At 70.5% G+C, this 46406-nt stretch carries 29 protein-coding genes; 15 read left to right on the top strand and 14 right to left on the bottom strand.

What is annotated here, in order from left to right; genetic code table 11:
• The first annotated feature begins 206 nt into the window (after positions 1-206).
• Together tyrS and ACE3OG_RS14770 are read left to right on the top strand one after the other, a co-directional pair.
• Complete coding sequence (gene tyrS, locus ACE3OG_RS14765; protein ID WP_374309980.1) at positions 207-1466, top strand: tyrosine--tRNA ligase; 1260 nt, start codon at positions 207-209, stop codon at positions 1464-1466.
• Positions 1467-1612: 146 nt separating this feature from the next.
• Positions 1613-2719 carry a hypothetical protein gene (locus ACE3OG_RS14770; RefSeq protein ID WP_374309982.1) on the top strand — a complete coding sequence of 369 codons (1107 nt, stop codon included), beginning with the start codon at positions 1613-1615 and terminating at the stop codon, positions 2717-2719.
• A gap of 118 nt (positions 2720-2837) precedes the next feature.
• Here the strand turns inward: ACE3OG_RS14770 and ACE3OG_RS14775 are convergent, their stop codons facing one another.
• Positions 2838-6392, bottom strand: coding sequence for an AsmA-like C-terminal region-containing protein (locus ACE3OG_RS14775; protein ID WP_374309984.1), 3555 nt, complete (start codon positions 6390-6392; stop codon positions 2838-2840).
• Positions 6393-6632: 240 nt separating this feature from the next.
• On the opposite strand from ACE3OG_RS14775, the gene ACE3OG_RS14780 reads away from it, so the two are divergent.
• Positions 6633-7124, top strand: a complete 492-nt coding sequence (locus tag ACE3OG_RS14780; RefSeq protein WP_374309986.1) for a peroxiredoxin — start codon at positions 6633-6635, stop codon at positions 7122-7124.
• A 4-nt stretch (positions 7125-7128) separates the two neighbouring features.
• Here the strand turns inward: ACE3OG_RS14780 and ACE3OG_RS14785 are convergent, their stop codons facing one another.
• From ACE3OG_RS14785 to carA, 4 genes are all read right to left on the bottom strand, one after another.
• Entirely contained in the window at positions 7129-7653 is a 525-nt protein-coding gene (locus ACE3OG_RS14785; RefSeq protein WP_374310034.1) for a DUF1134 domain-containing protein, read from the bottom strand.
• A gap of 206 nt (positions 7654-7859) precedes the next feature.
• Positions 7860-8762 carry a methyltransferase, TIGR04325 family gene (locus ACE3OG_RS14790; RefSeq protein WP_374310036.1) on the bottom strand — a complete coding sequence of 301 codons (903 nt, stop codon included), beginning with the start codon at positions 8760-8762 and terminating at the stop codon, positions 7860-7862.
• A 180-nt stretch (positions 8763-8942) separates the two neighbouring features.
• Complete coding sequence (cysQ, locus tag ACE3OG_RS14795; RefSeq protein WP_374309988.1) at positions 8943-9800, bottom strand: 3'(2'),5'-bisphosphate nucleotidase CysQ; 858 nt, start codon at positions 9798-9800, stop codon at positions 8943-8945.
• A 184-nt stretch (positions 9801-9984) separates the two neighbouring features.
• Positions 9985-11187: a glutamine-hydrolyzing carbamoyl-phosphate synthase small subunit gene (gene carA / locus ACE3OG_RS14800; protein ID WP_374309990.1), complete on the bottom strand. Its 1203-nt coding sequence runs from the start codon at positions 11185-11187 to the stop codon at positions 9985-9987.
• A gap of 142 nt (positions 11188-11329) precedes the next feature.
• Here carA and ACE3OG_RS14805 point away from each other — a divergent pair, with 142 nt between their 5' ends.
• Positions 11330-11776: a GatB/YqeY domain-containing protein gene (locus ACE3OG_RS14805; protein ID WP_374309992.1), complete on the top strand. Its 447-nt coding sequence runs from the start codon at positions 11330-11332 to the stop codon at positions 11774-11776.
• On the opposite strand, the gene panB is transcribed toward ACE3OG_RS14805, so the two are convergent.
• Complete coding sequence (gene panB, locus ACE3OG_RS14810; protein ID WP_374309994.1) at positions 11757-12590, bottom strand: 3-methyl-2-oxobutanoate hydroxymethyltransferase; 834 nt, start codon at positions 12588-12590, stop codon at positions 11757-11759. The genes ACE3OG_RS14805 and panB overlap by 20 nt on opposite strands.
• Before the next feature lie 214 nt (positions 12591-12804).
• On the opposite strand from panB, the gene dnaG reads away from it, so the two are divergent.
• Both dnaG and rpoD read left to right on the top strand, forming a co-directional pair.
• Positions 12805-14697: a DNA primase gene (dnaG, locus tag ACE3OG_RS14815; protein WP_374309996.1), complete on the top strand. Its 1893-nt coding sequence runs from the start codon at positions 12805-12807 to the stop codon at positions 14695-14697.
• A gap of 493 nt (positions 14698-15190) precedes the next feature.
• The gene (gene rpoD, locus ACE3OG_RS14820) at positions 15191-17230 is read left to right on the top strand and encodes an RNA polymerase sigma factor RpoD (RefSeq protein ID WP_374309998.1); all 2040 of its coding nucleotides are present in this window, start codon (positions 15191-15193) and stop codon (positions 17228-17230) included.
• Positions 17231-17246: 16 nt separating this feature from the next.
• Here rpoD and ACE3OG_RS14825 read toward each other — a convergent pair whose 3' ends face one another.
• The 3 genes from ACE3OG_RS14825 to ychF form a co-directional block, all read right to left on the bottom strand.
• Complete coding sequence (locus ACE3OG_RS14825) at positions 17247-17483, bottom strand: hypothetical protein (RefSeq protein ID WP_374310000.1); 237 nt, start codon at positions 17481-17483, stop codon at positions 17247-17249.
• A gap of 96 nt (positions 17484-17579) precedes the next feature.
• Positions 17580-18233 (bottom strand): 5,6-dimethylbenzimidazole synthase, encoded by a 654-nt coding sequence (gene bluB, locus ACE3OG_RS14830; RefSeq protein WP_374310002.1) that lies wholly within the window; start codon positions 18231-18233, stop codon positions 17580-17582.
• 12 nt (positions 18234-18245) lie between these two features.
• The gene (gene ychF / locus ACE3OG_RS14835; protein WP_374310004.1) at positions 18246-19343 is read right to left on the bottom strand and encodes a redox-regulated ATPase YchF; all 1098 of its coding nucleotides are present in this window, start codon (positions 19341-19343) and stop codon (positions 18246-18248) included.
• Between the two features lie 242 nt (positions 19344-19585).
• On the opposite strand from ychF, the gene ACE3OG_RS14840 reads away from it, so the two are divergent.
• Positions 19586-21727, top strand: coding sequence for a TonB-dependent receptor (locus tag ACE3OG_RS14840; RefSeq protein WP_374310006.1), 2142 nt, complete (start codon positions 19586-19588; stop codon positions 21725-21727).
• 105 nt (positions 21728-21832) lie between these two features.
• On the opposite strand, the gene ACE3OG_RS14845 is transcribed toward ACE3OG_RS14840, so the two are convergent.
• Genes ACE3OG_RS14845 through ACE3OG_RS14860 form a run of 4 tightly spaced genes read right to left on the bottom strand, consistent with a single transcriptional unit; the run spans position 21833 to position 35917 of the window.
• Positions 21833-23077, bottom strand: a complete 1245-nt coding sequence (locus ACE3OG_RS14845) for an alpha/beta hydrolase family protein (RefSeq protein ID WP_374310008.1) — start codon at positions 23075-23077, stop codon at positions 21833-21835.
• A gap of 12 nt (positions 23078-23089) precedes the next feature.
• Positions 23090-25936: a condensation domain-containing protein gene (locus ACE3OG_RS14850; RefSeq protein ID WP_374310010.1), complete on the bottom strand. Its 2847-nt coding sequence runs from the start codon at positions 25934-25936 to the stop codon at positions 23090-23092.
• Positions 25933-33966 (bottom strand): amino acid adenylation domain-containing protein, encoded by an 8034-nt coding sequence (locus ACE3OG_RS14855; RefSeq protein ID WP_374310012.1) that lies wholly within the window; start codon positions 33964-33966, stop codon positions 25933-25935. Before ACE3OG_RS14855 ends, ACE3OG_RS14850 begins: the two co-directional genes overlap by 4 nt.
• Before the next feature lie 10 nt (positions 33967-33976).
• Entirely contained in the window at positions 33977-35917 is a 1941-nt protein-coding gene (locus ACE3OG_RS14860; protein ID WP_374310014.1) for an amino acid adenylation domain-containing protein, read from the bottom strand.
• Between the two features lie 743 nt (positions 35918-36660).
• Between ACE3OG_RS14860 and ACE3OG_RS14865 the strand changes: the two genes are divergently transcribed.
• The 6 genes from ACE3OG_RS14865 (at position 36661) to ACE3OG_RS14890 (ending at position 44044) form a co-directional block, all read left to right on the top strand.
• The gene (locus ACE3OG_RS14865) at positions 36661-36954 is read left to right on the top strand and encodes a DUF983 domain-containing protein (RefSeq protein ID WP_374310016.1); all 294 of its coding nucleotides are present in this window, start codon (positions 36661-36663) and stop codon (positions 36952-36954) included.
• Positions 36951-37685 carry an SURF1 family protein gene (locus ACE3OG_RS14870; protein ID WP_374310018.1) on the top strand — a complete coding sequence of 245 codons (735 nt, stop codon included), beginning with the start codon at positions 36951-36953 and terminating at the stop codon, positions 37683-37685. Before ACE3OG_RS14865 ends, ACE3OG_RS14870 begins: the two co-directional genes overlap by 4 nt.
• Positions 37686-37844: 159 nt before the next feature.
• Positions 37845-39278 (top strand): threonine synthase, encoded by a 1434-nt coding sequence (gene thrC / locus ACE3OG_RS14875; protein WP_374310020.1) that lies wholly within the window; start codon positions 37845-37847, stop codon positions 39276-39278.
• Entirely contained in the window at positions 39275-40540 is a 1266-nt protein-coding gene (locus ACE3OG_RS14880; RefSeq protein WP_374310022.1) for a M16 family metallopeptidase, read from the top strand. Before thrC ends, ACE3OG_RS14880 begins: the two co-directional genes overlap by 4 nt.
• A gap of 16 nt (positions 40541-40556) precedes the next feature.
• Positions 40557-41162: a GNAT family N-acetyltransferase gene (locus ACE3OG_RS14885; protein WP_374310024.1), complete on the top strand. Its 606-nt coding sequence runs from the start codon at positions 40557-40559 to the stop codon at positions 41160-41162.
• Positions 41159-44044 (top strand): EAL domain-containing protein, encoded by a 2886-nt coding sequence (locus ACE3OG_RS14890; protein ID WP_374310026.1) that lies wholly within the window; start codon positions 41159-41161, stop codon positions 44042-44044. Before ACE3OG_RS14885 ends, ACE3OG_RS14890 begins: the two co-directional genes overlap by 4 nt.
• Positions 44045-44082: 38 nt before the next feature.
• Here ACE3OG_RS14890 and ACE3OG_RS14895 read toward each other — a convergent pair whose 3' ends face one another.
• Positions 44083-44691: a YqgE/AlgH family protein gene (locus ACE3OG_RS14895; RefSeq protein WP_374310028.1), complete on the bottom strand. Its 609-nt coding sequence runs from the start codon at positions 44689-44691 to the stop codon at positions 44083-44085.
• Positions 44692-44896: 205 nt separating this feature from the next.
• On the opposite strand from ACE3OG_RS14895, the gene ACE3OG_RS14900 reads away from it, so the two are divergent.
• Complete coding sequence (locus ACE3OG_RS14900) at positions 44897-45802, top strand: protein-disulfide reductase DsbD domain-containing protein (RefSeq protein ID WP_374310030.1); 906 nt, start codon at positions 44897-44899, stop codon at positions 45800-45802.
• Positions 45799-46284 (top strand): peroxiredoxin, encoded by a 486-nt coding sequence (locus ACE3OG_RS14905; RefSeq protein WP_374310032.1) that lies wholly within the window; start codon positions 45799-45801, stop codon positions 46282-46284. Before ACE3OG_RS14900 ends, ACE3OG_RS14905 begins: the two co-directional genes overlap by 4 nt.
• The last annotated feature ends 122 nt before the right edge of the window (positions 46285-46406 follow it).

A 46406-nucleotide genomic window follows, 5' to 3' on the forward strand; every position in this document is an offset into this window, starting at 1 on the left:
ACTGAGCCTCGTTCAGCTCATAGCGTCGCACGCCCATCGATGCGCTCCGAATCAAAAAAATCCGCAGCCCATTGATTCCGCGCCAAACGCAAAAATGAACCCTGAATGTCGATTGGTCCTAGACGGCCGGCGTTGCGCTCGCGCGTTCTTTGCCGGTAAGAGGTCGCCTTCGCGAAAGACGCCTCCCCCCGCCGGCAGGATCGACCATGTCCGACAGCTTCCGCCCCGCCTCAGACTTCCTTCAGACGCTGCTCGCGCGCGGCTTCGTGCACCAGTGCTCGGACCTCGCCGGGATCGACGACAGGGCGAAGGCTGGACGGCTCGTCGCCTATATCGGCTTCGACTGCACGGCGCCCTCGCTGCACGTTGGCTCGCTCGTGCAGATCATGATGCTGCGCTGGCTGCAGAAGACCGGCGGCAAGCCGGTCGCCCTGATGGGCGGCGGCACCACCCGCATCGGCGATCCGACCGGGCGCGACGAGAGCCGCAAGATCCTCACCCCCGAGACGATCGAGGAGAACAAGGCGGGCATCCAGCAGGTGTTCTCGAAGTTCCTCGACTTCGGCGAGGGGCCGGGCGACGCGCTGATGGTCGACAACGCCGACTGGCTGCTCAGGCTCAACTACGTGGATTTCCTGCGCGAGGTGGGGCGGCACTTCTCCGTCAACCGCATGATGGCGATGGACTCCGTCAAGCTGCGCCTCGAGCGCGACCAGGAGATGTCCTTCCTCGAGTTCAACTACATGTGCCTGCAGGGTTATGATTTCGTCGAGCTCAACCGGCGCCTCGGCTGCGTGCTGCAGATGGGCGGCTCCGACCAGTGGGGCAACATCATCACCGGCCTCGACCTCGGCCGGCGCATGGGCGGCGAGCAGCTCTACGCGCTGACCTCGCCGCTGCTGACCACCGCCTCCGGCGCGAAGATGGGCAAGACGGCGCAGGGCGCGGTCTGGCTCAACGCGGCGATGCTGCCGGCCTTCGAATACTGGCAGTTCTGGCGCAATTGCGACGACGCCGACGTCGGCCGCTTCCTCAAGCTGTTCACCGAGCTGCCGATCGAGGAGATCGCCCGGCTCGAGGCGCTCGGCGGCGCCGAGGTCAACGAGGCGAAGAAAATTCTGGCGACGCGGGCGACCGCCATGGCCCATGGCGAGGCGGCGGCGCAGGCCGCTCTCGAGGCCGCGCGGAAAACCTTCGAGGAAGGCGCGCTCTCGGACAATCTGCCGAGCGTCGAGATCGACGCCGGCGAGATCGCGGCCGGGCTCGGCGTGCTGTCGGCCTTCGTCAAGGCCGGGCTCGTCGCCTCGACCGGCGAGGCGAGGCGCCAGATCAAGGGCGGCGGGCTCAAGGTGAACGACGCGGCGGTCGCCGACGAGCGCGCGATGATCGGGCCCGCGGACGCGCAGGGCGGCGTCGTCAAGCTCTCGCTCGGCAGGAAGCGCCACGTGCTGCTGAAGCCGGTCTGACCGCCGCGCCCGCAAGTTTCGTTTAAAGATCGGAAGATCATGGAAGAATCTCCGTGATCGCCGCGCCTATCCTCCTTCCCCTCGCCGCGCCGGCGTGACGGCGCGGCCGCAAAAAAGAGCGCCCGGACGGGCGCCGGGGAGGACGCATGAACCAGCACGCACGTCGATTCGGCGCCTTGGCCGCCGCAGCCCTCGCATTCGCGCCGCTCGGCGCGGGCGCGGACGACCTCAAGGGTCCGCTGACGCTGAAGGACCAGGGCAGCTTCTTCGTCGGCGGCGAGGTCGAGCGCACCGACGCGATGACCGGCGACCCGGCCGGCCAGCTCGGCTACTCGAACACCGACGAGATCAAGGTCAACCAGATGTACGTCGAGTTCCAGGCGCCGCGCGGCAACGCCCGGAACGTTCCGATCGTCCTGACCCACGGCTGCTGCCTCAGCTCCAAGACCTGGGAGGACACGCCCGACGGACGCATGGGCTGGGCGGAGTATTTCGTGCGCAAGGGGCACACGGTCTATCTCACCGACCAGTCCTCGCGCGCGCGCTCCGGCTTCGACGCGACGACGATCAACGAGGTGCGGCTCGGCCTCAAGCCGGCGAGCGCGCTGCCGCCCATCTTCACCTTCGGACGGGCGTCCGCCTGGGACCTGTTCCGCTTCGGCCCGTCCTATCCGACGCCCTTCGCCGACGAGCAGTTTCCCGTCGAATCGCTGAGCGATTTCGGCAACCAGGTCATTCCCGACCTCAACGCCACCCTGCCGACGCCCAATCCGACCTATGGGAACCTCGCCGATCTCGCGATCCTCGCCGGCGGCGCCGTCCTCGTCGGCCATTCGGAATCGGGCTTCTTCCCGGAGCAGGCGGCGCTCGTCAACAGCGCGGGCGTCAAGGGGATCGTCTCGATCGAGGGGCAGTGCCCGGCGATGAACGCCGCGCAGATCAAGACGCTCTCGAAGATCCCGACGCTCGTCGTGTTCGGCGACCATCTCGACGGATCGGCGATCTCGGGCAAATTCTGGCCGCCGATTCTCGAAGCCTGCCGGACCTTCGTGAACCAGCTGCGCGCCGCCGGCGGCGTCGCATTCCTGGCCGAGCTGCCGAAGCTCGGCTTCAAGGGCAACAGCCACATGCTGATGCAGGACCGCAACAACATCGACGTCGCGCAGTGGATGCGCCGCTGGCTCGTCCAGAACGTGCGGCAGGGCCACGCCAAGGCGCTCGTCGGCAAGAACCGCGACGCGTCGGACGACTGAAGTCCCGCGGAGTCCGCTAGAGCGTTTTCAGCAAAAGTTGCAGACTTTTGCGTCGATAAAATGCGTTTAAACAAATAGTTAGAGCGCGTTCAGCGAATTGGATTTTGCTGATCGCGCTCTATTGCGCTGCGGGCGGCGCCGTGTGGTCGCCGACGCCGAAGATCTGCCGGAAGATGCCGGGCGCGATGGCCGACAGCGGGTTGATGCTGAGCGAGGGCTGGCTGATCCTGCCCTCGAGGCGGTAGTTGACGCCGATCAGCCCCTCGTTGGCCGAGCCGCCGAGGATCGCGCCGACGACGGGAATCTTCGAGAACAGGTTGTTGACGGCGTAGGCCGGCACGAAGGTGCCCTTCACGTCGACGCCGTCGCGCGCGACGTCGAGCCAGCCCTCGACGGTGAGGCCGATCGCGTCGCCGTTGAGGACGCCGTCGCTGAACACGAGCCGCGTCCCCTCGCGCGAGAAGCGCATCTGGAGGTGGTTGAAGGCCATCGCCCCGGCGTCGAGGTTGCGCAGCTTCCCCGCGGCGTCGGCCGAGGAGGCGCTTTCGGCGACGATGCGGCGCAGCGCCGGCTCGTCGCGCAGCACGAAGTTCTGCACCGACATCGAGCCCGCGGGCTGGTCGCCGAGCACGACGTCGGCGCGCATCCGGCCGCCCTCCATGTGGCGGTAGAGGTCGACGAACTGGAACAGCGAGCCGGCGTCGTCGGTGAGGATGGTGAGCTGGCCGGGACCTTGCCCCGGATCGGCGACGTTGCCGGAGAGGGTTTCGCGGCCGAAGCGGCCGGCGAAGGCGAGCTGCTTCACCTCCGCGCCGCGCTTCAGCATGCGCATCTCGAAGCCGGTCAGCGCCTGCTTGTTGTGGCCGGTGAGGACGCCCGCGCGGGCGTCGACGTCGATGTCGCGGATCGGGCCGATGGCGGAGGCGTTCGGCTGCCCCGGCGCCGCGTCGGCGCCGCCGGTCGAGGCGAGCAGGGTCCTGAGGAACGGGCGCGCGTCGAGCGTCTGGGCGCGCAGCATCACCTTCATCGTGTCGCCGACGCGCATCGCGTCGAGGCGCGCCTCGTCGCCCGTCGAGAAGCGGACCTGCGGAAATCTGGCGAATTGCACGGTCTGGTCGGCGCCGAGCTCGATCTGCCCGCGCGCCTGGAGCGGCCCGGCGTCGAAGACGATCTGGTCGAGCACGTTCGACGTCTCGCCGGCCAGGAACGCGAACTTCGCCTTGCCCGGACGCCCGGCCGGCTTCAGGGCGCCCGGCCAGTCGATCGCCGCGCGCGTCAGGTCGAGCTCGACGTCGGCCTTGAGCCCCGGCCCGGACCCGAGCTGCGCCGCGATCGAGGCGCCGATCGGGCCGGTGACGCCGGGGATCGACACGGACCCCGGGCGGGCGCGCGCCGCGTCGTCGATCGTCGTCCTGATCGTCCCCATCGCCGGCCTGCCGGCGAGCTGCGTCAGCTCGAGCGTCGCCGGCGCGCCGAACATGCGTCCCTGCCCGCTCGCCTTGAGCCCGGACGGATCGACGGAGAGCTGCAGCGTCGCCGCCTCGAGCGGTTCGTGGCCGAGGAGGTTGGCGGCGCTGAAATTGGCGAGCGCGGCGTTGACCTTGAGCGTCGTGTCGCGCGGGCCCATGTCCGGCCCGAGGCGCAGGCCGATTTCGACGCGCCCCGAAACGTCGCCGCGCAGGCTCGAGGGATCGAGCGGCAGGCGGGCGTAGGGCTTCAGCGCCTCGCGCGCGAGGAAGTCGTTGACCGCCTCGACGCTTCCGGCGACGTCCGCCTGGATCGTCGCCGGGATCGGCCGCAGCTCGGAATTGGCGATGGCGAAGAAGCCGCCCGGCGCCGCCGTGAGGACGCGCCCGTCGCCCGCCTCGACCGTGGCCGGAGCGCTCGTCGTGAACCTCGACGTGCGGCCAGTCACCCGTCCGGCGCCTGAAACGTTGGTCAGCGGCGGCGCCCCGTCGAGATATTCGACCGTTCCGTCCGAGACGACGAAGTCGATCTGCAGCTTCTCGTCGGGCGGGGCGTGCTCGTTGCGCATGGCGTCGAGGTCGGAGGCCAGGAAGTCGAGCCGCAGCGCGCCCGACTGCACGATCCCCTGCGGCACGTGGTCGAGAAGATAGTTGCGCGCCGGCGGGCAGATGAAGGAAGGCCACAGCCGGGTGACGGTCGAGATCGGCGTCGGCTCGAGCGAGGCGGAAAGGCGCAGGCGCGGCTCCCCCGTCCAGCCGACGTCTCCGGCGAGGTCGAAGCCGGCCTGCGGCCCGGCGAGGCGCAGGCGGTCGATCGCGAATTTCTTCTCGCCGAGCAGCAGCCGCGCCGACAGGGCGACCTCGTCGAGCGTGACGGGCTTCTGGCCGGGACGCTCGGGCGCGGCGACGAGCGGCTCGGCCGCGTCGAGCCGCACCGCCCACGGATCGCCCTCATGTTCGGGAGGCGCGATCTCGCCGGCGAGCGCGCCGTGCGAGCCTCCGGCGACGAGCCGGACCGGCTCGATCACGAGGCGCCGGCGCGCGCCGTCCCAATGTGCGCCGCCGGCGAGCGAATCGACGGCGAGCGGCTCGTCGCCGGGGTCGTCGAAGCGCAGATAGCCGTCGCCGAAGCGGAAGGTCGCCGCCGCCTCCGACAGGACGCCGTCCGGACGCAGCCCGATCCTCGCCTCGCCCGACATCTTCATGTCGAAGTCGACGCCGAGCGAACGCACGCCCGCCGCGACGAGCAGCTCGTCGATCGACAGGTTCTCGAGCGAGGCCGTCAGCCGCCGCGCCGCCCCCGGCGCGCCGCTCGCCGTCCCCTGCGCGGTCCAGCGGCCGTTCGGCCCCTCGACCGACAGCGAGAAGGTCCGGCCGCCCCGCGTCTTGTCGAAGGCGAGGTCGACCCCGTCGAAGACGATGGTCTGGCCGGTCGTGCGGTCGTCGATGGCGATGCGCCCGCGCTTGATGGCGACATGGTCGAGCGCGGCGATCTGGCTGTCGGGGCTCGTCAGCGCGTCGACGACGAGGCGCAGGGCGCGCGACATCTGCTTGACGAGCAGGGAGCGCGGCTTGTCGGACGCGGCGGCCGGCGCCAGCGGCGCCTCGCCGGGCGCCCGTTCGGCGTTCAGCGACTGCGCGAGCGGCGGCGTCAGCGCGACGGCCTCGCGCGCCTCGCCTCCCGCCTCCTCGCGCCGCGCGTCGGCGAGCTGGGCGATCGAGCCGTCCGGCAGCAGGGCGAGACGCAGCTCGACGTCGTAGACGTCGAGCCGGCTGGGCGCCACCTTGCCGAGGACGAGCGGCAGCAGGGCGATGGACACCTCGGCGCGCGGCGCGCTGAGCAGGGTGCGCCCGGCCGCGTCCGCGATCGACAGCCCGTCGGCGCCGAGGGTCGGGGAGGAGCCGCGCCGCAGCATCGACGTCTGGCCGATGGCGAAGCGGTAGCCATGGCCGAAGCGCTGCTCCAGCGCCGCCGCGATCGAGGGGCCGAGCGCCTCGATGGTCATCGGCCCGCGTTCGAGCCGGGCGATCAGAAGGGCGGCGCCGACGAGGATAAAGACCGCGACGGCGGCGAGCGCATAGCCGCAGGCGCGCGCGACCCGGCGCCGCCGGCGCCCGCCGCGCGAGAGCCGCAACGTCGCCGCGTCCAGATCGCCGGCCGCATGTCCGGACTCTTGCGCCGGACTTTCCTCGCGCTCGAGGCTCAACCGCCCGCGGCCCTTTCCCGAAGCTGAACCTTGGAGTCTCGAAGTCAGCCGATTATAGAAGCGATGTCGAGCCCGCCCAGCGGGCGGCCGCGCGTCGCCGAAGGCGTCCGCCGTCACCTGAGCCGCCGCGCGCGCGGGCGGGGCGGCGGAGCGGCTTGGCTTTCGGCAAGGCCTTCATGCGGCAAGGACGCGCTCGCGGATCGATTTCGTCTGGACAGGAGGGGCATCGTTGGCGGCCCAATGCGACGAAAGGAAGGCGGCGTGAGCGCGCTCGCGCCCGGCGACGCCGCGCCCGGCTTCGTCCTGCCGGACGACGCCGGCGGCCTCGCCGCGCTCGAAGACTACCGCGGAAGCAAGCTCGTGCTCTATTTCTATCCGAAGGACGACACGTCGGGCTGCACGCTCGAGGCGCAGGACTTCGACCGGCTGGCGCCCGACTTCGCGAAGGCCGGCGCGCGCGTGCTCGGCGTCTCCGCGGACGGGCCGGCCTCTCACGCAAAATTCAAGGGCAAGCACGGCCTCTCGCTGCGCCTCGCGAGCGACGAGGGCAAGGAGACGCTCTCCGCCTACGGCGTCTGGGTCGAGAAGAACATGTACGGGCGCGCCTATATGGGCGTCGAGCGCTCGACCTTCCTGATCGGCGCCGACGGCCGGATCGCCGCGATCTGGCGCAAGGTGAAGACGAAGGGCCACGCCGAGGCGGCGCTCGCCGCCGCCCGCGACCTGCCTTGAGCGCTCAGAACGGGTTCCACGTCGAGGTCGGCGTGAACTTCAGATAGGACACGTTGACCCCGAGCCGCGCCCCGACGCCCGAGCGGATCGGCACGACGACGATGTCGTCCAGGGCGAGGGCGGTGAGGCCGAAGCCGCCGACGAGATAGGCCGAGCCGGCGACGCCGCCGAAGCGGTTGAAGATGGCGCTGGTCGAGGGCAGGTTGTAGACGAGCATCATGGTCCGCGCCCCGTCGGCGCCGGCGTCGAAGCCGAGCGAGGGGCCCTGCCAGAACACCTTGAGCTGGCCGGCGTTGCGCGTGTAGAGCACGCCCTCGCCATAGCGCAGCCCGCCGATGAAGGCCCCGCTCGCCTCCTGCCCCAGGATGTAGCCGTTCGGCCTGCCCCATTTGCGCGTCGCCGATTCGATCGCCTCGGCGAGCCCGCGCGAGATCGCGCCGAAGAATTTGTGGCCGCTCGTGACGATCTCGTCGGGATTGAATTCGGCGGGGCGCTCCTGCGCGCGGGCCGCGCCGGCGGCGGCCGTCATGACGCAGGCGAGCGCCGCGGCGAGCAACGCCCGGCGAGGCGAAAGACGCGCGCGGGCGTGAGCGGATGTCGCGCCGGCGGGCGGCGTGGCGATGGCGTGCATGGGCGGGCTCCCTCGCTGCGGCGGCCTGCGTCGGCGCGGCGCGGGCCTGCGCAGCATTGTCCCGTCTTGGTTAATGATTCATTGCGCCTGACGCGGAACGGCGTTCACGCCGCGGCGAGCGGCTCCGTCGCGCCGCCGGCCTGCGCCTGCGCGGCGAGCTCGAACATCAATCCCCTGTAGCTTTTCATGCTGTACTCGGGATGAAGCGGCACGCCGAGCCAGAGCTCCGGAGTCCTCCATTGATCGACGAGCCGATAGCCGATCCGTTCGAATTGCGCGATCGTCTCGTCGACGTTGTACAGCATGCAGGCCACGCGGATCGGTCCGGCGTCCTGGACCGTCGCGGCCGTCGGCGCGTCGACGAAGGGCGTGCGGTTGATCAGCACGTAGCGCGGCTTGGCCGCAAGCCCGCCGATCATCGTCGGCAGCGGCGTCGGAAAATAATGCAACGACCCGGAGGCGAGCAGCACGTCGGCGCCCGAGGCGCATTCGAAGCTGTCGCAGAACTCCAGCTGCGTCGCGCCACGCGTTTGCGCGAGCGTCCTGCCTTTGGCGACCGTCGTCGGCAGGTCGAAGACGATCCATTTCACGTCAGATCCGAAATGCAGATAGCGCGCATAGCAATAGTAAAGATTGCCAAGACTGCCGCCGAGGTCAAAAATCGTCAGATGGTCTAGCGGAAACTGCGCCAGATGGAAAAGGATTGCGAAATCACTCGGCCTGGCGGCGTTGGACAATTCCAGATGCAGCGCTTCAAGCGCCTCATGCCCGCCGTCCTCGTAAGGTTTCGCAGCCGCTTCCGCCGACTCAAGATTTGAGAATATGCGCCTATATCCGAAAATCATCCGGCTTAACAGGTCGGTTGTCTTTCTGTGCGAGAGATGCTCAACGAAATGCTCGACATGACTTCGATTTTGAACCGAAACAAGAAGAATAGAGACGCCGCGAATTTGCAGCTCCCGCATCAGATGCAGACGCGAGTAAAAGTAACGAAATAATTTATTCATCAACGTCGTCCACGAGCACTTGAAGGCTCGCAGACGTAATCTTTGTTGCGGAGCCGCGACAACGTCAAGGCGTCGTCCCGCCGCGTGACGCGCGCGCGTCCATCAGCTTGAATTAACGACAAGTTGGAGACGAATCAAAATTGCGCGATCGACGGACCGACGGGCGGTCCGCGACGCGGCTCAGGCGCGAACGGCGTTCGGATCGCCCCACGCGACGAAGGGGCCGTTCCTGAACTGCAGCCCGGCCTTGCCGTATCGCAGCGGGCGGTCGTCCTCGCCGATCACCACGCCGCCGGCGGCGCGCAGAACGGCGTCGCCCGCCGCGGTGTCCCATTCCATGGTCTGGCTGAAGCGCGGATAGACGTCGGCGTCGCCTTCCGCGAGCCTGCAGAACTTCAGCGAGGAGCCGACGTTGCGCCGTTCGCGCAGGGGCAGTGCGGCGAGAAAGGCCTCCGTCCGCGGATCGCTGTGGGAGCGGCTCGCGAGCGCCGTCAGGCCCTGCCCCGGAGCGCGGCGGACGTGGATGCTGCGGCGCTCCTGCGGCGGCGGCGGCGGCGCGCCGGGCTCGACGAGGCAGGAGGCGGCGGCGCGCCCGGCGACCCACATGCGTCCGAGCGCCGGCGCGTAGACGACGCCGGCGACAGGCGCGCCGTCGACGACGAGCGCGATATTGATGGTGAACTCGCCGTTGCGCTCGAGAAATTCGCGCGTGCCGTCGACCGGATCGACGAGGATGAAGGCGTCGCCGTCGACGGTCCGCTTGCCCGCCGCCGCGGCTTCCTCGGCGAGGACGGGAAACTGCGGCAGCAGCTCGCCGAGGCGCTTGAGGATGATCGCCTCGGCGTATTCGTCGGCGTCGCAGACGAGGCTCTGGTCCGGCTTGACCCGCACGGCGCAGCCGGAGGCGTAGACGGACATCACGGCGACGCCCGCTTCGCAGGCGATCTGCGCGAAGATTTCGGCGATCGCGTCCCGATCGACGGCGGCCGACGGCGAGGAAGCCGGAACGGAATACGACATGTCGCTGGCGAGGGACATTAAGACTCTCGGACGCCGCCCGCTCGCTTTCGCCGGGGCGGCCATCGGCGCGGGATGACCTGACGCGTAAGGATAAGCTAGGGCGGCTGGCGTCGGAAATAAAGTAACGCATCAATGAATTAATAAATGGCGACGCCGCGTGAGGCGTGCGCGGCGGCGCAAGGACGCGCGCCGCGCGCGCGGTTCAGCGCTCAGCTCGCGCCATCATGTCGGCGAAGCGGCGGAACAGGTAATGGCTGTCGCGCGGGCCGGGCGAGGCCTCGGGATGGTGCTGCACCGAGAAGGCCGGGCGGTCCGTGAGCTCGATGCCGCAGTTCGAGCCGTCGAACAGCGAACGGTGGGTCTCGCGCGCGTTGTCGGGCAAGGTCGCCGGATCGACGGCGAAGCCGTGGTTCATCGAGACGATCTCGACCTTGCCGGTGGCGAAGTCCTTGACCGGATGATTGGCGCCGTGATGGCCCTGGCGCATCTTCACCGTCTTCGCGCCGAGCGCCAGCGCCAGCATCTGGTGGCCGAGGCAGATGCCGAAGGTCGGCGTCTTCCTGTCGAGCAGGGCCCGGATCACCGGCACGGCGTATTTGCCGGTCTCGGCCGGATCGCCCGGACCGTTCGAGAGGAACACCCCGTCAGGCTTTTGCGCCAGAATCTCGTCGGCGCTCGACGTCGCCGGCGCGACGACGACGTCGCAGCCGGCTTCAGTGAGCAGGCGCAGGATGTTGCTCTTCACCCCATAGTCGATGGCCACAACCTTGAAGCGCCCGCCTTTCGTCTCGCCGTAGCCCTCGCCCGGACGCCAGGGCGCGCCGCGCCATTCGTAGGCGCGCGTCGAGGCGACGCTCGGCACGAGGTCCATGCCGTCGATGCCCGGCCAGCGCGCCGCCTCGCCCTTCAGCCTCTCGACGTCGAAGGAGCCGTCCGGCGAATGGGCGATCACGGCGTTGGGCATGCCGCTCTCGCGGATCAGCGCGGTCAGGGCGCGCGTGTCGAGGCCGCAAAGGCCGATGATTCCCCGCGCCTTCAGCCAGCCGTCGAAATGCCGCGTCGAGCGGAAGTTCGACGGGTCGGTGATCGGCGCGTGGACGATCGCCCCGCGCACGCCGGCGCCTGCGGCCGGATTGCTCGTCTCGACGTCCTCCTCGTTCGCGCCGACGTTGCCGACGTGCGGAAAGGTGAAGGTGACGATCTGCCCGGCGTAGGACGGGTCGGTCAGGATCTCCTGATAGCCGGTGATCGCGGTGTTGAAGCAGACCTCGCCGACCGCTTCGCCCTGCGCGCCGAGGCCTTGCCCCTCGAGCACGGTCCCGTCCGCGAGGACGAGCAGGGCGGTCGGCCGCGCGAGCGGCCAGGACGGCTGCGCGTCCGAGGGTTTGTCTTGATCCACGCTCATGCCGGCGTTACATCCATGCGCTCGCCGCGGGGCCGCAGGCCGGCTCGCGGTCTTGAAACATCCGTCTTCGATGTGGGGCTTTCAGCGGCGCGAAGCTAGAGGCGCGGCCGCCCCGCGTCAATTCCATCCAGGCAGGACCGCCATGCGCGAAAAATTCACGAGCGAGCTCAAGGCCGCGATGAAGGCCGGCGACCGCGCCCGCGTCGACGCCATCCGCATGATCACGGCGGCGCTCAAGGACAAGGACATCGAGGCCCGCGGCGCCGGCAGGCAGGTCGGCGAGGACGACATCCTCGCCCTGCTTCAGAAGATGGTGAAGAGCCGGCGCGAGTCGCTCGAGATCTACGAGAAGGCCGGGCGCGCCGACCTCGCCGACAAGGAGGCGGGCGAGATCGTGGTGATCGAGAGCTTCCTGCCGAGCCCGCTCGGCGAGGCCGAGGTCGAGGCGGCGATCGAGGCGGCCATCGCCTCGACCGGCGCCGCCTCGATCAGGGACATGGGCAAGGTCGTCGCCGCGCTGAAGGGCGCCTACGCCGGCCGCATGGATTTCGGCAAGGCGAGCGCCAAGGTCAAGGCGCGGCTCGGCTGAGCCCGCGCGCCTGCGCGAGGAAGGCCTCGAGCTCCTCGGGCGCCATATGCGCGGCGTTCTCCTCGCAGGGAAAATCGCGCCGGCCGACGTCATGCACATAGGCGCGGAAGGCGTCGAGGGCGAGCGGGCCGAAGCGCTGGTAGCGCCGGTTGTGGCGGAACTCGCGCTCGCCGACGCCGAGCAGGTCGGTCACGACCAGCACCTGCCCGTCCGTGCCGCCGCCCGCGCCGATGCCGATGGTCGGCGCGCGGATCGCCCGCGTCACCTCGCGCGCGACCTCCTGCGGGATCATCTCGAGCACCAGCAGCGAGACGCCGGCGGCGTCGAGCGCGCGCGCGTCCTCGAGCAGCTTCAGCGCGTCGGGCGCGGCGCGGCCCTTGACCCGCGGCGCCAGATGGGTCTGCGGCTCGAGGCCGAGATGGCCGCACGTCTCGATTCCTTCGCCGCGCAGCGTCCCGGCGACGTCCGGCCGCGCGCCCTCGAACTTCACGATATCGGCCCCCGCGGCGACGAGCGCGCGGGCGCTCGCGAGCGCCTCGGCCGGCGTCTCGTAGGTGCGGAACGGCAAATCCCCGATGACGACGGACCGCGGCGCGCCGCGCCGCACGGCGCCGACGTGATGGACCATGTCGGCGAGGCTCACCTCGCGCTCGCTGGCGTAGCCGAGGACGTTGACGCCGACGCTGTCGCCGACGAGCAGGATGTCGACGCCGGCCTCCGCCTCGAGCCGCGCCGTCGGCGCGTCATAGGCGGTGAGCACGGCGATCGGCGCGCCGGCCCGCTTCATGTCGAAAAATCTCGCGCTCACGCTCATCGATAGGCCTTCGGGTCGTTCATGCGCCGTGCGGCGCCCCAGGAGCTTGTCGGCCCCAAGAGCTTGTCGCAAGTCCGGCGGCTTGCGGTCAATCGGCGCGGGACGCTCCGCTGGTTCGCGGAATGGGATCCCTCGCCATTTTCCTTCCGGCCGCGCTTCGCCGGCGCGCCGGCCCCGGATATAATGGCGGAGGCGTCCTCAACCCCGTCCGCCCATGCGCTTTCCGCCCCAGTTCCTCGACGACGTCAAGGCGCGGCTTCCGGTTTCGGAGGTCGTGCGCCGGCGCGTGCGGCTCGTGAAGGCGGGACGCGAATGGAAGGGCCTCTCGCCGTTCTCGGCCGAAAAGACCCCGTCCTTCTTCGTCAACGACCAGAAGATGGCCTGGTTCGACTTCTCCTCCGGCCAGAACGGCGACATCTTCAACTTCCTCGAGCTCACCGAGGGGCTCTCCTTCCCCGAGGCGGTCGAGCGCCTCGCCGCGGAGGCCGGGCTGCAGCCGCCGCGCGCGAGCCCCGAGGCGCTGGAGCAGGAGAAGCGGCGGGTCGGCCTGCGCGAGGTCCTCGCCGGCGCCGCCGCCTTCTTCCGGGCGCAGCTTTCGGCGCGCGGCGGGGCGAAGGCGCGCGACTATCTGGCGCGGCGGGGCCTCGGCGAGGAGGCGCAGGCGCGCTTCGGCCTCGGCTACGCGCCGGCCGACAAATTCGCCCTGCGCGACCATCTCGCCGCGAAGGGCGCGACGCGCGAGGCGATGATCGAGGCGGGGCTGCTCGTCCATGGCGAGGACGTCGCCGTCCCCTACGACCGTTTCCGCAACCGGCTGATCTTCCCGATCTGCGACCGCTCGGGCCGGCCGATCGCCTTCGGCGGCCGGGCGCTCGAGGACGCCGTCCAGCCGAAATATCTGAACTCGCCGGAAACGCCGCTCTTCCACAAGGGAAGCGTCCTTTTCAACCATCACCTCGCCCGGCTCGCCGCCCATCAGGCGGGCCGCCTCGTCGTGGTCGAGGGCTATGTCGACGTCGTGGCGCTCGCGCAGGCGGGCGTCGGCGAGGCGGCGGCGCCGCTCGGCACGGCGCTGACGGCGGAGCAGGCCGAACTCGCCTGGCGCATGAGCGAGGAGCCGATCCTGTGCTTCGACGGCGACCGCGCCGGACGCAAGGCGGCCTGGCGCGCGATCGACATGGCTCTTCCTTTGATCGGGCCGGAGCGCAGCTTCAGATTCGCCTTCCTGCCCGACGGCCAGGACCCCGACGACCTCTTGCGCGCGTCGGGGCGCGAGGCGCTGGAGGAGACGCTTTCGCGCGCCCTGCCGCTCGTCGACGCGGTCTGGACGCGCGAGAGCGAGGCGAGCGACCTTTCGACGCCCGAGCGGCGCGCCGCCTTCGAGGGCCGGCTCGAGGCGATCACCGCGCAGATCCGCGACGAGCGGCTGCGCCGGCACTATCGCGACGCCTTCAGAGCCCGCCGCAACGCCCTTTTCGCGCCGTCCCGGAGCGAGCCGCGCCCCGGCGCGCGCGCGGGCGGCCGGGGCGCCGGCGGGCGGGAGCGGCCGGCGGGACCGATCGTCGCGGGGCCGAGCCTTTCCGCCTCCGCGCTGATGCAGCCGCAGGGCTCGGGCCCCGGCGCCGGCGACGCGCTGATCCTCCTGATCCTCGTCAACCACCCGGCGCTGGTCGAGCGGCGCATCGAGGAGGTCGCCGCGCTCGAGTTTTCATGGCCCGAAGGCGCCGCCCTGCGCGATCTCGCGCTCGATGCGGCCGGCGCGGGCATGGCGGCGCAGGCGTTGCGCGCGAAAATCGAGGCGCGCGGCCTCGCCCCCGCGCTCGCCCGCTGCGAGGCGCTCGCCGGCCTCGCCTCGCACTGGTACGCGCGCCCCGACGCCGCGGAGGCCGACGCCGAAAAAGTCCTCGACCAGGCCATCTTGCACAGGCGCGCGGCCGCCCTAAATAAAGACCTCGCTGACGCGAGACGCGCGTTCGAGGCGGCGCCGACCGAGGCCAACTGGGCGCGGTTCAGGGACCTGCAGGAGCAATTGCGCGCGCGGGGCGGGCTCGAGGCGAGCGTCGAGGGCTTCGGCGTCCCGTCCGGCCGGCGGAGCGGGGGGCTTTGACGGCGGCCTCCTTTGACTTCGTCGAAATGTTTCATGTAGAAGAGCAGGCTCTCGGAAGCTGCGCCGGCTTTCGGGCGCCTTTCGACGTGCGCGAGGCGCTGGTCCGCGCTTGCGGGAACGGTTCGCGCCCCTGGATCCCTCGGCCGGATGGCGGGGAGGCCGAGCGCCGATCGAGCGGGCGCCTGGAGACGGGCGCTGGAAGGGTGAAGGCCGCCGGCTTTCCCCGAAGTCGGCTTGGCGCGGTCTGTCGGCGACGCTTGGGCGGCGCCAAAATAAACGCGGTCCAAAATAAACGCGGTCTTTGAAACGCAGCGAGGCGCGCCGAACGTTTTGTTTAAGACGCGGCGCCTTAAATGAAGGTTCTTGAGGAACGTCAGGTCCGTCGGGCCCCTGCGCCGTCCGTCCGCCCCTACGGGCGGCGCGCCGTCGAAGGCCCGCCCGGACGGCTCAGCCCGTCCGCGCCGGCCGAACGTCCTCGAATGCGGAGACGATAATGGCGAAAAGGGATTCCGAAAAGACCGAAACGGAAGGCGCGGCCGTGGAGACGGCCGACAGCCCCCTGCTCGATCTTTCCGACGCCGCCGTCAAGCGGATGATCAAGGCCGCGAGGAAGCGCGGCTTCGTGACTCATTCCGAGCTGAACGCGGTGCTTCCCTCAGAAGAAGTCAACGCCGACCAGATCGAGGACGTCCTCGCCATGCTCAACGACATGGGCATCAACGTCGTCGAGAACGAGGAGCAGGACGAGGCCGAGAGCGAGGAAGGCGGCGCCGAGGAGGAGGAGCCCGAGGGCGGCGAGCTCGTCGAGGCGCCGACCGCCAAGCCCGTCGCGGCGCGCTCCTCCGAGCCCGCCGACCGCACCGACGATCCCGTGCGCATGTATCTGCGCGAGATGGGCTCGGTCGAGCTGCTCTCGCGCGAGGGCGAGATCGCCATAGCCAAGCGCATCGAGGCCGGCCGCGAGGCGATGATCGCGGGCCTGTGCGAAAGCCCGCTCACCTTCCAGGCGATCATCATCTGGCGCGACGAGCTCAACGACTCGAAGGTCCTGCTGCGCGAGATCATCGACCTCGAGGCGACCTACGCGGGGCCTGAGGGACGCAACGCGCCGAAGATTCCGCTCGGCGAGGGCGAGCCGGACGGCGATTCCGCGCCCGCGACGGCGCCGCTCAACCCGCCCGCGCGCCTGCGTCCGGCCGGCGAGGACGGCGGCGAGGCCCCGGTCCCCGAAGACGCCTTCGAGGAGGAGGACGACATGGAGAACTCCGTGTCGCTCTCCGCCATGGAGGCCGAGCTCAAGCCCAAGGTGCTCGAGACCTTCGACCGCGTCGCCGACGCCTACAAGAAGCTGCGCCGGCTGCAGGAGCAGAACGTCGAGAACAAGCTCAAGAACGAGACGCTGACGCCCTCGCAGGAGCGCAAGTACAAGACGCTCAAGAAGGAGATCGTCGCCGACGTCAAGTCGCTCTCGCTCAACGCCAACCGCATCGAGTCGCTGGTCGAGCAGCTCTACGACATCAACAAGCGCCTCATCGGCCTCGAGACCAGGCTGCTGCGCCTCGCCGAGGCGAGCGGCGTCGCGCGCGAGGATTTCCTGCGCAACTACCAGAACTCCGAGCTCGACCCGAAATGGCTCCTGCGCGTGTCGAAGCTCGGCGGGCGCGGCTGGAAGGACTTCGTCGCCAACGCCAAGGACCAGATCAAGGACCTGCTCGGCGAGATCCATGCGCTCGCCACCGAAACGAGCCTCGAGATCCAGGAATTCCGCAAGATCGTCCACATGGTCCAGAAGGGCGAGCGCGAAGCCCGTCAGGCCAAGAAGGAGATGGTCGAGGCGAACCTGCGCCTCGTCATCTCGATCGCCAAGAAATACACCAACCGCGGGCTGCAGTTCCTCGACCTCATCCAGGAGGGCAACATCGGCCTCATGAAGGCGGTCGACAAGTTCGAGTACCGCCGCGGCTACAAGTTCTCGACCTACGCCACCTGGTGGATCCGGCAGGCGATCACCCGCTCGATCGCCGATCAGGCCCGCACCATCCGCATCCCGGTGCACATGATCGAGACGATCAACAAGATCGTGCGCACCTCGCGCCAGATGCTGCATGAGATCGGCCGCGAGCCGACCCCCGAGGAGCTCGCCGAGAAGCTCGCCATGCCGCTCGAGAAGGTGCGCAAGGTGCTGAAGATCGCCAAGGAGCCGATCTCGCTCGAGACGCCGATCGGCGACGAGGAGGATTCGCACCTTGGCGACTTCATCGAGGACAAGAACGCGGTGCTGCCGATCGACGCCGCGATCCAGTCCAACCTGCGCGAGACGACGACGCGCGTCCTCGCCTCGCTCACGCCGCGCGAGGAGCGCGTGCTGCGCATGCGCTTCGGCATCGGCATGAACACCGACCACACGCTGGAGGAGGTCGGCCAGCAGTTCTCGGTGACGCGCGAGCGCATCCGCCAGATCGAGGCGAAGGCGCTGCGCAAGCTGAAGCACCCCTCGCGCTCGCGCAAGCTGCGCAGCTTCCTCGACAACTAGGGGCGTCGTCCGCCGCCTACTTGCCGACCGTGAACAGTTGCTGGCGCAGCACGTCCGGCGTCTTGTCGTCCGGCAGGGCGACCATCATGTGGCCGTTCATCTTGACGACGTAGACCGTCCCCTTCGTGCCGTCGGGGAAGGTCACCTCCTGCGTCTTCATCACGTCGACCTCCATCATCTTCGCTTGCGCGCCGGCGGCGGCGCACGACAGGGCCGCGCCGAGGACGACGGCGGCGATTAAGCGCTTCGACATGATCTTTCTCCGGTTGCCGACGGCCGGGGCCGGCCGCCGCAGCCCTTTACGCGCCGGCGGAAGAATTTGTTTCGCGCGGGCGCGACGCCCGGCGGATCAGCGCCGGTCGAACGCGACGCCGCAGCGCGCCTGCCAGCCCGCCCGCTCGAGCTCGGGATCCTCGTGCTCCTCCTGCGGATAGCCGACGCAGAGATAGGCGATGAGCCGCCACGCCTGCGGAACGTCGAGCGCGGCGGCGATCTCGGCGGGATCGAGGATCGAGACCCAGCCGACGCCAAGGCCATGCGCGCGCGCCGCGAGCCAGAGCGTGTGGACGGCGGCCACCGCCGAATAATCGAGCGTTTCCGGCATGGTCGCCCGGCCGAGGCCGTGGCCGGCGGCGGTCTCGTGGTCGCAGAAGACGGCGAGATGGACGGGCGCCTCCCTGAGCCCGGCGAGCTTCAGACTCGCGTAGAGCTTCGCCCGCTCGCCCTCGTAAGCTTTGAGCGCCGCGGCGTTGCAGCGCAGGAAGCTCGCGAGCGCCGCCTCCCGCCGCGCCGCGCTCTCGACGAGCACGAAGCGCCAGGGCTGGCTATTGCCGACGGACGGAGCGAGCGCCGCCGCCTGCGCGAGCCTTTCGATAAGCCGCGGATCGACGGCATCGGGCCGGAACCGGCGCACGTCGCGCCGCCAGCGCAGCAGCGCGTCGAACGCGCGCAGAAAATCCGCGTCGAAGACCGGCGGCTTCCCGGCGGCCGCGGCGCCGCTCACGGCGCGCGCGCCTCAGTTGGCGAAGCGGAAATGCAGCACGTCCCCGTCGGCGACGACATAATCCTTGCCTTCCAGCCGGAACTTGCCGACCTCGCGCGCGCCGGCCTCGCCGCCGGCGCCGACGTAATCATCATAGGCGATGGTTTCGGCGCGGATGAAGCCCTTTTCGAAATCGGTGTGGATGACGCCGGCCGCCTGCGGCGCGCGTATGCCAGCCTCGATCGTCCAGGCGCGCGTCTCCTTCGGGCCGACCGTGAAATAGGTGATGAGCCGCAGGAGGCCATAGCCGGCGCGGATCACCCGGTTGAGCCCCGGCTCGTCGAGGCCGACCGCCTCGAGATAGTCCTTCTGTTCGCCCGAAGGCAGCACGGCGATCTCGCTTTCGATCTTGGCCGAGACGACGACCGCCGCCGCGCCCTCCTCGGCCGCGCGCGCCGCGACGGCGCCCGAGAACGCGTCGCCCTCGGCGGCCGAAGCCTCCTCGACGTTGCACACGTAGAGCACCGGCTTCGACGAGAGGAGGCCGAGCGAGGCGAAGAGCCTCGCTTCCTCGGGCCGCGTCTCGACGAGGCGCGCCGGGCGCCCTTCGCGCAGCAGGACGAGGCAGCGCCGCACGAGGTCGAGCGTCTCCTTCGCCTCCTTGTCGGCGCCCTTGGCCCTCTTCTCGAGCGTCGGCAGGCGCTTCTCGAGGCTGTCGAGGTCGGCGAGCATCAGCTCGGTCTCGATCGTCTCGATGTCGGCGACCGGCTCGATCCGGCCCTCGACATGGGTCACGTCGTCGTCCTGGAAGCAGCGCACGACGTGAGCGATGGCGTCGCATTCGCGGATGTTGGCGAGGAACTGGTTGCCGAGCCCCTCGCCCTTCGAGGCGCCGCGCACGAGGCCGGCGATGTCGACGAAGGTGAGCCGCGTCGGGATGATCTCCTTCGAGCCGGCGATCTTCGCCAGAATCTCGAGCCGCGGATCGGGAACGGCGACGTCGCCGACGTTCGGCTCGATGGTGCAGAACGGATAATTCGCCGCCTGCGCCGCCGCCGTCTGCGTCAGCGCGTTGAAGAGGGTCGACTTGCCGACGTTCGGCAGGCCGACGATGCCGCATTTGAAGCCCATGTCGTCATCCGTCGTTTGATCTGCGTCCGGGCGCGATTTGCGCGCGTCGTCGCCCGCGAAGACCCGCGCCGGAAAGGCGAGAGCGTCGATTGGCGCCGCGGCGGGGCGCCGGAGCCCGTCCTCGCCACGGCTATCGGCTCGGCGAGGGTCGGCGTCAAGAGCCGCGGCGCGCTTGTTGGAATTGAATGTTATGTTATAACGTATCATACCCGACGGCGCCGCAGAGCCGGGAGAACAACCTCGTGTCCCTCCGCAAATTGATCCTCCTCGCCACGGCTCTTACGCCCGTCGGACCGGCGCTTTGCGCCGGCGCGTCCGGCGCCTCCAACGCGGAGGCGCCGATCACGCTCGATTCGATCGACGTGATTTCGCAGGAGCTCGACGCGGCGCGGCTGCAGATCCAGCCGAGCCTCGGCGCGAGCTCCTATTTTTTCAGCCAGCAGGCGCTCCAGACGATCCCGCAGGGCGAGAACGCGCCGCTCAATCAGGTGTTGCTGCAGGCGCCTGGCGTCGCCCAGGACAGTTTCGGCCAGGTCCACGTGCGCGGCGACCACGCCAACGTGCAGTTCAGAATCAATGGCGTGCAGCTTCCCGAAGGGCTTTCGGTGTTCGGTCAGGCGCTGGAGACCCGCTTCGCCCGCAACATGACGCTCATCACCGGCGCGCTGCCGGCGCAATACGGGTTCCAGACCGCCGGCGTGCTCGACATCCAGACGAAGACCGGCCTCACCAATCCCGGCGTCGCGCTGAGCGGCTATGGCGGAACCTTCGGATGGGCGCAGCCGAGCCTCGAATATGGCGGGCGCTACAACAACGTCGACTGGTACGTCGCCGGCGACTTTCTGCGCAATGAGCGCGGCGTCGAGAATCCGGACGCGAGCTTCAACGCCCTGCATGACCGGACCGAGCAGTGGCATGGCTTCGCGATCATGAACGCGATTCTCGATCCGGACACGCGCGTCAGCGTGTTCGGCGGGGCCTTCAACGGTAATTTCCAGATCCCGAACAATCCGGGCCAGACGCCGCAGCTTGGCCTCTCCGTCAACGGCGTCAGCACATTCAACAGCAGCATTCTCAATGAAACCCAGATCGAGAACACGCAATTCGGCGTCCTCTCGCTGCAAAAGCGGATCGGCGACGCCGACGTGCAGATCTCGGGCTTCGTGCGCAACAGCAACCTTTCGTTCACGCCCGATCCGCTCGGCGACCTGCTGTTCAACGGCGTCGCGCAATACGCCGCCCGCTCGAACCTCGCAGGCGGCGTCCAGACCGACGCGGCCTGGCGCGTCAACGACAGCCACACGCTGCGCGGGGGCGTCCTCGGCCAGCTCGAACATACGAGCTTCAACACTTTTTCGAACGTGCTGCCCGTCGACGCCGACGGCGCCCAGACTTCCGAGCAGCCGATCGGCGTCGTCGACAATGGCGGCAGGACCGGCGGCCTCTACGGCGTCTATCTTCAGGACGAATGGCGGATCCTGCCGAGCTTCACGCTCAACTACGGCCTGCGCTTCGACGGCGTGAACGAATACGCCAATCAGACGCAGCTGAGCCCGCGCGTCAACGCAGTGTGGAAGCCCACCGACTCGACGACGATCCACGCGGGCTATTCACGCTATTTCACGCCGCCGCCCTTCGAACTCGTCTCGCCGACCAGCGTCGGCCTGTTCGCCGGAACCACCGCCGCGCCGGCGATCTTGCGGGACGACAACGTGCGGTCGGAACGATCGCACTATTTCGACATCGGAATCCAGCAGACGGTCGCGCCGGGATTTTCGGTCGGCCTCGACGCCTACTACAAGCGCGCGACCAACCTCATCGACGAAGGCCAGTTCGGCGCGCCGATCATTCTTTCGGCTTTCAATTATCGCTGGGCCCGCGTGCAGGGCGTCGAGTTCACCGCCAACTATGACGTCGACGCCTGGTCGATCTACGCCAACGCCGCCTATTCGAGGGCGGTCGGCAAGGCGATCGATTCCGCGCAGTTCAATTTCGATCCCGACGATCTCGCCTACATCCAGCAGAATTCGATCCATCTCGATCACGACCAGACGTGGACCGCGTCCGCCGGCGCCGCCTACACCTTCAATCGGGGAACGAAATACGCGACGCGCGTCGCTTTCGACCTCATCGTGCAAAGCGGCCTGCGGTCCGACGCGAACGACGTGCCGAACGGCGGCTCGCTTCCGGAATACGCCGTGGTCAACGCCAGCGTCGTGCAGAAGCTCGATCTCGGGCTTGGCGCCGGGACGGAGGCGCGGCTCGACATGTTGAATCTCGCCGACGCGAGCTACCAGATCCGCAACGGCACGGGCGTGGGCGTCGGCGCGCCGCAGTTCGGTCTGCGCCGCACGATCCTCGCCGGGATCACGCAAAGGTTTTAGCCCGGCTCCCGTCTCGCCGCCGCGCGTATGAGAACTGTCGACGACGTCCGGCGCACGCGGCATGGGAAAGGGCGACCTCGAAACGGCCGTCCTTTCATGTGAGCCTCACTCCCATGTCCGCCAGTCTGGACGCCCCTTGAGGGCGACGATTTCCTTCCCCGGCGCGGCGGTCAGGAGTCCCGGCGGCTCGCCGCGCAGATAATGGCCGAAGAAGGCGCAAAGGTAGGCGACGACGTTCGCCTGCGCCTGCTGCGGATCGGCGAACGGCCAGTATTTCGCGTCGGCGCGCGAAAAGATCGAATCGTTGAAATTGGCGTGCGTCGTGCCGCGCAGTATGAAGCCGTAAGCGTCGGGCGCGGCGAGCCGCTTCGCCTGCGCGTCGAGGAACTCGGCCTGCGCCGTCTTGTAGATGCGCCGCTCGGCTGCAGCCGAGGCGAAATCAGCCTGCGTCGGGAGCGGCTCGTCCTCAAGCAGCACGAGATAGGGCTTTTGGGCGGCGTCGCGCGCCGGCCCGAACACGAACCCGGAGAGATTGGCGGCGGCGACGACGCGCGGATCGAGCAGCGCCAGCGTCGCCGCGACCGAGCCGCCGAAGGAGAAGCCGTAAGCCCCGACGCGCGCGAAATCGACGCGCTCGGCGAACGCCCCGCTGGCGCAGGCCGTGAGCCGGTCGAGCGCCTCTTGCGCGCGCCGCGCGTCCGCCTGCGACTTGGCGGTCGAGCGCGCGACCATCTGCGCGAAGGCCTCGTCGGAGGAGAAATCGAAGAAGGGATGCGCCGGGTCCGTCGGCGCGTCGTGGCCGGGATCGTCGAGCGCCGCCACGACATAGCCGCGGCTCGCGAGCTGCGCCGCCGTCGAGGCCGAATCGGTCGCGACCGAGAGCAGCCCCGGCGTATAGACCAGCAGCTGGAACGCCCGGGCGGGAGCGGGATCGGCGAGCCGCAAGCCGCCGAGGTCGGCGCAGGAAAGCGATTGCTCCTCCCCTGCGGGCGCCGCGGCGGGGATGAACAGGCGCACGCGGATCGGCGCGCCGGCGCCCTCGCGCGGCGGAAGGAGAACGTCGAGCGCGCGCGTTGGAAACGGGCCCGAGGGCGCCGGCGGCCCCGGATTCGCGACGACGCGCTGGAGCGCCCTGCCGACGCGGCCCGCCGCCGGCGCGAACAGCGCCGCGCCGAGAATCGCCGCCGCCGCGGCGACGGCGAGCGAGACGCCCAAGACCGGGCGGGAGGCGTGGCTCCATCGCAGCAGAAAGACCAGGCCGATCAGCCCCAAAGCGAGCAGCGCCGCGCCGAACAGGAAGCCGAAGCGGCTGAAAAGCTGGTCGAGGCGCAGATCGACGAGGCTTTGCATGGCGTCAGGAGGTCAGACGGTTTCGGCGATGGTCCCGACGGCGCGCCGGCGGTCGATCTCCTCGAGCAACGGGCGCAGATAGCCGGCGATCACCTCCGAGCCCCTGTCGTCGAAGATTTCCTGATGCCAGCCGGGAACGTCATGGATGATCAGGCGTCCCTTGACGTATTTGCCCCAACCCATCTGCGCGTCGGCGAAGGTCGTGACGATCTCCCCGCTCTTGAGCAGCAGCGCGTCGGCGTCGATCGGCTTCGTCTCATAGGCGTCGCGCGCGCGCTCGAGCGAGATCAGGAACTCCCATTCCTGACGCCCGATGACCTTGCGCGCCAGCTTCGCGCCGTCGATCAGCCCGAGCGACACGGCGAAGTCGAGGATGCGCGTCTTGCGCACCAGCGTGAAGCTCGACAGCATCTCCGCGAGCGAGGCCTGTCCCTTGACGACGATGCCGACGCGATGGACGAGCGAGCGCGTGCGATAGTTGAGGTGATAGGCGATCTTCCGGTAGAGCGGCATGCGGGCGAGGTAGCCCGGCACCCACAGGTCGGCGAGGATCAGCAGCGGCGTCTCCTCGCCGGCGGCGGCGAGCTGCTGCGCGCATTCGTAGGCGAGCGCGCCGCCGATGCAGAAGCCGCACAGGACGTAGGGTCCGCGCGGCTGCGCCTCGCGGATCATCGCGACATAGTCTTTCGCGATCTCGTTGAGCGTGCGGACGGGCGGCGGCCCGTCGCCCGGCGGCACGATCAGCGGAATGCCGAACACAGGACGGCCGGGGCCGATCCGCTGCGCGAGCTTGTAGTAGAGGATCGAATTGTTGATGACGATGACCGGGGTCTTGTCGCCGTCCGGCTGGATGCGCGCGAGCGCCGCCGCGGGCGGCGGGGCCTCCTCGACCGTCCCGCGTCCCGGCAGGCGCGCGGCGAAGGCGCGCAGCGTCGGCGCCTGGAACAGGGTGAGCGGGTCGAGCTTGACCCCGAACTCCTCGGCTATGCGCGCCATCAGCCGGATGCTGAGCAGCGAATGGCCGCCGAGGTCGAAGAAATTGGACTGCGGCTCGATCCGCTCGACATGGAGCAACTCGCGCCAGATCGCCGCGAGGCGCTTCTCCGCGTCGGCGTCGGGAAGCCGCTCGGCCTGCGCGGTTGCGACGAGCGCGCGCGCGGGCGCGGGCGGCTCCGGCAGGCGGCTCGGATCGAGCGCGCCCCGGCCGGTCCGCGGCAGCGCGAGCAGCACGCTCACCCCGTCAGGGCGCGCGACGCTCGGATCGAGGGTTTCGTCGAGGAAGCCGGACAGCGTCCGCGGCAGGGTCTCGAGCGGAACGCGCACGCCCGCGCGCGGCGCGACGAAGGCGTAGGGCTTCTCTCGTTCGGGCGGCAGGACGGCGACCGCCTCGGCGACGTCGGGATGGCGGGCGAGCGCGCCCTCGATCGCGGCGAGGCCCGCGCGGTCGCGCGCCGCCTCCAGCGTCTCGCGCGCCGGCGGCGTCAGCGCCGAGAGCCTGTCCGTCGGACGCTGGACCGCGAATTCGAAGGTCCTGATCAGGAAATCGAGCAGGCCCCGCGCGGTCTCGGCCTCGAACAGGTCGGGGTTGTACTCCATCGCCATGCGCCAGCCGTCCGGCCAGTGCACGAGGAAGAAGATGAGGTCGTAGAGCGAGCCGGCCGAAAGCGAGGGCCGGCCGAGCAGGGTGAAGTCGCCGTAGCTCCTGTGGTCCATGACGTCGCGCAGCACGGTGAAATTGACCGAGATGAGCGGCGTGCGCGAGGGGTCGCGCGGCGGATTGAGAATCTCGACGAGCTTGTCGAAGGGCACGCGCTGGTTGATGAGCGCGCCCTGCACGGTCTCGTTGACCCGGCGCAGAAAGGTCTCGAAGCTCGGATCGCCCGAGGCGTCGAAGCGCATCACCAGATTGTTGATGAACATGCCGATGAGGTTTTCGAGGTCGGGATCGTCCCGGCCGGCGATCTGCGTCCCGAAAATGACGTCGTCCTGCCCGGCGTAGCGGTTCAGCGCCGCGCCAAGCGCCGCGCAGCCGAGGCTGAACAGGGTGACGTTGGCGCGCCGCGCGGTCTCCTCGAGGCGGTCCCCGAGCTCCTTCGGCAGGGTCTGCGCGATGATGACGCCCTTGTAGGTCGGACGCGGCGGCTTGCGATGGTCGGGCGGAACCTCGAAATAGGGCGCGTCGGCGAGCTGCGTCCTCCAGTAGTCGGTTTCGGCCTCGAACGTGCCGCTCGCGAAATATTCCTTCTGCCAGAGGCAGAAATCGCCGTACTGGAGCGGCGGCGGCGGCAGGTCCGCCGCCCGGCCGGCGTTGATCGCCTCGGCGATCGCGCCGAACTCATGGGCGAGGACGCGGATCGACCAGCCGTCGAAGGCGATCTGATGCACGGTGACGAGCAGGATGGCGCGCTCCTGCGACAGGCGCAGATAGGTCGCGCGGATCGGCGGCGCCTGCGACAGGTCGAAGGAGGCGTGCGCCTCGCGCTCGCCGAGCTTCAGCGCCTCGCGCTCCTGCTCCGCCGGCTCCAGCATGGAGAGGTCGATCACCGCCAGCTTGAAGGCGAGCGAGGGCGGCGCCTCCTGCATCGCCTCGCCGTCGCGCTCGAAGAAGCGCGAGCGCAGGATCTCGTGCCGGTCGACGATCTCTTGAAACGCCTGCTCGGCGGTCGTCGGCGAGAGGCGCCCGATCGCCTCCCAGCGCAAAGCGACGTTCAGCGCGGGATTGCCCGGGTTGAGCGCGTTGATGAACCAGCAGCGATTCTGCGACGACGAGCAGGGAAAGATCAGACTTTCGCCCGAGCCGTCCAGGGACGCCTGCGCGTCGTCGCGCTCGATCGTGATGTCGTTCGCCTGACGTGTCACCCGGACGTTTCCCTCACCTGTCCCTCCCTGGCCGGCGCGCCGCGCCTGAAGCTGCGCAGGGACGGCGCCGCCGCCTTTCCGGCCTCGCCGGCCGACGCCGCCTCCTCGGCTTCCGCGGCCTTCGCCAGCTCGGCTATGGTCGGAAAGCGCATGAGGTGACGCGCCTCGAGAGGCGCGCCCTGCGCCATCATACGGGCTGCGATCCGGAAAAGATGAATGGAATCGGCGCCCAGGGCGAAAATATTGTCGTTCACGCCGATGTCGTCGATCTGCAGCACCTCCCGCCAGATCGCCGCCAGCTTCTCCTCCATCGGCGTGCGCGGCGCGACGATTTCGCGCGCCTTTTCGCCCGTGCTCCATTCGGGCGAGGGCAGCGCCTTGCGATCGAGCTTGCCGTTCGGCGTCATCGGCAGCGCCGGCAGCCGCATCCACAGCGCCGGGACCATGTAGTCCGGCAGCTTCTGCGCGGCGAAGCCCGAAAGCTCGCCGTCGGCGACGGGCTCGGCGGAGACGTAATAGCCGACGAGGCGGGGCGCGCCCTGCGCCGGGGCCTTGATCGCCGCGGCGCAGGCCGAGACGCGCGGACAGGCGCGCATCACCGCCTCGATCTCCTCGAGCTCGATGCGGAAGCCGCGCAGCTTGACCTGCGAATCGGCGCGCCCGAGCGCCTCGAGCCGCCCGTCCGACAGGCGCCGGGCGAGGTCGCCCGTGCGATAGAGCCGCTGCGGCGGCGCGCCCTCGTCGAGGACGACGTCGAAGAAGGCGGCCCGGTCGAGCTCGGGACGGCGGAAATAGCCGATGGCGAGGCCGAGGCCGCCGATGTAGAGGTCGCCGACGACGCTAGGGGGGACGATCCGCCGGTTGGCGTCGAGCACATAGAGGCCGGTGTTGGCGACGGGCTCGCCGATCGTGACCGGCGCGGGCGAAGGCGCGACGGGGCCGATCGAAGACCAGATGGTCGTCTCGGTCGGGCCGTAGACGTTCCACAGCTCGCCGCCGTTCGCCAGCAACGCGTCGGCGAGGTCGCGCGGCAACGCTTCGCCGCCGCACAGCATGCGCAGGCCGGGCCGCGGCGAGAAGCCCGCCTCCAGCAGCATGCGCCAGAGCGAGGGCGTCGCCTGGACGATGGTCGTCTCCGGCCGCCCGATGAGGCCGGCGAAGCCGAAGCCGCCGCGCACGTCGTCGCGGCTCGCGATGATCACGCAGCCGCCGGTGATCAGCGGCATGTAGAGCTCGAGCGCGGCGATGTCGAAGGAGATCGTCGTTCCGGCGACAAGGACGTCGCTCGGGCCGGCCTTGAGCGTATGGGCGATGGACCAGAGGAGGTTCGCGACCGAGCGGTGGGCGATCTCGACGCCTTTCGGCACGCCCGTCGATCCCGAGGTGAAGATCACGTAGCAGGGGCGCGCGGCGTCGGAGGGCGCCTGCGGCGCGCTGGCGGAGGCGGCGGCGATCGCCGCCGCGTCGGCGTCGAGCCGCACGACCGGAACGCCCGAGCCGATCGCCCCCATGAAGGCGTTCTCGTCGCTGACGATCGCCGCGACGTCGGCGTTGTCGAGGATGAGCCGCAGCCGCGCGGCCGGATGCCCGGGGTCGAGCGGGACATAGGCGCAGCCGGTCTTCATGACGGCGACCAGCGCGACGAGCATGTCGAGCGAGCGCTCGGCGGCGACGCCGATCCGCGCGTCGGGCGTCTTGACGACGGTCTTGAGATGGTTGGCGAGGCGGTTCGCCCTCGCGTCGAGCTCGGCGTAGGTCAGCGATTTCTCGCCATGACGCGCCGCGACCGCGTCCGGCGTGCGCGCCGCCTGCGCGGCGACGAGCTCATGGATCGGGCGCAGGTCAAGGTCCGGCGCGGCCTTGTCGTTGAGGCCGTGGACCAGCCAGTCGCGCTCGGACGTCGAGAGCAGCGGCAGGGCGGCGATCGGCCGCTCGGCGTCGTCGGCGACCGCGCCGACGAGCGTGCGGAAATGGCCGATCCAGCGCTCGATCGTCGCCGCGTCGAAGAGGTCGGTCGAATAGTCGACGTCGACGCGCAGCCCGCCGTCCTGCTCCGTGCAGTTGAAGAACAGGTCGAAGACGACGGCGGCCTTCGGGTTCGACCTCGCCTCGACCTCGAGGCCCGTCAGGCTGATGCGGTCGCCGAGCTTTTCGAGGTTGAACTGAACCTCGACGAGCGGGCGGCGACCGGCCTCAGGCGGGCGGTCCATCTTGCGCACCAGCGTGCCGAGCGTGAAGCTCTGATGGTCCTGCGCGGCGAGCACGCGCTGGCGCGCCGCCTTGAGCTCCTCGGCCATGGTCGCGCCGTCGGCCCAGCGCGCGCGCAGCGGCAGGAAGTTGACGCAATGGCCGACGAGCGCGCCCTCGCTCTCGACGAGCTGCTGGCCCGCCGCCGGTATGCCGACGACGATCTCGTTCTGGCCGGCGAGCCGCGCGAGCAGGACCTCATAGGCGGCGAGCAGCGCGGCGAACAGGGTGCAGCCCTGCTTGGCCATCGCCTTGCGGAAGCGCTGCGTCAACTCCGGCTCGATGCGGCGCGTGAGCGTCGCGCCGGCGAAGCTCTTCTGCGGCGGGCGCGGGCGGTCCGTCGGCAGGTCGAGCGGCGGCGGCGGCGGCGTGAACTGCGGCAGCCAGAAGGCCTCGACCGCCGCGCCCTCGCGCTTCTGGCGCGCGCGCTCCTCGGCGCCGTAGCGCAGGAACGAGAGCGGCGCCGGCAGGTTCGCGGGCGTTCCGGCGACGGCCTCCTCATGGAGCGCGGTCAGTTCGCCGATGACGACGTTGAACGACCAGCCGTCGCAGACGATGTGATGCGCGGTCAGCGCCAGCACATGGAGGTCGGGCGCGAGCTTCGCCAGTCGGGCGCGGATCACGGGGCCGGCGACGAGGTCGAACGGCGTGCGCGCGTCCTGCGCGAGGATGTCGCGCCAGGCCGCCTCCGCCGCGTCCGGCCCGCCCGAGGACAGGTCCTCGACCTCGAGCGCGAGCTTCAGCTCGGGCTCGACGCGCATGCGCATGCCGTCCGGGCTGAAACTCGCGCGCAGCGCGTCATGACGCGCGATCACCTTGTTCAGCGCGCCTTCGAGCGCGGCGCGGTCGAGCGAGCCCGAAAGCCGCAGCGACACGGATTCATTGAACGCGCAGGAGGCTTCGTCCGAGAGCTGCGCCGAGAGCCAGACCTCGGTCTGCGCCTCGGTCAGCGGACCGTCGGTCTCGGGCTCCGGCCCCATGCCGGGAGGGGCCGGCAGGAAGTCCGCCTTCTGCATGGCGACGACGCTGTCCTCGAAGGCGCGCGCGATCGCCTCGACGTCCGCGTCGGTGTGCGCCGTCGTCAGGAAGCATGGGTAATGCTCCTGGATATAGACGCCGCGCTCCAGCATGTGCGGATAGAGAAGGCCCGAATAGCGCGACAGCTTGCCGAGGTCGAAGAAGAACCAGCTCGCGTAGCCCTCGATCGTGAAGTCGAGGCCGCGCTTGCGCAGGAAGGCGTTGAGGCGCTCGACGAGCCCCGCCGCGCGCGCGCTCACCCCCTCCTGCAGCGTCGGCCCCGCCGCCTTCAGATGGTTGAGCACGGCCCACACCGCCGCCATGACGAGCGGATGGCGCACGAAGGTGCCGGCGAAGAAGGTCATCGCCGCTTCGGGATAGGAGTCGTCGCCATAGGCCCACTGGCCGCCGTCGAGCGCGTCCATGAAGCGCGCCGCGCCGGCGAGGATGCCGACCGGCAGGCCGCCGCCGACGACCTTGCCGTAGGTGGCGAGGTCGGCGCGGATGCCGAACACATGCTGCATGCCGCCGGTATGCACGCGGAAGCCGGTGACCACCTCGTCGAAGATCAGCGCAGCGCCCGACTTCTCGGTGATGGCGCGGATCTCCTTCAGGAATTCGACCGGGCGCAGCGCCGGATGGCGGCTCTGCACCGGCTCGACCAGCACGGCGGCCAGTTCGTCGGCGTGCGCCCTGATCCATTCGAGCGAGTCGGGCGCGCCATAGGGCAGCACCACCATGTTGTCGACCGAGTCCTTCGGGATGCCCGCCGCCGCCGGCGCCGACCGCGCGACGCCTCCGCGCAGAGAACCCTTGACCAGCACCTCGTCGAACTGGCCGTGATAGTCGCCGGTGAACATCACGATGGTTTCGCGCGCGGTCACCGTGCGGGCGACGCGCATCGCCGCCATCACCGCCTCCGAGCCGGTGTTGCAGAAGGTGACGCGCTCGTTGCCGGTCATCTCGCCGAAGAGCTTGGCCACCTCGCCGGCGAGATGCGATTGCGGGCCGATGGCGAAGCCCTTCTTCAGCTGCTCTGAGACCGCCTCGACGACGAAGGGCGCGGCGTGGCCGAAGAAGGTCTGGCCGTAGCCGTTGACGAGATCGACATAGGCGTTGCCGTCGACGTCGTAGATGCGCGAGCCCTGCGCCGCGTCGGAGACCACCGGATAGACGAGGTCCTTCCACTCGGGGCGAAAGCCGGCGGCGGCGCGCGGATCGGCGAGCTCGGGGCGATATTGCGCGGTCATCCGCTTCGAGGTCGGCGAGCGCGCGTTGAAGCGCGCGACGAGCTCGGCGAGCGCGCGCTCCTGCGTCTCGTTCATCTCGGCGGCCGGCGCCGAGCGGGCGGCGGCGAGCCTGTCGAAGCGCGAAACCGGCTCGTCCGCGGCGGGCGCGGCCGCGGGAGCGGGCGCCTGAAGCGGGACGGGCGCCGGCGCCTGAATCGCGGCGGGCGCGGGCTGCTGGACGAGCGCGGGCGCGGGCGCGCCGCCAAGAGCGGCGAGCTGCTGCGCCATCAGCCGGCTCATCGCCTCGAGCTGGTCGCGGATGATCTGCTCGACGCCGCCGCCGACCGCGGGCGTCCCGGAGTTCGCGAAGGCCGGCGCGGAGAAAGCGGGAGCGGCGAAGGCCGGCGTCGGGGCCGCGGCCGCCGGCTGCGCGACGGGCGCAAGGGCGGGCGTGGGGACGGACGCAGGTGCGAGCGCGGCGCGCGCCTCCGGCGGCAGCGTCGCCTCGATATGGGCGGCGAGCGCCGGGATGGTCGAAAGATCGCCGAGCAGCTGGCGGAAGGTCAGCTTCACCTTGAAGTCGCGCTGCAGCTGCTGCGTGACCTGGCTGAGGAACAGCGAATCGAAGCCGAGCTCAAGGAAGCTCGCGTCGGCCGGGGCGTCGGCGAGCGACTCGCCCGACAGATTCTCGAACAGATCGACGATCCGCCGGCGCAGGGCGTCGCCTTGTCCAGAGGGTGCGGCCGGGGCTTCGGTGATCGACATTGAACCTGCCATCGCTGAAAGGCTTTCGGGAACATGCGGCGCTGGCGCGGGCGTCGCGTCGGGCGGCGCGGGGAGCGAAGCCGCTCCCTGCGCAAGAGGCGGCGCGTCGAGCCAATGGCGCACGCGCTCATAAGGATAAGTGGGCAGCGAGACGCGCCGACGACGTTCGCAGGCGTAGACGGCGCTCCAGTCGAGGCCGCCGCCGGCGCACCAGAGCTGGCCGGCGGCGCCGGCGAAGGCTTCGGCGTCGGAGGTTTCGCGCGACGCGTCGGGGAGCGAGGCCAGAACCGCTTCCGGCGCGCTGCCCGCCCCGCCCTGCCGGGCGAGCGTCGAGAGGGTTCGGCCGGGGCCGGCCTCGATCAGGATCAGGTCGGGCGCCGAGGCGAGCAGCGTCCTGAGGCCGTCGAAGAAGCGCACCGGCTCGCGGCAATGGCGGGCCCAATAGTCGGGCGAGACGGCCTGCTCGGGCGTCAGCCAGCCGCCCGTCGTCGAGGAGACGACCGGCAGGCTCGGCGGATTGAGGCGCATGCCGGCGACGCTCGCGCGCAGCGCCGCCGCGGCGGGCTCCATCATCGGCGAGTGGAAGGCGTGCGAGGTGTGCAGGCGGCGCGTCTGCGCGCCCTGCGCGGCGAGCTTCGCCTCAAGCGCCGCCACGGCGTCCTCGGGGCCGGCGGCGACGCAGAGCTTCGGCCCGTTGACGGCGGCGAGCGCGAGGTCGCCGCCAAGATGCGGGGCGAGCGCTTCTTCGGACAGGCGCACGGCGGTCATCGCGCCGGTCGGCATCTCCTGCATCAGCCGCCCGCGCTCGGCGATCAGGCGCAGCGCGTCCTCCTGCGAGAACACGCCGGCGAGGCAGGCGCCGACGAATTCGCCGACGCTGTGGCCGATCGTCATCTGCGGCGCGACGCCGAAGCTGCGCCACAGCGCGGCGAGCGCGTAGCCGACGGAGAACAGCGCCGGCTGGGCGTAGCGCGTCTCGCGCAGCGCGTCGGCGTCGAGCCGCTCGCCCTCGCCGCCGTAAAGCAGCGCGCACAGATCCGCGTTCAGGATCGGCCGCAGGATCTCCGCGCTCGCGCGCATCGCGTCGCGGAAAACGGGCTCGGTCTCGTAGAGGCCCTGCCCCATGCCCGGATATTGCGCGCCCTGGCCGGGGAACATGAAGGCGAGCGCGCGCGCCCGCTTCGCCTCGCCCCTGGCGAGCCCCGCGCCCGAGCGCAGGCCGGCCGCCGCCGCGGCCGCGTCGGACGCCGCGAGCGCGGCGCGGAAGGGGAAGGCGCGCCGGCCGAGCGCCAGCGTATAGGCGACGTCGGCGAGCGGCAGGTCGGGATCGGCCTCAAGACGCGCGGCGAGATTTTCGCGCGCCCTGGCGAGCGCGGCCGGGCTGCGCGCCGAAAGGCAGAGGATTTGCGCGCCGCGCGCGGAAGGCCCGGAGGCGAGCGGCGGCGCCTCCTCGAGAATGGCGTGGGCGTTGGTGCCGCCGACGCCGAAGGCGCTGACGCCGGCGCGGCGCGGCTCCTCCCCGCGCGGCCAGTCGCGCCAGTCGGCGTCGACGTAGAAGGGGCTCGTCGAAAAGTCGATCTGCGGATTGGGCGAACGGTAATGCAGCAGGCCCGGCAGGCGCTTCGCCTGCAGCGCCAGCGCCGTCTTGATGACGCCGGCGACGCCCGCGGCGGCGTCGGTGTGGCCGATGTTCGGCTTGACCGAGCCGAGCGCGCAGAAGCCGACGTCGTCGGTCGTCGCGCGGAAGGCGCGGGTCAGTCCCGCGACCTCGATCGGGTCGCCGAGCGGCGTCGCAGTGCCGTGGCACTCGACATAGGAGATGGAGCGCGCCTCGACCTCGGCGTTGGCGAGGGCGGCGAGGATCGCCTCGGACTGGCCGGCCGAGCTCGGCGCGGTGAAGCCGGCGCGCTGCGCGCCGTCGTTGTTGAGCGCCGCGCCGCGGATCACCGCGTAGATATGGTCGCCGTCGGCGATCGCCTCCTCGACGCGCTTCAGGAGCACGACGCCGGCGCCGGAGCCGAACACCGTGCCGTCGGCGCCGGCGTCGAAAGTGCGCACATGGCCGCTCGGCGAGACCATCGCGCCCTCGAGCGCGAGATAGCCGCGTTTTTGCGGCAGGGTGATCGACACGCCGCCGGCGAGCGCCATGTCGGATTCATAGAGCGCGAGGCTCTTGCAGGCCTCGGCGACGGCGACGAGCGAGGTCGAGCAGGCGGTCTGCACCGTCATCGCCGGGCCGCGCAGGCCCAGCTTGTAGGAGAGGCGCGTGGCGAAGACGTCGGGCAGCGCGCCCATCAGCTCGGCGTAGCTGCCGACCTGGTAGTCGCTGGTGAAGCGCTCCACGGCGGCGCGGTCGCGCAGCACGTTGCGCAGGAAGTAGCTGCTCATCGAGCAGCCGGCGAAGGCGCCGATCGCGCCCTGATAGGCGGCCGGGTCGTAGCCGGCGTCCTCGAGCGCCGCGTAAGCGCATTCGAGCAGCACGCGATGCTGCGGGTCGGTCAGCTCCGCCTCGCGCGCGTGCATCGCGAAGAAGGCGGCGTCGAACTCCTCGACGCCCTCGAGGATCGAGCGCGCCGGCACATAGTCGGGGCCGGCCCGCGTCGCCGCGTCGAAGCTGTCCTCGAGCTCGGCGGGCGAGAAGCGGCTGATCGATTCGACGCCGCCGACGAGGTTGCGCCAGAAGGCGGCGACGTCCGGCGCGCCGGGATAGCGCGCCGCCATGCCGATCACCGCGAAGCCGGTCGGCGCGGGCCCGTCGATGTCCTGTTTCATCGCCCGGCCCTCAGGACGCCGGGGCCGCGCGGCGGCGGGCCGCGCGCTTCAGCGCCTCCGCCTGACGCGCCTTGCGCGCGGCGAAATCGTCGATCGCCAGCCTGTCCCCGGCCGCGCCGCCGCCGCCGCGCTCGCCGAGGCGGCGCAGATGCGCGGCGAGCGAGCGGACGGTGGTGAACTGGAAAAGGTCGGTCATCGGCGCGTCGATCCCGAATGAAGCGCGTATTTCTTCCTGAAGGGCCATGACGTCGAGGGACGCGCCGCCAAGGTCGAAGAAATTGGCGTCCCAGCCGACCGGCCCGCTCTTGAGGACGCGCGCCCAGATCGCCGCCAGCCGCTCCTCGAAGCCGGCGTCCGAAGCCGACGCGGACGGCGCCGGCGCGGCTTGCGCGGGCTCGGGAAGCGCCGGCTCGGGCAGCGCCGCGCGGTCGACCTTGCCGTTCTGCGTGCGCGGCAGCTCGGGCAGGACGACGACGAGGGCTGGAACGAGGAAGTCGGGGGAGGTTTCAAGCATGGTCCGCCGCAGCGCCGCAGGCTCGATCGCTCCGCCTTCGCGCGCGCAGACATAGGCCACGATCTGGCGCTCGCCGTCCGTGCGCTGGCGCACAAGGGCGCAGGCGTCGGCGACCGCGGGCAGGCGGCGCAGCAGCGCCTCCACCTCGTCGAGCTCGACGCGCTTGCCGCGAATCTTCACCTGCCGGTCGACGCGGCCGACGAATGCGACGATCCCGTCCGGCCGGCGCCGCACGAGGTCGCCGGTGCGGTACATGAGCCGTCCCGGCTCGCCGCTGAACGGGTCTTGCGGGAATTTCTCGGCGGTGAGCTCGGGCCGGTCGAGATAGCGCAGCGCGACGCCTTCGCCGCCGGCGAACAGCTCGCCCTCCTCGCCGTCGGCGACCGGCCGCAGGTCCGGGCCGAGGACATGGACGCTCGTATGGTCGATGGCGCGGCCGATCGGCACGGGCGCCGAAGGATCGAAGTCGCGCGGAATCTCGTAGCAGCAGGTGAAGGTGGTGTTCTCGGTCGGGCCGTAGCCGTTGACGAGGCGGCAGCCCGGCAGCGCGTCGAGCGCCTTGCGCACATGGCGCGGCGAGAGCACGTCGCCGCCGGCGAGCAGCAGGCGCAGCGGCTTCAGGACCTCGATCTGGCGGTCGACGACGGCGTGGAACAGGCTCGCGGTCAGCCAGGCGGCGGTGACGCCGCAGCGCGCGATCGCGGCGCCAAGGTCGGAAAAGCTCGGATGCTCGTCGGCGAGGATCGCGACGGCGGCGCCGTTGAGCAGCGCGCACCAGATCTCGAAGGTCGAGGCGTCGAAGGCGAGCGGGGCGAACTGCAGCGCGACGTCGCCGGGGCCGAGATCGGCGAAACTTCCGAACGCGAGCCGCGTCACCCCGCGGTGCGGGACGACGACGCCCTTGGGCCGGCCGGTGGTGCCTGACGTGTACATGACGTAGGCGGGATCCTCGCCCGTTCCCGCGACGGAGAGCGGCGCGGCGCCGGCGTCGTCGAAAGGCGCCGTCACGTCGAGCGCAAGGCTCGGCGCGCTCCAGGGAACGGCGCGGGCGAGGTCGGCGGGCGCGCAGAGCACGGCGGCCGGCGCGGTCTCCGCCGCGATGAAGGCGAGATGTTCGGCCGGCTGGGCCGGGTCGAGCGGCGCGAAGGCCGCGCCCGCCTTGAGGATGCCGAGCATGCCGACGATCGCCTCGGGCGAGCGCGGCAGGGCGAGGCCGACGAACGCGCCGGGGCGCGCGCCCGCGGCGGCGAGGCGACGCGCGCAGGCGTCGGACAGGCGGTCGAGCTCGGCGAAGGTGAGGACGCCGTCCGTCCCGTAGAGCACCGCGGGACGATCGGCGAACTCCCGCGCCGCGTCCGCGAAATAGGAGGGAATCGCGCGAGCGCGGTCGTAGCGCGCGGCGCGCCCGTCCTCGAAAGCCGCGGGGCGGTCGGTCATCGGATACTCCATTCGAGCGGGCGTCCGCTCCGACAATCGCCGCGAAGAACGATCATGCTTTCAAGATTATCGCTAAAACCGTCGAATGCGATCGGGAAGCCGGCCGTCCGGCCCCTCCTGCGCCGCTACGCCGCTCCCCCGCGACGCGCCGCCGACGGCGCGCGGACGGGCCGCCAAGACTCCCGCGAAGGGTCTCGCAGACGCTCGGAACCACTCTTGCGCACTGGGCCGTCATGTGATTTTCGCCTCGCGACGTAAGCGCAGCTGCGCGATCCAGATCAAGACATGGGAGCGCGCCACGCGCACACAATGTCGCGAACGCGCCGCCGCGCCAACTCGCCCCGATATTGAAGTCTAGCGCTCAGGCGGCCTCGTCCGCCTCATGCGCGCGAAAGGTGAAATTGCGCCAAATCAAATGCGCGCCGCAATCTGCGCCAAGCGTCTACCGGCGGGCGGAGCCAATCATCGATCACAACTTTCTCCTCAGCTCCGATCGACGCTGGAAAGCTATCATAAAGACGCTTTCGACACAATGCAGCCGGAAAAAAGCCTGCGCGCGCTACAATTTCGCCATGTTCTCCGCCGCCGGCCGCGCATGCGCGGCGCGCCGCGACATGATACAGAAGGCCCGCCGGCGACCGGACCGGCGCGCCGGAGGGACGATCATGACGCAGAACGCCGCTTCCCCCTCCGTCCTGGCGGCGGGGCTCGGGGGGCGCTGCCCCAGATGCGGAAAAGGCCATATGTTCAAGGGCCTCCTCGCCCTCGCCCCGCGCTGCGAGGCGTGCGGCCTCGACTTCAGCTTCGCCGACGCGGCGGACGGCCCCGCCGTTTTCGTCTGCCTCCTCGGCGGCTTCCTCGTGCTCGGCGCGGCGTTCTGGACCGAGCTCGCCTACGAGCCGCCGTTCTGGGTCCACCTCGTGCTGTTCCTGCCGCTGACGGCGATCGTCTGCGTCGGGCTGCTGCGTCCGGCCAAGGGGCTTCTGGTCGCCCAGCAATATCGCACCAAGGCCGAGCAGGGACGCATCGCGCCTTGAGGCTCCCCCGACGGCTCATGGCGCCGGCGGCGGCGACCCTCGCCGGCGTCGCGCTCCTCTGCGCGCTCGGCGTCTGGCAGCTGCGCCGCCTCGCCTGGAAGGAAGGCCTCATCGCGCAGATCGAGGCGCGCGCCGGCGCCCCGCCCGCCCCCCTGCCGCCGGAGGCCGACTGGACGCGGCTCGACCCGCAGGCCTACGAATATCGCCACGTGCGCTTCGACGCGACGCTCGAGCGCGGCAGGGAGGCGCTCGTCTTCCGCCCCGCCGGCGGCCCGGCGCACGAGCCCGGCTATCTCGTCCTGACGCCGGCGCGCCTGCCCTCCGGCGCCTATGTCGTCGTCAACCGCGGCTTCGTCCCGGAGGCGCTCAAGGACCGCGCGCGGCGGCCCGAGCCTCAGGCGCAGGCGCCCGAGCCGATCGTCGGGCTGATGCGCGCCCCCGAGCCGCGCAACCTCTTCACTCCGGCCGACGACCCCGCGCGCGGAAATTTCTTCAGCCGCGATCCGGCGTCCGTCGCGGCGCGTTTCGACCTCGCGCGCGCCGCGCCCTTCATCGTCGACGCCGACCGGGGCGCGCCGGCGGCGCCCGGCGCGCCGTCCGGCGGCGAGACGGCGATCGCCTTTCCCAACAACCACCTGTCCTACGCGCTGACCTGGTTCGGCCTCGCCGCCGCGCTCCTCGGCGTCTTCGCGGCCTACGCCTGGCGCGCCGCGCGCGAGCCCGGCGGATGAGCGGCGCGGCCCGCGCATTTGCGCCATAATCTGCTGTTTGTGCTTGGGCGAACGCGTCTTCGCCCGCACCGCGGCGGGAGCCGGCGGCGAGGCTGCCGCGCTCTCGCGATTATGCTAGCTTGAACGGCCGCCGACGCGGCGGGATCCTGGATTTTCGCCTTGAAATATGTCTCCACGCGCGGCGAGGCCGCGCCTCTCTCCTTCATGCAGACGCTGCTGCACGGGCTCGCCCCGGACGGCGGCCTCTACCTGCCCGAGAGCTATCCGCGCCTCGACGCGCGGGCGATCGCGCGCTTTTCCGGCCGCCCCTACGCCGAGGTCGCCGAGGCGGTGATCGCCCCCTTCGTCGAGGACGAGATCGAGCGCGGCGCGCTGCGCGCGATGATCGAGGACGCCTACGCCTCGTTCCGCCACGGCGCCGTCGCGCCGCTCGTCCAGCTCGAACCCGGCCTGTTCACGCTCGAGCTGTTCCACGGCCCGACGCTCGCCTTCAAGGACCTTGCGATGCAGCTGCTCGCGCGGCTCGTCGACCATGCGCTGAAGGCGCGCGGCCAGCGCGCGACGATCGTCGGCGCGACCTCGGGCGACACGGGCGCCGCCGCGATCGAGGCGTTCGCCGGCCTCTCGCAGGTCGACGTCGTGATTCTCTATCCGCACGGGCGCGTGTCGGAGGTGCAGCGCCGCCAGATGACGACCTCGGGCGCCGCCAACGTCCATGTCGTCGCGCTCGAAGGCTCGTTCGACGACGCCCAGGGCGCGGTCAAGGCGCTGTTCGCGAACCGGGCGCTGCGCGAGGAGACCGGCCTCGCCGGCGTCAACTCCATCAACTTCGCCCGCGTCCTCGCCCAGACCGTCTATTATTTCACGAGCGCCGTCGCGCTCGGCGCGCCGGGGCGCGCGGCCTCCTTCGTCGTGCCGACCGGCAATTTCGGCGACGTCTTCGCCGGCTGGATAGCCAAGCGCATGGGCCTGCCGGTCGAGCGGCTGGTCATCGCCACCAACGCCAACGACATCCTGCCGCGCGCGCTGTCCTGCGGCGCCTACGAGATCGGCGTGTCGCTCGCCACCCAGTCGCCCTCGATGGACATTCAGGTCTCGTCGAATTTCGAGCGGCTGCTGTTCGAGGCGCACGGACGCGACGCCGCCGCGGTCAGGCGCAAGATGGCGCAGCTCGCGCAGTCGCGCGCCTTCGCGCTCGATCCTGGCCCGCTCGAAGCGATCCGCGCCGAGTTCGACGCCTTCAGCGTCGACGAGGCGCAGACGACCGCCGAGATCGCCCGCGTCTACGCCGAGAGCGCCTATGTCGTCGATCCGCATACGGCGGTCGGCGTCGCCGCCGCGCGGCGGGAGGCGCAGGCCCGTGGAACGCAGGTTCCGCTCATCGCCCTCGGCACCGCGCACGCCGCGAAATTCCCCGACGCCATCGAGGCGGCGATCGGGATTCGCCCTCCCCTGCCGGCGCACATGCGCCGTCTGATGGACGCCGACGAGCGCGTGACGATCCTGCCCAACGACCAGCGCGAGATCGAGCGCTTCGTTCGCGCCGCCTCGCGCGCGTCGGTCGCGCATGCCTCCGCGCAGGCGGCCTCGTGAGCGCGCGCGTCGACACCCTGCCCTCGGGGTTGCGCGTCGTCACCGACGCCATGCCGCATCTCGAGACCGCCTCGCTCGGCGTGTGGGTCGCCGCCGGCTCGCGCCACGAAAGCGCGGGCGAGCACGGCCTGTCGCACCTGCTCGAGCACATGGCCTTCAAGGGGACGCGCCGGCGTTCCGCGCGCGCCATCGCCGAGGAGATCGAGGCCGCCGGCGGCGACCTCAACGCCGCGACCTCGACCGAGCACACCGCCTATTACGCCCATGTGCTCGCCGCCGACGCGCCGCTCGCGCTCGACATCCTCGCCGACATCCTGACCGAGAGCGCCTTCGACAAGGACGAGCTCGAGCGCGAAAAGGGCGTGATCCTGCAGGAGATCGGCGCCGTCGAGGACACGCCCGACGACCTCGTGTTCGACCTGTTCAGCGCCGCCGCATTTCCGGGCCAGGCGATCGGCCGGCCGATCCTCGGCACGCCCGAGCGCATCGCCAGTTTTTCGCGCGACGCCATCGGCGACTATCTCGGGCGCCATTACGCGAGCCCGGCGACGGTCGTCGGCGCCGCCGGCGCGGTCGACCACGAGCGCGTCTGCGCGGCGGCGCAGGAGCTGTTCGGCAAGCTGCCGCCCAGGGGCGCGCGGGACCGCGCGCCGGCGGCCGTCTACCACGGCGGCGAGATCCGCCTCAAGCGGCGGCTCGAGCAGGCGCATATCGTCATCGGCTTCGAGGGCCTCGCCTACGACGACCCCGACTTCTACGCGCTGCAGGTGTTCGCCAACGCGGTCGGCGGCGGCATGTCCTCGCGCCTGTTCCAGGAGGTGCGCGAGACGCGCGGCCTCGCCTACGCCATCCACGCCTTCCACTGGGGCTATTCCGACGCCGGCCTGTTCGGCTTCTACGCCGCCACCGGCGCGAAGGACGTCGCCGAGCTCACGCCCGTCGCCCTCGACTGCCTCGCCGAGGCGGCGCAAGCCCTTTCGGAAGCCGAGGCGCGCCGCGCCAAGGCGCAGATGAAGGTCTCGCTGCTCACCGCCCTCGAATCGCCGGCGCAGCGCTGCGAGCAGATCGCGCGGCAGGTGATGGCCTTCGGCCGCGTGCTGACGCGCGAGGAGATCGTCGCCGCGATCGACGGGCTCGACATCGCCGCGATCCGCGCCGCCGGCGCGCGCGCCCTGCGCTCGAAGCCCACCGTCGCCGCCATCGGCCCCGTCGCCAAAGTGTTCGCGCCCGACCGCGTCGCCGAGCGCGTCGGCGCCGGCTGACAATCAAGGCATCGCCATGGCTCTCTTCCGCATCGGCCCCAATCCCGAATCCGGACAGCTCCTGCGCGGCGAAGGCGTCTATCTGCGTCCGCCCGAGCTGCGCGACTACGAGGCGTGGGCGCATCTGCGCGACGTGAGCCGCGACTTCCTCATCCCCTGGGAGCCGACCTGGCCGGCCGACGATCTGACGCGGACCGCCTTCCGGCGCCGCGTGCGCCGCCACCAGCAGGAGATGGAGGCGAGCGAATCCTTCGCCTTCCTCGTCTTCCGCGACGACGACGTGCTGCTCGGCGGGCTGACGCTCGGCCAGGTGCGGCGCGGCGTGGTGCAGGCGGCGACCCTCGGCTACTGGATCGGCGCGCCGCACGCCAACCGCGGCTTCATGACGAGGGCCGTGCGCGCGACGATCGCCTTCGCCTTCGGCGGGCTGCGGCTGCACCGCGTCGAGGCCTCCTGCCTGCCGCACAACGAGCCGTCGATGCGCCTGCTCGAGCGCGTCGGCTTCATGCGCGAGGGCTACGCGCGGGCGTATCTGCGCATCAACGGCGTTTGGGAGGACCATCTGCTCTACGGCCTCGTCGAAACCGACTCCATTCCGCCCCTCCGCCCCGCGCAGCCGTGAGACGCAAGCTCCCTCGCGCGTCGCTCGCGCTGGCGCTGGCGCTGCTGGCCTGCCTCCTCGCCCCCGCCGCGCGGGCGATCGAGGCCGTGCGCACGCCGCTCGACGCGCGCGTGATCGACCTCACCAAATCGGTGGAGAGCTATTCTTCGGCCGGCGACCGCCTGCTGGTGGCGACGGCGCCGGGCGCCGACGGCATCGTGCGCCGCATCGAGGTGCGCGCGCGCGAGGAAGGCACGCGGCCGAACTGGATCGTCTTCGCGCTTTCGAACGACACCGGCGAGCAGATCGAGCGGCTGATCGTCGCGCCGCACTTCCGTCTCGTCGGCTCGGGCGTGATCTGGCCCGACCTCGGCGCCACGCGCATCTCGGCGATCACCGCGAGCCAGGGCTACCCGCCCGAGCGCGAGGACAGCGAGGACGCCGACGTGTTCCGGCTGACCCTCGACCCCGGCGCGACCGTCACCTACGTCGCCGAGCTGCGCACCCCGAACCTGCCGCAGCTGCACCTGTGGGAGCCCGACGCCTACAAGGACCGCCAGACCAGCCTCGCCCTTTACAAGGGCATCGTCATCGGCGTCGCCGGCCTGCTCGCGCTGTTCCTGACCATCGTCTTCGTGGTGCGCGGCGCGGTGATCTTCCCCGCCGCGGCGGCGCTCGCCTGGACGGTGCTCATCTACGTGTGCATCGACTTCGGCTTCTGGAGCCGCATCTTCGGCGGCGAGGGCGCGAGCGACCGCATCTGGCGCGCCGGCACGGAGTCGATCCTCGCCGCGACCCTGCTCGTCTTCCTGTTCGCATACCTCAACCTCAACCGCTGGCACGTGCGCGCCTCGCATGTGGCGGCGATCTGGCTCCTCTTCCTCGCCGCCCTCGTCGGCCTCGCCGTCTACGACGCGCCGGTCGCGGCGGGCGTCGCGCGCATCTCCATCGCCGCCGTCGGCGCCGTCGGCTTCGTGCTCGTGCTCTATCTCGCGATCCACGGCTACGACCGGGCGGTGATGCTGATCCCGACCTGGTTCCTGCTGCTCGCCTGGATCGTCGGCGCGGCCTTCGCCGTCACCGGCGCGCTCACCAACGACCTCGTCTCGCCGGCCCTCATCGGCGGCCTCGTGCTGATCGTGATGCTGATCGGCTTCACCATCATGCAGAACGCCTTCGTCGGCTCCGGCCTCGCCCATGGCGCGGTCTCCGACTCCGAGCGCAAGGCGCTGGCGCTGGCGGGCGGCGGCGACGTCATCTTCGACTGGGACGTCGCGGCCGACCGCATCTATGTGAGCCCGGAGATCGAGGCGCAGCTCGGCCTGCCGCGCGGCGCGCTCGAGGGCCCCGCCTCGACCTGGTTCGACGTGCTGCACCCCTCCGAGCGCGACCGCTACCGGGCGAGCCTCGACGCCATGCTGGAGCAGCGGCGCGGGCGCATCAACCAGGATTTTCGCCTGCGCGCGGCGGACGGGCAATATCACTGGTTCCGTCTCAGGGCGCGGCCGGTGGTCGGCGCCGACGGCGAGGCGCTGCGCGTCGTCGGCACGCTCGCCGACGTCACCGAGGCGAAGGCAGCCGAGGAGCGGCTGCTGCACGACGCCGTGCATGATTCGCTGACCGGCCTGCCCAACCGCGAGCTGTTCCACGACCGCCTCGGCGCCGCGCTGGCGCTCGCCGAGGCCGACCCGAACCTGCGCCCGGCGGTGATGTGCCTCGACGTCGACCGGTTCAAAGAGATCAACGCCAGCGCCGGCTTTCCGGCCGGGGATTCGATCCTGATCGCCCTCGCCCGGCGCCTTTCGCGCGTGCTGAAGCCGCAGGACACGCTCGCGCGCCTGCAGGGCGACGAATTCGTCGCCCTGATCGTCTCCGAGAAGGAGCAGAGCCGCATCGCCGAGCTCGCCTCGGCCGCGCTGCGCGTCTCCTCGACGCCGGTCGCCTTCTCCGACCGCGAGATCCCGCTCTCGACCTCGATCGGCGTCGCCTTCTACGATCCCCAGCTGCACGCCCGGCGCGAGGACATGGTGAAGGACGCCGAGATCGCCATGCGCCACGCGAAACGGCTCGGCGGCGGGCGCGTCGAGACGTTCCGCGCGACGATGCGCGCGCTGCGCTCCGACCGCGTCGGCCTCGCCGCCGACCTGCGGCGGGCGCTGGAGCGGGGCGAGATGAAGCTCTTCTTCCAGCCGATCGTGCGGCTCGAGGACCGCACGGTGGCCGGCTTCGAGGCGCTGCTGCGCTGGGACCATCCGCGCGAGGGCAGGCTCGGCCCGGCCGAGTTCATCCCCGTCGCCGAGGAGACCGGGACGATCATTGATCTCGGCCTGTTCGCGCTCAAGCGCGCGGCGAGCGAACTCTCCGTCTGGCAGCGGGCGCTCGACGTCGATCCGCCGCTTTTCGTCAGCGTCAACGTCTCCTCGCGCCAGCTTCTGCGCCACGACCTCATCGGCGACGTCAAGTCGGCGCTGTCGCGCGTCGAGGTCGCGCCTGGATCGCTGAAGCTCGAGCTGACCGAAAGCCTCGTCATGGAGAACCCGGAGCTCGCCGCGCAGATGCTGACGCGCATCCGCGAGCTCGGCGCCGGGCTCGCCCTCGACGATTTCGGAACCGGCTTCTCCTCCCTCGCCTATCTCCAGCGCTTCCCCTTCGACACGCTGAAGATCGACCGCTCCTTCGTCGGACGCAACGGCTCGGGCGCGCGGCCGATCATCCTGCGCTCGATCGTGGCGCTGGCGCATGACCTCGGCATGGACGTGGTGGCCGAAGGCGTCGAGGACGAATCCGACGCGATCGAACTCTCGCAGCTCGGCTGCGAATACGCCCAGGGGTTCGCCTTCGGCCATCCGATCAGCGCCGACGAGGCGAGGAAGCTCGTCGGCGCGGCGAGCGTCGCGGCCTGAGCCTGCGCGCCCGCCCGCCAGATCTTTAGTCCGGCGCCTCAGGCGTGGCCGAGGTCCGAGGACAGCCGCGCCGGATCGATCCCGACCATGCGCAGCGCCCGCTCATATTTCGAACCGAGCGCCTCGTCGAAGATCAGCGACGGATCGGCGGGGATGTTGAGCCAGCCGTTGTCCTGCATCTCCGCCTCGAGCTGGCCCGCCGACCAGCCGGAGTAGCCGAGCGCGAGCAGCGCGCGGTCGGGCCCCGCGCCGCGGGCGATGGCGCGCAATATGTCGATCGTCGCGGTCAGCGAGACGCGCGAATCGATCGGCAGCGTCGAATTGTCGATGAAGAAATCATTGGAGTGAAGCACGAAGCCGCGGCCGGTCTCGACGGGGCCGCCCTTGAGCACCTGCACCGCGCCGGCCGTCGCCGGCAGCTGGATCGTCTCCTCGGCCTTGATCACGTCGAGCTGCACGAGAAGGTCGGAAAACGTCACCTTGCGCGCCGGGCGGTTGACGACGATGCCCATCGCCCCCTCCTCGGAATGCGCGCACAGGTAGATCACGGAGCGCGCGAAACGGTTGTCGGCCATTCCCGGCATGGCGACGAGGAGCTGTCCGTCGAGGTAGGAGCCCGAGCCCCCTGCGCCATCGCCGCGAGACATTTTCGATCCCATGTTTTCCGCCACATTCTGCTGGAAAGACTTCCAACGCTGATCAGACACGCACGTTTCGCTCCATCCACATGCGCCGCCCCCGATGCCTTTTTTCATTCACCTCAATGTAAGTTGCGGCGCCGCAACTTGCAAAATACCGTGTCTGCCTCGCGCGAGGCCTTCCGGCGCCATCTTACGTCAAATCCTGATGCAAATGTCTTTCCAGCTTGTGAAACGCGCCTCGCGCCGCGCCCGCCTCGGCGGCTTTCTCGCGGCCGGCCTCGCCGCCGCGCCGGCGTTTGCGCCGGCCTGCGCGCAAGAGCTCGACAGCGGCTGGACGCGGCTCAGGATATCCTCGGCGCGCCTCATCGCCGCGCCCTCGGCCGACGGCTGGCGCGCGGGCGTCGAGATCCGCCTCGATCCCGACGTCTTGACCTACTGGCGCACGCCCGGAGACGCCGGGGCGCCGCCCGAGTTCGATTTTTCAGCGTCGGAGAACGTCGACAAGGCCAGCGTCCGCTACCCGGTCCCGACCCGCTTCCTCGAGGACGGCCTCAACGTCTTCGGCTATCGCGACGACGTCGTGTTTCCGCTCGACCTTCGCCTCAAGGATCCCGGCAAGCCGGCGAAGCTCGCGCTCTCCATGAATTACGCCGTGTGCGGCAAGATCTGCGTCCCCGTCACGGCCAGGCTCACCCTCGCGCTTCCCCGCGTCGCCGCCGGCGGCGCGCCGGGCGAGCACGAGGAAAGGCTTCTCGCCGCGCAGGCGAAGACCCCGCGCCCGCTCGCCGCGGGCGAGAGCGCGCGCAAGGTGAGCATGACGCGCGAGCCCGGCGCGGCGCGGCCGACCTGGCGGCTGCGGCTGCGCGACGGCGCGGAGCCGTCCGCGCCCGCCGATCTTTTCGCCGAGGCGCCGCCCGGCTGGTTCTTCGAGACGCGTCCGGGCGACGCGCCCGGCGAGTTCCTCATCGTCCAGACGGAGCAGCCGGAGGGCGCGCGCCACGCCAGCGTCGTCTTGACCCTCTCCGGTCCGCAGGCCTACGAGTTCACGGTCGAGCTTGACGCGCGACGGGCCGTGGCCGACGGCGCGCCGGATCGCGAGGGGGAGGAAACGCAATGAGCATCAAGCCGGGCGACAGGCTGCCCAAGGCCAATTTCGCCGTCATGACGCCGGACGGCCCGGCCGTGCGAACGACCGACGAAATCTTCAAGGGACGCCGCGTCGCGCTCATCGGCGTGCCGGGCGCCTTCACCCCGACCTGCAGCAACGTCCATCTGCCGGGCTTCGCCGACCGCCTCGACGCCTTCAAGGCGAAGAACGTCGACGCCGTCGCCGTCGTCTCGGTCAACGACGTGTTCGTGATGACCGCCTGGGCCAAGGACACCGGGACGGGCGGACGGCTCCTTTTCCTCGCCGACGGCAACGGCGATTTCGCGCGGGCGGTTGGCCTGCCGCTCGACCTCACCGAGCGCGGCCTGGGGGTCAGGTCGCAGCGCTACGCCATGCTGGTCGACGACGGCGTGGTGCGCGTCGTCAACGTCGAGACGAGCCCCGGCAAGGCCGAGGCCTCGAGCGCCGAAGCGCTGCTCGAGGCGATCTAGGACCAATCGACATTCGGGATTCATTTTTGCGTTTGGCGCGGAATCAATGGGCTGCGGATTTTTTTGATTCGGAGCGCATCGATGGGCGTGCGACGCTATGAGCTGAACGAGGCTCAGTGGAG

The organism is Methylocella sp. (assembly GCF_041905455.1).
Classification (GTDB): Bacteria; Pseudomonadota; Alphaproteobacteria; order Rhizobiales; family Beijerinckiaceae; genus Methylocapsa.

Coding starts and splice junctions, on each gene's coding strand:
- ACE3OG_RS14790 (WP_374310036.1), bottom strand. CDS start 8,762: ATGAATAAATTATTTCGTTACTTTTACTCGCGTCTGCATCTGATGCGG.
- tyrS (WP_374309980.1), top strand. CDS start 207: ATGTCCGACAGCTTCCGCCCCGCCTCAGACTTCCTTCAGACGCTGCTC.
- panB (WP_374309994.1), bottom strand. CDS start 12,590: ATGAGCGTGAGCGCGAGATTTTTCGACATGAAGCGGGCCGGCGCGCCG.
- ACE3OG_RS14845 (WP_374310008.1), bottom strand. CDS start 23,077: ATGCAAAGCCTCGTCGATCTGCGCCTCGACCAGCTTTTCAGCCGCTTC.
- rpoD (WP_374309998.1), top strand. CDS start 15,191: ATGGCGAAAAGGGATTCCGAAAAGACCGAAACGGAAGGCGCGGCCGTG.
- ACE3OG_RS14865 (WP_374310016.1), top strand. CDS start 36,661: ATGTTCAAGGGCCTCCTCGCCCTCGCCCCGCGCTGCGAGGCGTGCGGC.
- carA (WP_374309990.1), bottom strand. CDS start 11,187: ATGAGCGTGGATCAAGACAAACCCTCGGACGCGCAGCCGTCCTGGCCG.
- ychF (WP_374310004.1), bottom strand. CDS start 19,343: ATGGGCTTCAAATGCGGCATCGTCGGCCTGCCGAACGTCGGCAAGTCG.
- cysQ (WP_374309988.1), bottom strand. CDS start 9,800: ATGTCCCTCGCCAGCGACATGTCGTATTCCGTTCCGGCTTCCTCGCCG.
- ACE3OG_RS14900 (WP_374310030.1), top strand. CDS start 44,897: ATGTCTTTCCAGCTTGTGAAACGCGCCTCGCGCCGCGCCCGCCTCGGC.
- ACE3OG_RS14805 (WP_374309992.1), top strand. CDS start 11,330: ATGCGCGAAAAATTCACGAGCGAGCTCAAGGCCGCGATGAAGGCCGGC.
- ACE3OG_RS14825 (WP_374310000.1), bottom strand. CDS start 17,483: ATGTCGAAGCGCTTAATCGCCGCCGTCGTCCTCGGCGCGGCCCTGTCG.
- dnaG (WP_374309996.1), top strand. CDS start 12,805: ATGCGCTTTCCGCCCCAGTTCCTCGACGACGTCAAGGCGCGGCTTCCG.
- ACE3OG_RS14860 (WP_374310014.1), bottom strand. CDS start 35,917: ATGACCGACCGCCCCGCGGCTTTCGAGGACGGGCGCGCCGCGCGCTAC.
- ACE3OG_RS14855 (WP_374310012.1), bottom strand. CDS start 33,966: ATGAAACAGGACATCGACGGGCCCGCGCCGACCGGCTTCGCGGTGATC.
- ACE3OG_RS14770 (WP_374309982.1), top strand. CDS start 1,613: ATGAACCAGCACGCACGTCGATTCGGCGCCTTGGCCGCCGCAGCCCTC.
- ACE3OG_RS14785 (WP_374310034.1), bottom strand. CDS start 7,653: ATGACGGCCGCCGCCGGCGCGGCCCGCGCGCAGGAGCGCCCCGCCGAA.
- ACE3OG_RS14895 (WP_374310028.1), bottom strand. CDS start 44,691: ATGTCTCGCGGCGATGGCGCAGGGGGCTCGGGCTCCTACCTCGACGGA.
- ACE3OG_RS14885 (WP_374310024.1), top strand. CDS start 40,557: ATGGCTCTCTTCCGCATCGGCCCCAATCCCGAATCCGGACAGCTCCTG.
- ACE3OG_RS14905 (WP_374310032.1), top strand. CDS start 45,799: ATGAGCATCAAGCCGGGCGACAGGCTGCCCAAGGCCAATTTCGCCGTC.
- ACE3OG_RS14780 (WP_374309986.1), top strand. CDS start 6,633: ATGCGACGAAAGGAAGGCGGCGTGAGCGCGCTCGCGCCCGGCGACGCC.